The sequence below is a fragment of the Ruegeria sp. AD6 genome, assembly GCF_056542325.1.
The window spans coordinates 453,652-508,083 of the sequence record NZ_JBQFZQ010000001.1 but is presented as its reverse complement, the minus strand read 5'-3'; the positions used below and the strand labels follow the sequence as shown (position 1 = coordinate 508,083).

The following is a 54,432-nucleotide window of genomic DNA, read 5'->3' as shown; positions in this document are numbered from 1 at the left end:
ACGACGCGGTGGCGCTGGCACCTGCCGAAAGCTTTGAAACGGATCTGCCATTTGACGCCCCTGCCCTGACGCGCGCAGCCGTGGCGGGTTTCGATCTGGATGAGCGTGGTCTTGTGGTACCTTCCCCGGACGGCACCCTGAACCCTGACGGCATTATGGTCTATCTCGGTCGCCCCGCCTCGGTTCCACCGGATGTTCCCACGCGTTTCGAAGAGGAACCCGTGGTCGAGGAAACCGACACACGCCTTGCCGGGTTCCGCCCGAAACCCCGGCCGGACAATCTGGACGAACGGTTCGAGCGTCAGCAGTTGGGCGGTCGGTCCCTGGAAGAACTGGCGGTGATGCGGCCAAAACTCCGGCCCGAATCTCTGCAAGCCGCGCCCGAGGTGGACGACACGCCCACCGCCCTGGCCGTTGTGCGCGTGCCGCGCCCCAAAACCCGGCCTGCAGGTCTTGTGCGCGTCGCGGCAGCAACCCCGGCTGCGTCCAATCTGGGCTCAACCGCTGCTGTTGACCAAAACAGTGACGAGGCCGGATCGTTCCAGCCCAAGGCCGTCGCCCCCAAAATCCCGTCCACCGCGTCTGTTGCGCGGCAGGCGACCATCGACAACGCCATCAACCTGCGCAGGCTGAATCTGATCGGGGTCTATGGTACGCCCGCTAACCGGCGCGCTTTGGTCCGCTTGCCCAGCGGTCGGTACAAGAAACTGAAGGTCGGTGACCGGGTTGACGGCGGCAAGGTCATCGCCATCAGCGACAGTGAGTTGCGGTATCAGAAAAAGGGCCGCAACGTGACCCTGTCGATGCCGCGTGGATGATCACTTTGCCTATCAGGCGCGCGTCAAGCCGCCGAAATCTCGCCGCTTTCGATCTGCTCACGCTCGATGGATTCGAACAGGGCCTGAAAGTTACCCTCGCCAAATCCGTCATCGCCCTTGCGCTGGATGAATTCGAAGAAGATCGGCCCGATCACGGTTTTTGAGAAGATTTGCAGCAAAATCCGCGTCTCACCCCCGTCCACAACGCCTTCGCCATCGATCAGGATGCCGTGTTTCATCATCCGGTCCAACGGCTCGTCATGATCCGTCACACGCTCTTTCGACATGTCGTAATAGGCGCGGTTCGGGCCGGGCATGAATTTCAGACCGTTCTCGGCGATGGCATCGGTCGAGGCATAGATATCCTCGCTGCCCACTGCGATATGCTGGATGCCTTCGCCCTTGTATTTCTTGAGGTAAGACACGATCTGCCCGGTCTCGCCGCGATCCTCATTGATCGGGATACGAATGCGGCCACAGGGTGAGGTCAAGGCGCGGCTGTAAAGCCCGGTGAACTTGCCCTGAATGTCGAAGAACCGGATTTCGCGGAAGTTGAACAGATCGCCGTAAAACCTGAACCACTTGTCCATGTTGCCCTTGTAGACATTGTGGGTCAGGTGATCGAGGTAATAGAACCCCTCGCCCCGCGGCTTGGATTCCTTGATCCACTCGAATTCCTGATTGTAGGGCGACGTGTCGTAATACTGATCGATGAAATACAGCAACGATCCACCAATGCCCTTGATGGCAGGCACGTCCATGGTTTTGTCCGCCCCGTCATAGGGTTCGGCCCCTTTGGACACCGCGTGCTCATACGCCTTTTGCGCATCCACCACGCGCCAGCCCATCGCAGGGGCACAGGGCCCGTGCTCGGCCACGAACTTGTCGGCAAAGCTGTCCGGGTCGGCGTTCAGGATATAGGTGACATCGCCCTGTTGCCACAGCTCGACCAGGGGTTTGGCCTTGTGGCGGGCGACCAGATCGAACCCCATCTTGGCGAACAGGTCGCGCAGCTCTTGCGGGTTCGGATGGGCAAATTCGACAAATTCAAACCCGTCGGTGCCTGCGGGGTTTTCTGAACTGATAACGGATTTCGGGGCGTTGTGCGGGAAAGGACCCATTGCGCGTCTCCTTTGGAAACAGGAATTTCTTTGCTGATTCTAAAATACGCCTTAACCAACGCTGTTTCTGCGCATTGTTTTCATGTAAACTAACGAAAGGTGCGCAAAACTCGCATCCGTGAAAAGAAAACTGAGAAATCGCCGCACATGCTTGATCATATCGATATCGGATTGCTTGCAGCATTGCAGCGGGACGCGCATCTGACGGCGCAACAGTTGGGCGAGGTGCTGAACCTGTCGGCCAGTCAGGCGGGTCGCCGCCGTCAGCGGCTTGAGGCCGAGGGTTATATCACAGGGTACGCTGCCCGGCTGGACCCGCTGAAGCTTGGGCTACATGTTCAGGGGTTCATCCAGGTTCATCTGGGCACCCATGGCCCCGAACAATCCGCCAGCTTTGCCCGAATGGTCGACGCCCGCCCCGAGATCACCAGCGCCTGGACGATGACGGGTGAGGCAGATTACCTGCTGCATGTCTATTGCGACGATCTTTCCGCGCTCAACAGCTTGCTTCATCAGGTGATCCTGCCGCATCCTGCTGTAGCACGGGTTCAAAGCCAGATCGTGATGGACCAACTAAAACGCGACGCCCCCCTGCCGACCTGAGCAGGCAACGAGGACACATATGGACGATTTCCTTTACCAGGCTTCAATTTATCTGGCTGCCGCCGTGATTGCCGTGCCCCTGTCGGCACGTCTGGGGCTGGGGTCAGTGCTTGGATACCTGGCCGCCGGCATCATCATCGGCCCCATTCTTGGCCTGGTCGGCGCGGAGACCGAAGATTTGCAGCACGTGGCCGAGTTCGGCGTCGTCATGATGCTGTTCCTGATCGGTCTTGAGCTGGAGCCACGGGCCTTGTGGGACATGCGGGACAGGCTGCTGGGGCTGGGCGGGCTACAGGTCTTGTTGTCAACTGCCGTCATCGCAGGCGTTGCCTTTTATGCAAATCACCCTTGGTCCGTCGCCTTGGCCGTTGGTTTGACCTTATGTTTGTCCTCGACGGCGATTGTGCTGCAAACCCTGTCGGAAAAGGGCTTGATGCAGACAAATGGCGGGCGGGCCACCTTCTCGGTACTGCTGACGCAGGACATTGCGGTCATCCCGATTCTGGCCATGCTGCCCCTGCTTGCCCTGCCCGCCATCCCTCATATCGAGGCTGACGGCTCGATCGATCGCGGCGCTGAGCATCTGCATGACGCCGGACATCACAGCCTGTCTCTGGTCGAAGGGTTGCCGGGCTGGGCGGTTACGCTGGTGACGTTAGGCGCTATCGCTTTTGTCATTCTGGCAGGCGTCTACCTGACCCGCCCGCTGTTCCGTTTCATCCACGCCACCCGCCTGCGCGAGATGTATACGGCGCTGGCGCTGATGATCGTGGTGGGCATTTCCTTCCTGATGACCCTTGTCGGCCTGTCGCCCGCTTTGGGTGCCTTTCTGGCGGGCGTTGTGCTGGCCAGCTCGGAATTCCGGCACGAGATGGAAAGCGACCTTGAACCCTTCAAAGGGCTGTTTCTGGGGCTGTTCTTCATCACCGTCGGGGCCGGGATTGACGTTGCCTATTTCTTCAACGACCCGCTGGACCTGATTGGCTTGGCCCTGCTGGTGATCCTTGCCAAAGGGATCATCCTGTATATCGTCGGCAAGGCGTTCAAACTGAAGGGCCGGGATCATTGGCTGTTCACCCTGGGTCTGGCGCAGGCAGGCGAATTTGGCTTTGTGCTTCTGGCCTTTTCGCGGCAGCAGAACGTCATCCCGCAGGATCTGGCCCAGAAACTGCTGATGATCATTGCTCTGACGATGCTGATCACGCCCCTGCTGTTCATCATCTATGACGTGCTGTCGCGCAAAATCGGCGAACCCACCACCACGATGGAACCCGATGAGATTGACGAGAGAGGCCCGGTGATCATCGCTGGCATCGGGCGGTTCGGTCAGATCGTCAACCGCCTTGTGGTGGCCAGCGGCTTCAAGACCATCGTTCTGGACCACGATATCGAGACAATCCAGTTGATGCGGCGTTTCGGCGTTAAAGGCTTTCTGGGGGATCCGACACGGCCCGAACTTTTGCGCGCTGCGGGGCTCGAGAAAGCCTCGGTTCTTGTCGCCGCAATGGATGACCGGAAAACGGTGACACGGCTGGTCGGCTTTGCCAGAAGGCAGCGCCCGGACCTGCACATCATCGCGCGCGCCCATGACAGAACCCATGTATACGAGTTGTATCAGGCCGGAGCCAACGACATTGTCCGCGAGATGTTCGACAGTTCCTTGCGTGCCGGGCGCTATGTTCTGGAGAACATCGGCCTCAGCGAATACGAGGCCGCGCAGGCCGAGCAGACCTTTTACCACCACGACCGGACGTCAGTGCGCGAACTGGCCGAGCTGTGGATCCCGGGCATGCCGACGGCCGAGAACAAAAAGTATATCGAGCGTGCGCAGAAATTGGAAAAGGATCTGGAAACGGCGCTTCTGGAACTGGCCGAAGAACACGCCAAGAAATCCGCCTGACCGGGGCCGCAGCCCGGGTCAGGCGCTTTGTTTATCCGTCCGAAACGCCTGCCTCGGCAAAGGTTGCCATGCCCGAATGGCAGGCAACCGCGCTTTTGAGGATGTTGATCGCCAGCGCTCCGCCCGAGCCTTCGCCCAACCGCAGGCCAAGGCTCAGCAGGGGATCCTTGCCCAGCTTCGACAGCATGGCCCCATGCGCGCCTTCTGCGCTTTGGTGACCGGCAACCGCGTGATCCAGCGCCGAGGCGGACACGCGCGCCAGACAGGCGGCAGCCGACGTGCAAATGAACCCGTCCAGAATGACCGGGATGCGCAGGACGCGCGCAGCGGCGATAGCGCCTGCCATTGCCGCTATCTCGCGCCCGCCGAGGCAGCGCAGAACTTCCAGCCCGTCCGCGCTGGCATGGCGCGCCACGCCTTCGGCCACAACGCGGGTTTTGTTGGCAAGGCTCACATCGTCAACACCGGTCCCGCGCCCGGTCCAGTCCGAGGCATCCCCGCCGAACAGCGCACAGGCAATGGCCGCTGCGGGGGTGGTGTTGCCGATCCCCATCTCGCCGACCACCAGCAGATCGGATTGCGGGTCCACGGCATTCCAACCGGTTTGCAAGGCGCTGAGAAGTTCGGCCGCGGTCATGGCAGGCTCTTGCGTGAAATCCGCCGTGGGGCGATCCAGTTCCAGCGCGTGGACGTCCATCTTGGCTCCCGCTGCCTTGGCCAACTGATTGATCGCCGCGCCGCCATGTTCGAAATTCATCACCATCTGAACGGTGACCTCGGGCGGAAAGGCCGAAACGCCCTGCGCCGTCACCCCGTGGTTGCCCGCAAATACGATGACCTGAGGGGCTTCGATCTGTGGCCGCGCATCCCCGCGCCATGAGGCGTACCAGATCGCCAAATCCTCAAGCCGCCCCAGCGCGCCGGGGGGTTTGGTCAACTGACCATTACGCTCGGCTGCTCCGGTCGCCGCGGCGGTGTCCGGTTCCGGCGCGTTGGTCAACGCTTCGCGGAACGTGTTCAAATCATTCAGTTCGGGCAGCATCAAAGCCTCATTGCATCAGAGTGGTCCTGTGTGTTTAACCGAAGCTGAGATACCAACAAGACCCCGAAAGGCGCGAGGGTGCATAAAAACGACACCAATCCGGTTTCCGTACGGGATATACCGCTGGCGCTGGTCCTGCTGACTCGCCTGCCCCTTCCCCGCTTGCCTAGGCATGTATTTGCCCGTCAGGCACAGGCGGTTTGGGCCTTTCCCATCGTCGGGCTGGTGATCGGCGCATTGGCCTGCTTTGTCGGCTGGATCGCGCTGACGCTTTCGGTGCCGCCATTCATTTGCGCCGCGTTGCTGGTGGCAACCCTGATCATGACGACCGGAGCGATGCACGAGGACGGGTTGGCGGACACGTTCGACGGGCTGTGGGGCGGGTTCACGCGCGAACGACGGCTGGAGATCATGAAGGACAGCCAGATCGGTACTTATGGCGTGTTGTCCCTAATTGGTTCGCAACTGATCCGCATTTCGGCAATCGCAAGCCTTCTGGCTGCCGGCGCGGTCTGGGGTATTTTGGCGGCCTGCGTGTTTTCGCGCGCTGTCATGCCCGTTCTGATGGCCGGGCTGCCGAACGCACGGCAATCGGGGCTAAGCCAATCTGTTGGCGCGCCGACCTTTATGGCCGTTGTAATTTCCTTGGGTTTGGCTCTTGCTATCGGTCTGCTGCTGATCGGTGCGCAATTCCTACTGCCTGCCCTGTGCGCGGCGTTGATCGTGGTGAGGCTGGCACTTGTCGCCAAGGTAAAGATCGGCGGGCAGACCGGGGATATTCTGGGCGCGTCCCAGCAACTGGCCGAGATCACGTTCCTGATCGCCCTGACCGCTTTGATCTAGGAAACGCCGCCCGTCTTGATGTGCAGGGTGCAACCGCAATGTTTACAATGCACCGCGTCCGGGTCGTGCCGGTACAGGCCACAGCTGGGGCATTTGTGGCGCACTTTCTGCGGCATGAAGATCGCCTGCGCCAGCCGCACAAACAAGGCCACACCAACCACCATGATAAAAACCGAAAACAGCTTGCCCCACGGCGTGGACAGCGTGATGTCGCCAAACCCTGTCGTGGTCAGGGTCGCCATCGTGAAATACAGCGCGTCGATATAGGGGTTGGGCGTGTTCTCGGGGATGAAGAACACCAGAACAGCGGTCGAGGTTGCAAAGACGAAAACCAGCAGGTTGATAGCTGCGATAACAGCGTCTTCATGCGTGCGGAAAAAGTTGCTGTCGCGCCGCAGATCCCGCAGCAGATGATAGGAATGGATCAGACGCAGGGCCCTGAGGATACGAAGGAATGCCAGATTGCCTGTCAGGAACGGATCAAGCACCAGCGATACGATTACAACAATATCGGCCAGCGTGTAAATCTGGCGCAGCAGCTTCCACCGGTCCTTTGAGATCCACATCCGGGCTGAAAAATCCAGCATGATCAGCAAGCCAAGTATGATGCTGATCGCCGTCACCCATGGCCCATGCGGGAAATGGGCCGTGGCGACAAAAAATACGATTGTCGCCACGTCGAACAGGATCAGCCCATATCGGAACCAGACCGAAACCGGGTCTTTGCCAATGTAAAGAAACTTGACCGTCTGCTTCATCCCGACCCTGTATCTGCTTGCATCTACAGCAAAACTAGCCGGTATTCAGAAATCCACCAAGCAACGAAAAAGGCCGCCCCGGTGCCAGGGCGGCCTTTCCAATTCAAGCGTCGCAAACTTAGGCAGCGGCAGCGCGCGAGGTCAAAACGTCATCCACCTGCTTGGCAGCCGAAATCTCTCCGGAACCGGAAACGGCGGCGACTTCGCGGGTCAGACGCTCAAGCGCGGCTTCGTACAGCTGACGCTCGGAATAGCTCTGCTCGCGCTGATCGTCGGTGCGGTGCAGGTCGCGGACCACCTCGGCGATTGAAATCAGATCGCCCGAGTTGATCTTTTGTTCATATTCCTGCGCCCGGCGCGACCACATGGCGCGTTTCACCTTGGCCTTGCCCTTCAGCGTCTTCATCGCCTGACTGATCACGTCAGGCGAGCTGAGCGACCGCAGACCGGATTCGGTGACCTTGTTGGTCGGAACCCGCAGGGTCATCTTGTCTTTCTCAAATGAGATGACAAACAGCTCGAGCGAGAAACCCGCGACGTCCTGCTCCTCGATCGAGATGATCTGGCCCACGCCATGGGCGGGGTAGACAACATAGTCGTTGGGGCGGAACTCAAGCTTTTTCGACTTTGTCATTCAGTTTATTCCTTGGTTACGGACCGGGACGCAGACGACAAAACGCCACAAGCGGGGTCTGGTTCAGCCCCGTCTGGCGGCATATTCGTCACAAAATCAGAACTCCAAAGCGAGCATACTTACGGAGTACATCCCAATCTCAGTCATCATGTAGGATCGGAGTATATCACAAAAATGCGACACCCGAAAGTTTACCTAAGGTAAAATTTCATTATTCGACCTGTTTTCAACAGGCTAACCCGCGTTGGCGCTGAAATCACACCAACGCGGTTCAGGCGAATCGCTTAGCCGCCCTCGCCAGGAGCTTCGGAGAAATACTTCTCCATCTTGCCTTCTTCGCCATCCCGTTCTTCCGCGCCGGGCAGAGGGTCTTTTTTGGTGACGATCACCGGCCACTGTTCCGAGAACTTGCGGTTGAACTCGACCCACTGTTCCATCCCCGGCTCGGTGTCGGGCCGGATGGCATCGGCGGGGCATTCGGGTTCGCACACGCCGCAATCGATACACTCATCGGGGTGGATGACCAGCGTGTTCTCACCCTCATAGAAACAGTCCACCGGGCATACTTCGACACAGTCGGTGTATTTGCAGGCGATGCAGTTTTCGGTGACGACATAGGTCATGGTGGGATTCCCATTAGCGGTTTGGGCGTCTAGCTAATTCAGTCTGCGCGCCTCTTCAAGAGAGGATCACCCTTTGTGGGTGCGAGAAAGATCAAGCGCGCGGCGTTCTTTCTTGGTTGGACGACCTTTTCCCTCATATCCCGGATTTTCAGGAGGGCTTTCCCGTTTTTCCGTCATATCGAAGTAAAGCGTCTGCGCCTCGGGGGCCGGACCGCGGCGTTCGCCCAGCTTTTCGACGCGTACAACCCGGACGATACGCCCCTGCGGGAAGGTCAGAACATCACCGGGCGCCACGGCTTGCGCCGGTTTCAGCACCCGGTTTCCGTTCAAACGCACGTGGCCGCCGCTGACCTGTTTAGCGGCCAGGCTGCGGGTCTTGAAGAACCGCGCCTGCCACAACCATTTGTCGATCCGCAGCTTGGCATCAGTGGTCATGATGACCTTCAGGGTGTAAGTAAGTTGAATTTCAACAGCAGATCATAGCCGGTCATGATCACATTTATGAACAATGCCACAACGATTGTGGAAATATTGTCCCGCATGACCCCGCCAAATTCTTCGGCTGAAGATTTTTCGCAGGTTGCCAAAATGAAAAACAGACAAAAGATCGCCGATATATTGAAGAAATTCACCGCAACGGCAATGAAGTCATTTTGGGTTTCCGTGACGCCGTTCCCGAATGTCCAAAAGTAGTAGACGGCCACTCCTATCAAGGCGGCCGCCAGGGAAATCGTCAGGGATTTTGGCATTTTGTCTTACTTTTGAGGAATTTCATTTGTCAGGACAACACCTGACACACCGGCAGCCGCACCCAGTAAAACCGCCAGCGCCATCGGGCCGGAAACAGCCAAAACTGCCGCACACGCGCCCAAAGCGGGAACCCCCCCGTTAACGATCATGTCGCGGGAGGAGAACTTCTTTTTAACTTTCTTACTTTGAGCGGGCATATCGCTATTCCACCTCAAATCCATCTGGCCTTTATGATATAGGAACCCTCTGGAAACCTGCAAGAAAAAACGCCAAAGGCTGGCTAACGATCAGTTACCGTCCTTAAGACCCATCAGCGCGGCTGCGAACGGGTTATCGGGATCGATGGCCTTTTCCTTTTTCGGAGGCCGCGACGAGAAGGTCTTGGAGCCTTGTGGCTTGCCACCCTTCTTGCCTTGCGGCTTGCCGCGTCCGTCCTGAGGCTTGCCGCGCGGTTTTCCCTTGCCCTGCCCCTGCTCGCGGCGCGGGCCACGGGTTTGCTGGCGCTGGCGACCCCAGGTGAAGGTGTAGAAGACCTCGACCTCGGGTTCGTCCGATGCGGGTGCCTCAGCTGCCGCCTCGGTGCTGCCGGTGGCCTCGGCTGACGCCTCGGCGGGTGCGGCGACCTCTTCGGCAACGGCTTCGGCTGCCGGGGTTTCTTCGGCGGCGGGTTGCTCGGTCGTTTCTGCCGCAGGCTGTTCAGCAGGCTGTTCGACCGGCGCCGGTTTGACTTTCTCGCGCTCGCCACGCTCGGCCTTGTAGCCCAGCCCCTGCATCAGGTCGGCAAACTGCTCCAGCGTCATGCCGGTGATTGACAGCATGTCGGGCTTGGCCTCGAACCCGCCCCGGCTGTCCTCGGCACGCAGCATGTCGGCCAGACGTTCCAGCATGTCGATCCGGATCGAGCGGTCGCCCGCGTCGCGGTAGCCGCACATGGTGTCATAGCCCTGCGGCGCGTCCTTGGCGACCGGCACGGTGACCAGACCCGGAGGCGGTGCGTCCGGAAACTCCTGCAGGCCTTGTGCCAACGCCCACAGAACCAGACGCAGGCGCGTGGGTGCGGGTTTCAGCAAGAGGGGCATGAAGATGGTGAACTGACCAAAACGGATGCCATGCTTGCGCAGCGCGCCACGGGCGTCCTGATCCAGATCCTTGACCTCTTGCGCGACCTGCGCGCGGGGCAGCACGCCCAGCGCCTCGACCATGCGGAAGGCAAAGCCCTTGGCCAGACCGCTCAGTTCCTCGTCCCGCGACAGGTTCAGCAGCGGCTCGAACAGCGCGGCAACCTTGCGGTCGATGAAATGCTGCAGGCGGCGCTGGACCTTCTGTTCCACATCGGGGCCTGCGGCCTCATCCACAAAAACCTCGACCACGGGTTTCAGGGGGTCTGCCCCGGCAACCAGTTTGCCGACAGCATATTCGCCCCACATCAGGCCACCCTGATCGGTGAAATCAATTTCGGTATCGGGCGCGTTGTAGAAGCGGTCGGCACGCAGATGGAATTGCGGCGCGAGTGCTTGCAAGGACGCCGTTTTCAAAGCTTTCGCCTCGGTCCCTTGCGCGCTTTTGTCCGGCGAGAACCGGAACCCTTCCAGACGACCGACGAATTCGCCTTCGACGGTCACTTCACCCTTGTCATTTACTTCGGCCAAAAGGGCCTCCTTCTGTTTGAGCCGGCGCAGCAATACGGATGTACGCCGGTCCACAAATCGTTGGGTCAGACGGTCATGCAGAGCGTCCGACAGCCTGTCTTCTACAGTGCGCGTTTCCTCACGCCAATGCGATTCGTCGCGTACCCAGTTGTTTCGTTGCGCAACATATGTCCAGGTGCGAATATATGCCAACCTTTTGGACAATGCATCGATGTCGCCGTCGGTTCGGTCAATCCGGCGGATTTGCCGCGCCATGAAGTCGTCGGGGATGCCTCCGCGTTCGTGCAGGTGGCCATAGATGACTTCAAGCAGGCTCGCGTGTTCGGCGTGACTGATGCCGCGGAAATCGGGGATTCGGCAGACATCCCACAACAGACGGATCGACGGGCCATCGCTGGCCCGGGCCGCCACTTCGGTCACTTGCGACAGCGATTTGAGCACGTTCAGATCATCGGCAGGCCGTGCCTTGATAAGATGTTTATCATTCGGGCTGACCTCAAGCGAGTCGATCAGCGCGTCGATGGAACCGAAACGCAAAGCGGCATTCCGCCAGTTCAGCTTTTTCATCGGCGTGAAACGGCTGTCCATGATCGCCTGCGCAACGCCTTCGTCCAGCGGCGGGGCCTCTCCGGTCACGCCAAAGGTGCCGTCGGACATACCGCGCCCTGCCCGGCCTGCGATCTGCGCCAACTCATTCGGCGCAAGCGGGCGCATCCGGCGGCCGTCGAATTTGGTCAGGGACGAAAACGCCACATGGTTCACATCCAGATTGAGGCCCATGCCAATGGCGTCTGTGGCGACCAGATAATCAACCTCGCCATTTTGATAGAGTTCAACCTGAGCGTTCCGCGTGCGCGGGCTGAGCGCGCCCATGACTACAGCCGCCCCGCCTTTTTGGCGACGCAGCAGTTCGGCGATGGCATAGACGTTATCGACCGAGAATCCGACGATGGCGCTGCGCGGCGGCATCCGGCTGATTTTCTTGGATCCGGCATAGACCAGCTGCGACATGCGTTCGCGGCGAACGAACTGCGCCTCTGGGACCAGCGCTGCAATTGGCCCGCGCATAGTGTCCGAGCCCAGAAACAGCGTCTCATTGGTGCCACGCGCGCGCAGCAGGCGGTCGGTGAACACATGGCCGCGTTCGGGGTCGGCGCAAAGCTGGATTTCATCGATGGCCACGAAATCGGCGCCCATGCCTTCGGGCATCGCCTCGACCGTGCAGACCCAGTACTGCGCGCGCGGCGGCACGATCCGTTCCTCGCCCGTGACCAGCGCCACGACCGAGGGGCCACGAATGGCGACGATCTTGTCGTAGACCTCGCGCGCCAGCAGGCGCAGCGGCAGGCCTATGACACCGGTGCGGTGCCCCAGCATGCGTTCGATCGCGTAATGGGTTTTGCCTGTGTTTGTCGGGCCAAGTACGGCCACTATTCGGGATGACCCGCTCACCTTTGCCCCCTGCCCCGGTTCGTCAGAGCGCTGAGCCCTCGACCTGAGGCTTCAGTCGATTCACGGCATTGGTTACTTCTTCGTGGTGCGGATGTATAGCCAGCGCGCGCGAATAGGCATCGAATGCCTGTTCGGGCTTTCCAACGACCTCGAAAATCAGACCCAGACCATAGATCGCTTCGTAATTGTTGGGGTTCAGGGTCAGGGCATATTCCAGATCGGCCGCAGCCATACCGAACCGTTCTAGCCCAAAAAACGCCGAGGCGCGCAGATGCCAGCCTTCCGCGAAATCGGGCGCATGATCCGTCAGAGCGGTCAGATGCTCGATAGCTGCGTCAACGTCGCCCTCATCCAACGCGTCGCGCCCGCGCTCCAGCAGTAAATCCGCCGAGGCCGACCCCGATTGCGACCACAGCGCCTGCAACTGCCGGTCAAGGCCAATGGCCTGCTCGGGCGTTGATTGCGCCAATTGTTGCAGCAACTGCGATTCATCCCGGGAATCGGCCTGCTGAGCGGCAGAAACTCCGGAAAACATGACTAGGACGGCAAGTGCCGCAACGGTACCTTTGAGATTGATCATTGCAATGCCCATAACAATCGTCAGTGTAGCGTTGCGACCGCGGATGTCCATTCACGGCGCACTAACAAAATGAGGAACACCATGAGCGAGATTCTTGAAAAGGCGGCAGCCGCACTGAACGAAAAACTGTCGGGTGGCGCGTTTGACGCCTCGGCCAAGTTTGCGATTGCCGAGCACGGCGCCATCGTTCTGGATGCAGACGGCGCACGCGTCAGCGATGAAGACGCAGATGTGACCCTGACCGCCGATGCTGATACGTTCGAACAAATCCTCAGCGGTGAACTGAACCCGACGGGCGCGTTCATGTCCGGCAAGCTGAGCGTGGACGGTGACATGGGTATTGCCATGAAACTTGCCTCGGTGCTGGCCTGATGGAGTTGTCGTCGGCCCCCTTGTTCGAAGATGTGGCCGGCGGTCCTGCTGGTGGTGCGGCCCATTGGCTGCACACCGCAGATCAAAAGCGTATCCGCGTGGGCCATTGGCGGCCCGAAGGCGATACGCACGGCACGGTCTTCATGTTTCCGGGCCGAACCGAGTATATTGAGAAATACGGCAGCACAGCGGGTGAGTTCGCAGAACGCGGTTTTGCCATGCTTGCCGTCGACTGGCGCGGCCAGGGTCTGGCGGATCGCCTGCTGGACAACCCGCGTGTGGGTCATGTGGACCACTTCCCGGACTATCAGCACGACGTGAATGCGGTTTTGGATCTGGCGACACAGCTTGACCTGCCGAAACCCTGGTATGTCATCGGCCACTCGATGGGCGGTGCCATTGGCCTGCGTGCTGTGATCGAGAAGAATTGCTTTGCCGCGTGCGCCTTCACGGGGCCGATGTGGGGCATTTTCTTCACGCCGATCATGAAACCGCTCAGCCGTGTCACCGCGTATTGGGGAACGGCCCTTGGGTTGGGCGAACGGACGCCGCCGACAACCTCGCTGGACAGCTATGTGTTGACGCAACCGTTCGAAGGCAACGTCCTGACCCGCGATCCGGTGATGTACAAGATGATGCAGGATCAGCTAGAGGCGCATCCCGAATTGTCGCTTGGCGCACCGTCAAACCTGTGGCTGCGCGAGTCACTGGACGAATGCGCCTGGTTGATGGATCAGCCTGCCCCGGACACAGCCTGCCTGACCTTCCTGGGCAGTCACGAACAGATCGTGGATCGCAAGGCAATCCGTGCGCGTATGGCCAACTGGCCCAACGGGAAGCTGGTCGAGATACCAGATGGCGAACACGAGGTTCTGATGGAGGCCCCCGACGTGCGCGGACCGGTTTTGGATCAACTCGCGGCGCATTTTCTGGCCAATCAATCCAACGGTACACCCTAGCCCCCACTTGTATTGATCGCCTGTGTGCAAACTGGCCGCTTGTGATCCCCGCGCGCCAGCCCTAGATGTTTGCCAAAGCAGTCTTCAAAAGGTGATCTATGCGCGACCTTCCTTTTCCCGTCCGTGATGCGAATGCCGTCGGCGGTGCCGACAATCTGGGCAACCTGCCGGAATGGGATCTGAGCGATCTCTACACCGCAGAAGACGCGCCCGAGCTGGATCGCGATCTGGGATGGCTGGAAGGCGAATGTGCGTCTTTTGCTGCGGACTACGAAGGCAAGCTGGCCGAACTGGACGCCAACGGCCTGCTGACCTGCGTGCTGCGCAACGAAAAGATCAACGTGATCGCCGGGCGGATCATGTCCTTCGCGGGCTTGCGCTATTACCAGCTGACCACCGATGCTGACCGCGCCAAATTCCTGTCGGATATGCAGGAAAAGATCACGATATTCACCACTCCGCTGGTCTTTTTCACACTGGAACTTAACCGCATCGACGACGATGTGCTGAAGGGGCATTTCGACGCCAATGCCGATCTGGCCCGGTACGAGCCGATCTTCCGCCGCATCCGCGCGATGAAACCCTATCAACTGTCCGACGAGTTGGAGAAGTTTCTGCACGATCTGGGCGTTGTCGGCGACGCATGGGAACGCCTGTTCGACGAAACCATCGCTGGCCTCACCTTCACCGTTGACGGCGAAGAACTGAATATCGAGGGCACCCTGAACCTGCTGACCGAACAGGACCGCAGCAAACGCGAGGCGGCGGCGCGGGAATTGGCGACGGTGTTTCAGGACAACATCAAAACCTTCGCCCGCGTGCACAACACGCAGGCCAAGGAGAAAGAGATCCTCGACCGCTGGCGCAACATGCCGACAGCTCAAACCGGTCGCCATCTGTCGAACGACGTCGAACCCGAAGTGGTCGAGGCCCTGCGCGAGGCCGTCGTGGCGGTTTACCCCAAACTCAGCCATCGCTACTATGAGTTGAAACGCAAATGGCTGGGTCTGGACGTCATGCAGGTCTGGGATCGCAACGCGCCCCTGCCGATGGAAGACACCCGCATCGTTAGATGGGATGAGGCCGAAAAGACGGTGATGGACGCATACAACGCGTTTGATCCGCGTATGGGAGAGATCGCCTCGCCCTTCTTTTCGAAAGGCTGGATCGATGCAGCGGTGAAACCGGGTAAGGCGCCCGGCGCCTTTGCGCATCCAACCGTGACTGACGTGCATCCTTATGTGATGCTGAACTATCTGGGCAAACCGCGCGACGTGATGACCCTGGCGCATGAGCTGGGCCACGGCGTGCATCAGGTTCTGGCCGCGGATCAGGGTGAGATGCTGTCATCCACGCCGCTGACATTGGCTGAAACGGCGTCGGTGTTTGGCGAAATGCTGACCTTCCGCAAGATGCTGGATCAGGCCGAAACGCCCGAGCAACGCAAGGTGCTGCTGGCCGGCAAGGTCGAGGATATGATCAACACGGTGGTCCGCCAGATCGCCTTCTACGATTTCGAATGCAAACTGCACGCCGCACGCCGCGAAGGCGAGTTGACCCCGGATGACATCAACGCCCTGTGGATGAGCGTTCAGGCCGAAAGCCTTGGTCCGGCATTTGAATTCATGGAAGGGTACGAGACCTTCTGGGCCTATATCCCCCACTTCGTCCACTCGCCCTTCTACGTCTACGCCTATGCCTTTGGCGACGGCCTCGTGAACGCGCTCTATTCCGTTTACGAAAGCGGTGCCGAGGGGTTCGAAGACAAGTATTTCGAGATGCTGCGCGCTGGTGGGTCGAAACATCACAAGGAACTGCTGGCCCCGTTTGGGCTGGACGCGAGCGATCCGAAGTTCTGGGACAAGGGCCTGTCGATGATCTCGGGCTTCATCGATGAATTGGAGGCGATGGAGGGCTAAAGCGGCCCTTCAAAGGATTGACGACCACGCTTTGCGCAACAAACCGGGCTTTTGACCGCATTCGCCGGGCTTCGATGGGAGCCCGGTGATCAAAGGGACATGAGCCACTTCTTGAATATTCTCACCGTGACCCTCTCCTGATCGCCGGGGCGGCAGACAAAGTAGAGCCCACGATCCAGAGGAACACGGCTTTCATCAAGGCGGATCAATCGGCCAAGGTTCAAATCCCTTTCCGCTAAAAGATGTCTGGCCAGCGCCACACCTTGTCCGTCTATCGCCGCCTCTAACAAAACAGCACTGTCCACGTATTTGATGCTCTGCGCGTTGATCCGATCAGGGTTCAACCCGACTTGTGCGGCCCAGCTTTCCCAGCCGACATTGAAGGCATCGTGCAATAAAGGCAGGTCCGCCACATCCTCGGGCCGCATCGGCAAGCGCGTTTTCCCAACAAGGGACGGCGCGGCCACGACAATCAGGTCTTCTTGTCTGATTTGCTCGTGATACAGCCCGTCCCAACCCGGCTCCCCAAACCGCAGGGCGACATCGACCTCGGACGCATCGAAATCCGCAAAGGCATCGTTTGTATCCAGCAACAATTCGATCCCCGGATGTTCCTGTTGAAACGAACCCAGCAGCGGCACAAGCCATTTGAGCGCCAGAGATGTGGACAAAGACACAGTGATCGACTGGCGGTGATGCAGCCGCTTCACCTCGGCCACGCCCAGTTGCAAGGCCGAAAAGGCGCCGCGTGTCGAGTGATACAGGCGTTCCCCGGCCTTGGTCAGTTCAACGCCATTCGGGCGACGGTGAAAGAGCGTCACACCCAGATGCAGTTCCAGCAGTTTGATCTGCCGACTGATCGCCCCGTGCGTGACGTTCAGCGCATCTGCGGCCTTGGACAGGCTCGAATGGGTTGCGGTTTCGTCAAAGGCCTGAAGCGCGCGCAGGTGTCTGAGGTTTTCCGTCATGTGAGGAAACCTAACAGCTATGCCCGATAAACTCGATAGGTCCGCTTAAACCTGCAGGGTTATTCTGCCGTTAACTCAAAAAACCTCACACAACTTTCGCACGGGAAGGACACACTATGGCTGACGTCAAAGTTGCACTTATGACAGGGACCGGACAAGGCATTGGCCGGGGCTGTGCCATCGAAATGGCAAAGGCAGGCTACAAGGTCTCGCTGATGTCCCCATCCAATCGGTCTGTGGAATTGGCCGAAGAACTTGGCGGCATTGGCCGCCGAGGCTCGGTGCTGGATATCGATGATCTGCAGGCAATGATCGACACAACCATGAGCAAGTATGGCAGGATCGATGCCATCGTCAGCAATATGGGTCATGGCGGGACGGTTCCGGAAGCCATCAAAACCGTGGGCTTCGATCCTGATTTTGACGGGCCACTGTTGGAGCTGAGCGATGAGCTTTGGCACGAAAGTCTGGACATGTATGTGCTGAACGTCGTCAAGATCGCCCGCATCGTCACGCCCATCCTGATCGAACAGGGCGGCGGTGCATTCGTGAACATCTCGTCCATGAACACGATCGAGCCGCGTGCGCCCTACCCCATGAGCATGCTGCGCGGTGCTCTGCACAGTTTCTCAAAGCTTTACGGCGACCGCTATGCACGGCACAACATTCGCATGAACAATCTGCTGCCGGGATTCTGCGAGAACGTGAACCTGTCCGAACGGGCCCGCCGGGAAATCCCCGCGCAGCGTCCCGCGACATTCGAGGAGATTGGACAGGCCTGCGTATTTCTCGCCAGCGAGGGGGCCAGATACATTAATGGTCAGAGTATACTGTCCGACGGCGGGATGAACCGCGCGGTACGATAACAACGAGGCGGCGAAAGATGATTGTAAAGACGCTCAAAGATATCCTTGGCACAGATCGGGACGTTTCCGGCCCGGGGTGGAAAAGCCGGCGGCTATTGCTGGCATCTGACGGCATGGGATTTACGCTGACGGATACGATTATCAAGAAGGGTGCCGAGCTTGAGCTTGAATACACCCATCATCTGGAGGCGTGTTATTGCATCGAAGGCAGGGGCCAGATCAGGGCGTTCAACGACGAAACCTGGCATCCGCTTGAACCATTTACCCTATATGCCCTGGATCAGCATGACCGGCACATCGTGCGCGCCACAGATGGTGATCTGCGACTGGTCTGCGTCTTTACCCCGCCCCTCAGCGGGCGAGAAGTGCACCGCGAAGACGGCAGTTATGCGTTAGATGAATCCTGACAGCAATGTTTCGGGCAGGTCCGCGATTTATGCAAATTGCAACATCGGCTGAGATGGGGTCAAAGCAGCCACAACACAGGTCACTTTAACTGGCTATCCTTGGACCCCCGCCGATTGATCCCGCCGCGCGACTTGAAACTGCTGTCCCGCTCCTGCTGGCACTCCAGACACAGCTTCACACCCGGCAGCGCGGCGCGACGTTTCTCGGGGATCGGTTCCTCGCACTCCGCGCAATGGGTCAGGCTTTCGCCCTCGGGTCGCTTTTGCGCCTGCATCCGGGCCAGTTCGTCAGAAATCGACGCCTCGATCTGTTCGCTTACCGCACCGTCGCGTGCCCAGCCGCCTGCCATGGGTCCTCTCCTGTTCCGAAGGGTGACAGGATAACCGAGCCAGCGCCTATGGCAAGTTACAGGGCAACCGCCCCGTCAAACACCTGATCGATCATCTGTTGCGTCCCGCGCGAGAATTCCAGCGGACACGGGTAATCGACACCCTCGCGCACGGATCGACAAAACGCCTCGATCTGTAACTTGTAGTGATCGTCGCCCGGAAAGCGCGTGACCTGAACCTCAAGTCCCGGACGGTGCAGTTCAACCCGCGCCTCGCCAAAGACACGCGCGTTGAACGGGGCGGTCAGGCGGATCACGCCGCCTTCGCCGTGAAACACCATCTCCTGATGCGGGTGCATCCGGATCGAGACATAAGCCGAATAGGTGAAGTCGGGGAATTGCGCGCGAATCTCGGTAAAGGCATCAATCCCGTTTTCCCAACGGATCGCGGATTGAACGGTGACGGGCTCCTGCCCTGTCGCGAACCGCGTCGAGCCGATCACGTAAACGCCGATATCCCGCAGGCCACCCCCGCCCGTTTCCGCCTTGTTGCGGATGTTTCCGGTATCCGCGCGGTTGTCAAAGCTGAACGCGCCGGTCACATGCGCCAGTTTGCCGATCGCCCCGTCGGCGATCAGCTTGCGCACCAACTGCCACTGCGGGTGGTGGACGATCATATAAGCCTCAGCCGCCAGCAAACCGGTCTGGTCGCGCTTGCCAATCAAAGCGTCGAACTCATCAGCGCGCATGGTCATGGGCTTTTCACACAGCACATGCTTGCCCGCATCCAGCGCCTTCAGGCTCCATTCAACATGCAGGTGGTTTGGCAGAGGGATATAAACCGCATCGATCTGCGGGTCTGCCAGTATCGCCTCGTAACTGTCATAGATGTTCAGATCCGGACAGAACGCCTGAAACGGAGTGGCCTTCGCAGGATCCGAGGTCGCCAGCCCGTAAAGCTGCGCACCGTCCGCCGCGTGGATCGCCGGGGCCAGATACTGACGCGCAAATTTCGAGGCCCCAAGAACGCCCCATCGAACCGGTTTCTGCATTTCCCCCTCCGCCGTTAGCGCAACCAAAGTTGGGTTCTACTTAACGGCAGAAGGTTGCGCTGTCATGCAGGTTTCGCCGGGATCAGCCAAAAGAAAACCGGCCCAACAGGGTTGAGCCGGTCATCCTGTTCACAAGCAGCCCGTTCAGACAGTGCCGAGCATACCCTTCTCGCGCGCCAAATCGCGCATCTTCTTCTGCAGCTTTTCAAAGGCGCGCACCTCGATCTGGCGGATGCGTTCGCGGCTGACATTGTACTGTGTGCTCAGCTCTTCCAATGTAACGGGCTGATCCATCAACCGGCGTTGAGTCAGAATGTCCTTCTCGCGATCATTCAGAACTTCCAAAGCGGCTGCCAGCAACTCGCGCCGCGCGTCCAGTTCATCGCGCGCCTCATAATCACCGGCCTGATCTGCGTCTTCATCCTCAAGCCAGTCCTGCCATTGCATGGTACCTTCGCCTTCGGACCCGACGGTCGCGTTCAGCGAGGCATCACCACCCGACATGCGGCGGTTCATGCTGATGACTTCTTCTTCGGTCACGCCCAGATCATTGGCAATCTGCGCGACGTTCTCGGGTCGCAGGTCGCCCTCTTCCAGCGCACCAATGCGGGCCTTGGCCTTGCGCAGGTTGAAGAACAGCTTTTTCTGCGCCGAAGTTGTGCCCAGCTTGACCAGCGACCAGGACCGCAGGATGTATTCCTGGATCGAGGCGCGGATCCACCACATTGCATAGGTGGCAAGGCGGAAGCCTTTTTCCGGGTCGAACCGTTTCACGGCTTGCATCAGGCCCACGTTCGCTTCGGAAATCACCTCGGCCTGTGGCAGGCCATAGCCGCGATAGCCCATGGCAATCTTTGCCGCCAGGCGCAGGTGCGATGTCACCATTTTATGCGCGGATTCAGTGTCCTGCTCTTCGACCCAACGCTTGGCCAGCATGTATTCTTCTTCCGGCTCAAGCAGAGGAAACTTGCGGATTTCCTGCATATAGCGGTTCAGGCCGCCCTCGGGCGTCGGTGCGGGGAGATTTGCGTAATTGGCCATGTATGATGTCCCTCCGACAAATGTTTAAGTCTTTAACATAGGAGATAGGTAAGGAACCCACCCCTTTCAAGAGGTACCGTTAACAGTTTGGAATTAAGCTTAGGTAAAGGAAAGATAAGAAAGCCTTACTCACGACAGTTTGCGGATTATGTCAGCGGTGTGCGCAGAGTGTCGATCAAATTCTGCATATCTTCTGGTAATTCGGCCTCAAACCGCAGGTTTTCGCCCGTTACAGGGTGTTCAAAGCCCAAAACAGCGGCATGAAGCGCCTGTCGCGGAAAGGCGCGCACGGCTTCGGCGGTCGTCGGGCTAAAGGCTTTGGCCGCCAGCTTGCGCTTGCCGCCATAGACCGGGTCTCCGACCAGCCCGTGCCCGGCATGGGCCATGTGAACCCTGATCTGATGTGTCCGACCGGTTTCCAGCCAGCATTCGATCAGCGCCAACCCTGCAGGAGCGCCAAACGTCTCGACAACCCGTGCCCGTGTCACGGCGTGCCGCCCGCCATGGAACAGCACAGCCTGTCTTTGCCGATCCGTCTTGTGCCGCGCCAACTGAGTCGTCAAACGCATGATGTTGCCGGGTTCGAAGCTGACCCCCTTCGCCCCACGCAGACGCGGATCATTGGCATCGGGCACCCCGTAGCAGATGGCGCGATAGTAACGCTCGACACTATGCGCCTCGAACTGAGCGGCCAGCCCGTGATGCGCCGCGTCTGATTTAGCGACGACCAGCAAGCCGCTGGTTTCTTTATCTATTCTATGAACAATGCCGGGGCGCTTGACGCCACCAACCCCGGAAAGATCCTTGCCGCAATGGTGCAACAGAGCGTTGACCAGCGTTCCATTGGGCGAGCCCGGCGCCGGATGCACCACCATTCCGGCCGGTTTGTTGATCACGATCAGGTCTGCGTCCTCATAGACAACCTGCAGCGGAATATCCTCGGGGCCGATATGGCTGTCTTCGGCTTCGGCGACGGTGATGGCCACCGCAGTACCTTCGGGTACTTTGTATTTCGGATCGAGAATCGTGGTCCCGTCAATGGACACCGCGCCCTCTTCGATCAAACGCGCCAAACGGGTGCGCGACAGGTTCTCATCGGCTGGCACATCCCGCGAAAGCGCCTTATCAAGACGAGGCGGCGGATCGGCCGCGATCTGAAACTCTATCTGGCGGGTGCCCATGACTGTTCCTTCCGACCCCCAAGACGAACCGCAAGAGACGCCGCAACTGCGATTGCTGCGGCGCATGGTCATGCTGCTGACCGCGGTGATGATTGGCGGGGTTCTAGTGACATTCGCACTGATTGTCATCCGCTTAACGGACCGCACCCCTACCCTGCCCGATCAGGTCGAATTGCCCGATGGAGCAAGCGCGCAGGCGGTCACGATTGGCAACAACTGGTACGCGGTGGTGACCGATGACAACCGCATTCTGATTTTTGACAAGACAACTGGCCGGTTGCGTCAGGACATCCCCGTCGAATAGCCCCGCGATTTTAGTTCGGGAACAAACGTGTCCCCGTCCACGCCTCCCCCAATTGCGCGTCCAACTCGGGCGTGCGCATCTGACGCTTGCCGCCAAAGGGGCAGAGCGTGATTTCACCAAGGTAAATCTTGTCGCCAATCGCATAGAGATCCACCCGCGCAAATTCGACCCGCTGACCAATCGCTTCGGCGATCTGAACCATGTCGTCAAACCGTTCGGGCCTTGGCTCGGTGTCTTCGCTGGTTTTGAAATACAACTCTTTGGGAATGAAGTTGAAATCCCGGTCGTGGATCATCTGCACATGCCCGCGCGAGCGGTCCCGGTCGACCTGAACAAGCTGCACCCGCCCGGCGACAACCCAGAATTTCCAGTCGATGATATCCTCGCCTTCGGCGGCAAGGTCTTCTTCGATGAAATATTGCGTGTCTATGGTCGAATACCACCATTCGGCCGCCCAATATCCGTGCGGGACCGGCTTCTTGCTCCAGTTGACAAGCTTTTCGTTGGCCAGATCATGTTCTTCGGCGGTCATGGGCCAGGTCATACGATGATTTTGACCCTGACCATTGTTGCACTTAAGCCAATAGCTACCCGGTTCCAGATCAATATCCGCTGGCAACTCTGGCGTTGGTGAATTCCAGTACCGTTTGACAGGGGTTAGAAGATGTCTGGCGGTGTCCGGCACATATCCTTCAGCAGTCAGCTTATCCGCGGCAGAGACAACCGGCATCTCGGCAAACAGCTTCATGACCAACAGTTTTTCCGTCACGGTCTTCGGGTTGGACAAGTCCGGCAAATAGCGCTGGTTGTTGGCAAAGCGCGATAAGGACATCGACAAGGCATGCATGCGGGACACGTCGCCTTGATAATGATCCCAGCCCCGTCGGTGTCCTTCGCGCGGTTCGCTGTTCACACCGTAGAGACCGCGTTCTCTGATCTTGTCCAGTTCAAGCTGAGCGACCTTAAGGTATTGTTCCGAATTGGAAACCTGCGCAACGGACATAACACCTTTGGTGGATGCACTGATCTCTTCCTTGCTGATGCGCAATTCAGGCAGGTCACCCGGAAACACGATCTTCTTCGGAGCGCCCTTGCCCTTTCTCGGCAACGGCGCATCCGCCGGGCGGATGCCCAATCCCCGCAATCGCCGATCCAAAAACGAATGACGGTTAATTCCTTTGGCGATCCACCACCGCATCCGACGGCCCCAAAGATGTACAGCAAGGGTTTCGTCCGTTAGATACTTCCGTCGGAACTCGCGCGCGGAAATATCGTTCGCCTGCCCCGTGTGCCGGAACGGAAGGGGATAGAACACCGAAACAGGGCTCGCGTGTTCAATCTCACCATGATGTCTCAGGAACCATGTCAGCACGCCTGGCCCATACACACTGTGCGCTTGTTCCGACGCATGAGGCAGCTCACCGGTGCGTTTCTGGCGTTCCAGCTCTTCCCTTTGCTCACCCTCGATCCACGGGCGGATCGGGAACGGATCAAGGCTGTATTCAGTGTAACCCCGCAATGCCGGACTGTCAGATGGCAACCGCATGATCGCGTTGCAGATCGTGGTATTGTTGAAATACCCAAAAATATGATCCGCTTTCGGGATCGGGGCCAGCGAGATTACATCCGTATCGCACCACAGAAAATCGGTTTTCTTCATCAGTTGCAGCCGGAAGATATCCGACTGCGGAACCGGAGTTTTGAACTGGTTGTTCATGATGAATTGCTGCGGCTCGTGAATTTCATTTGCCGACACCAGTTCGATACCTTCAGGTACGTTTTCGACCTCGCCATAGTGGAACAGCACTACTTTGTGCCCATTCGCCACAAAGGACAGCAGACACATCTGCTCGAGAAAACTCAGCGGTCCTTCCAGCCAGAGCATTCCAACCGTCGGGAGCTTGTTGTCGACAACCATTAATTCGATACTCCGGGGTCTTTAATCACATATCCGGTTGATTTTGATCAGACGGGCGCGGCAAAGGTTCGCTTCTGACGCGTTCGCGCACGCCACGATCCTGTTCAACAAAGCTGGCTGCGGGTCGCTCCACAAGCCGTTGATACAGTTCATTATAATCCAGAACCTTCATAAGGTCGGAAATAAGGTCTTTGTGCCAACGAAACGCCCTGCGATGCAACCGCTGCAGCACCTCGTCCGATTTGAACTGCTTTAGCATCTCCGCCGTTTCATCCTGATAGCGCAGAATGGTTTCATCGCGCGATCCACCTCGGTTCCAGCGATCCCAGTATTCGGTTCCAAGGGTCTGAGACGAATGGTTCGCCCGGCCGCGGCTGCGTTTTGCCAGATATGCTTGGGTCGAGCGCACGGCATAATGGTTGATCTGCGCGACCTCAAAGCCAAACGGCGGCGAGACATGGTTTCCGAAGGGCGCGGGTTCCCTTGCGTGCCCACCCGCCACAGAGCGGAACACGCTGGACTGGAACTCGGGCCTGGGATGCGGGTTGTGCAGACCGAAGCGGTTATAAAACTCCCCCTGCCGGAAGATCGACTTTACAAATCGCCGCCCGGCCCCGCCCTGTTCAAAATCCAGTTCGCCGTCAAGAAACTGCGCCGTAACCGGAGAATCCCGCAATACATGACGACCATTGTTCGAGAATATCTTCCACGGGATCGAGATAACATCCACATCCGGGGTCGCCTCGATCAGGTCGTCGACCTTGTGGTTCCCGACATGAATATTCAGAAACTCGTCAGCATCGCAGACATAGATCCACTTCGCCTCTTTCACCACTGGCAATCGACGCGCCTGCCGTAGAGCCGACCGGTGAATCCCTCCGACGCCGACCCGGTTGCGGCGAAACTCGACATGCCCAAGCTCCTGCAACCGTCGCAGGATACGGTTTGTCCCGTCCGAGCAATCGTTGGTGTAGACGATGATCCTGTCAAAGCCGAGCACTTTGTGATGGGCCACCCATTCAAGAATGTAAGGCCCCTCATTCTTCATGGCGGTGATGACGATTTTTTCAGGGTTTTGCATCTGATGCGCTCGGTCTCAAAACTGGGTCAGATCAGCCTTTGCTGTCATCCTGAGGCTCGATCTTCTCGATCGCGATCTGTGCGCCTGCGATGGCCCGGATACGCAAGTGGCGCGGATACTGGCCCAGGAATTCATTCACGGCACGGATCACCCCGTCCCCCCACCAGCCACGGCGGTGATAGTCATCAAACGCCATAATGCCGCCGATCTTCATCTTGGGGAACAGCGCGGCCAGATCTGCCGAGACACCCTCGTAGGAATGATCGCCGTCGACATAGGCGAACGAGATACTCTCTTCGTCAAACAGTTCCAGTGCGGGAACCGAGAAATCGCGAATGATGCCAACCTTGCCCTCTTCGATCTCGGCCTCGAACGCCTTCACAACCTTTTGGAAGATCGCTTCCATCTTCTCGTCTTCGGTCCGGCCGACAAACGCGGTGGTATGGGATTCTTCGCCAATGTGCTTCCACGGGTCGATCAGGAACAACTGACTTGGCTCGATCAGTTTCAGAATGGTCGGAGAAAACTCGCCCTGCCAGACGCCAATCTCAACCGCGACGCCACCCTTGGGCAGCCTTGAAAGAAAGGTCCGACGGATGGCCTCTTTCGAATTCTTGCGCTTGGTCGCCTTGTCCGCCTTCGGTTTCAGCGGGCTTCCGGGTGCTGCACCTATGACCTTGGGTTCGTTTGACATCTCGACCTCACTTGGCAGACGGGTTTCAGTCACACACAGAACCCGCTTTGTTCATTGAGCAATGGCTACCACGCCAACAAGACAAGAGCCAGAAGCTAAGTCTCTTCTGCGTTAAGTGGCGGTAACTTGTCGATCCCAAGCCACGGTGGCTGCAGACTGGTCACCCTGTAACGGGTCGCATTCTGCCCCAAAAAGCTGTTGATGGCCGCGTTCATCCCGGCATAGGACCCACCCCCACGGCGCCGATAGGTCGTGAAAGCGATGCTTCCACCGGGTGCGAGGACGCGGTCGATCCGGCGTAACAATTGGTTCGTGATACGTTCAGAGCGCACACCCCTAATGATCGCAACACCAACAGATTCATTTTTGAAGAATTTAAGCATCAGTTGTGGCATCGCACGGTAGATACGCAATCGCCCTGCTAGAATTGGTTCACGAAAAAACTCCAAAAATGCGTAGAACGCGCGGTCCATTGCCTGAAGGTCCGGGTTCTGCGTTGTGTCATCACAAGCGTAGCCGTCCCACGACAACCCCCAAGGTGCCAGGATCGTCAGCCTTGCAACCGACTGTAAGGCAAGAATCTCTTCAACGATTTCAGTTTCAACCTGCCCAATGAGAACCCAATTTTTCTTCCCACTAATTGACTGCAAGAAATCTCGCCGCTGCTCTGCCGTTCTTGCGATTTCGGGCGAAGCAATAGGCAGATGGCAGGAATCCTTGGGATCAAAGGGCACAGAAACCTGTGTTGGTTCGGTGATGATCGCGTGCTGCGCGGCAGCCTCTTCATACTGTAGCGGCGTCTCCAGAGCATCCAGTCGCACAAACCACGGATAATTCTTTGGTTTCGAGTTCTGCGCTTTCGCCATTTGCCCAATGCGGTTCCACTTGGCGACCTGAGCAAATGTAACGTTTGGATCCTTGTACATCGTAGGATCAAAGGAAATATTGGCCTCTTCAATAACCCCCAGATCCAGCGCTTTCACATTCTGCCCGCCTTTGAAGTTCTTGTATTTTTTTATAAAACTGCTTGCAGCTTCGGTTTCCCGAATGACCGAGATCCGATCCTTGTGGAATGCCACCGCTTGCTGGTGCAATTCATCCAGAACAGTGTCCGACCGCAGCCGATCAAAGGTTTCACGAAGACGCGCAACCTTTGACAGGATCGAGGTTTCTTCAACCTCGTTATAGCAGTGCAAATGCCAATACGCCTGCCCGGTCGCCTCCATCTTCGGATGAAAGGCCGTGGTATTCACATCGCCGCGTACGCGCTTCATCAGGTAGCTTTCAATGGACCGCACCGCATAGTGGTTCATGCGGAACAAGTTGCCCCCGAACCCTGCACCGGTGGTGGAAAAGGCCCAGCCCCTGCGCCGCATCGCGGGTGGCAAAGGATCCCCGTCCCCGTCAATCCAGGCAAAGCGCTCTGCCTTGCCACGAACAGGTCCACGAGGACGGTGCGTATTGAGCGCATAATACGATCCGTTGTTTCGGATCAGAGATTTGAACGCACGCAGGTTTTGCGGCAGCACCGCTCCCAACTCGCCTGCTTTGGTGAACTGTTCGGTTATGAAGCGATCTTCAAAATCCACGATCCCGTTGTGACCAAACAACTGCCAAAGCGCCGCGAACCCGTCGGCATGCGGCTGTGCCTGAAACAGATCGTCCAACGTTCCGTCGCCGATGCGGATGTCAAAAAACTCATCCACATCGCACACCATGATCCACTCGGCTTCCTTGTACCAGGGATGCTGCATCGCATTTGAATAGGCCGACGCCTGCGGCCCAAAATCCCACGGACCCGGATTGTCGATATGGGCCAGAAACCCAAGCTCTTCACACCGTTTCAGGATGGCATCCGTCCCGTCTGAACAGTCATTGGAATTGACAATGAAATGCGTGAACCCGATTGAAAGATAGTAGGCTATCCACTCCAGGATGAACGGCCCCTCGTCTTTCATCGTGGATACGACAAGTCTCATCAACTATCACCCGTGACCTTCATTCCGAACCGTAGGAGTTCCTGCAATATCAGGCCTTGCCGGGCGCTTGCAGACAAACTTGAACGCCTAGCTTTGTTACGGTTCCGCACCGGGCTTTGCAAGCGAGCAGACGTGATCGCACGGACACGATGCCCCGACAATTGTCCCTTTTCCAAATAAGCGCCTTGCCACTTGACCGGCGCGTCATGCACCACGAACAACGTGATCGTACACAGCAACTGATCAGTCCATTGCCTTGCGCAACCGATATGCGACCACACAGACCTTACTGGTTGAGGTCGGCAGGCGGATTGTTGATACAGGTAAATGCGACGATGACTTTGCGCTGCGCTTTAAGGGCCTGAATAGGGATTGAGTTAATGCCGACGATTTTTTCCAACGCGCCGCTGGGGAACAATCCGTATCAGAGCATGATTTACAGCAGTTTCTCAGGCTACGATGTCCGGGTTTTGCGGCTCAGGGCGTTTTATGCTGGTGAACTGCCCCCTATGCAAAAGGGTGACATATACTGGATACATTGGGAGACAGTTGAGTTCGGCAGCAGGAATGACATCCCGGCTCAAGATCGTTTTGCAAAGATCGAAGCAGGTTTGGCGGCGTTGAGAGAAAAAGGCGTAAAGATCGTTTGGACCGTTCACAACTTCCACCCGCACAATTCTGCGAGGGACATGGACACCATCCACGAAGGGCGCGCCCTGCTGGTTCGGCAAGCAGACAAAATTCACTTGCATACGCCTTATGCAGTTGAGCTGATGACCGAAACTTACGGAATACCCTGGGAAAAAATCCTACTGGTCGCGCATCCAAGCTATCTGGGGGTCTACGAGCCGGCCGAAGACACTTTGGCGCGGCGTGGCGCTCTCGCACCATCCCAGCACCGCAGGTTTGTTCATATCGGAAAAGTGCAGGAAAATCGCGGCGGGCAGTTTATGTGGCAAGCGCTGAAATCGCTCTATATCCGGGATCAAGCGTGGGAGCTGGACATTGCAGGGGCCGTTATCGCGGGCGAGCGCAAGGGACAGCAACCGATCCGGGAAATGCCCAATGTCAGGTTTCACGACAGGTATCTGCCAGACCAAGACCTGCGCGATGTTATTGCAGGTAGCCATGCCTGCGTCGCGCCATTCAGCCGAATTCTGACGTCGGGTTCGGTGAATCTGGCGCTGACCTATGGCCTACCCATTGTCGGGCCGAACGTCAGACCGCTTAGAGACCACCTTCCGGACGCCGCGCACGAGTTCCTATACGCAGACGGAAATCCGCGCGGCATGATGTTCCAAATGCGTAAACTGATCGATTTTGATCCCGAAGACCTGCTGAAAATCCGTGCGGTCTGTATGGATCATGCGGTATCAATTCGGCCGGAATTGCAAAGCCGGGCGTTACGGGACGCGATGATCGAAGATGAGGCTTCCGCTTCTCAGGCCACTTCCAAACCCATGGGGCTGCTGAATGCCAAAGATTGATGCTTTTTCGTTTCGTAGATTGTTGCGGTCTGTCGGCCTGAAAGTTGTCGAATTTGAAAGTGGCGACTTTATCGGCCCCCGACCCGTCATGCGCAGGCTCAACAGCGCGGGTCTGTCCGTGATCAGCGGGGGTGTGACTGCGAAGAACCTTGGCAGTTTCGGCTTTGATGTGGACACGATCCTTGATGTCGGCGTGGACGCCGGAACCCCTTTCCTGTACGAGGCTTTCCCCGACAAGAAGTTCGTCCTGTTCGATCCGATTGAAGAAACAGCCCAACGGGTTGCACCATGGCGCGAGCGTATCGATTATGACCTCAACATCGTGGCGCTGGACGCAGATGAAGGCCAGGCCGAACTGATCATCCCCACCACGGATCGCAAACGGCGATCTTTGGCGAGTGTCGCGGGTTTCTCTGAGGAATATGAAAATCGCATCGTGAAGATGGAAAAGCGCATCGTGGACAAACGGCGCCTTGATTCCTACACCTCCGACATTCTTGGCCGATTTGGTCTGAAGATCGATACGGAAGGCAATGAACTCGCCGTTATCCGAGGGGCCGAAGAAACCTTGAAGCGGACCGATTTCGTCATTGCAGAGGTCTCGGTAAAACGGCGTTTCAAGGACGGGTACCGGTTCAGCGATTTTGTGGCAGAGATGGGCAAACACGGCTTTGAATTGATAGAGGCTCTGCGCCCCGTCGACAGGGACGCGCCCGATTGTGATTTGCTGTTCGTTCGGTGGGACTCAAAGTGGTTCGATTTGGAGTAGCCGTTGGTTCACAAAGCAGCTTTGGTAAACCAGTTGACGAGCTGAAGGAACCAACGCAGCGCGGCACCACACCGAAAGTCCAATGCTTCGGATTAACGCCCTAAACTGCATGTTTTCTTGAAAATTTGGTGCGGTCGAGAAGACTCGAACTTCCACGGGAGTTACCCCACAGCGACCTCAACGCTGCGCGTCTACCAATTCCGCCACGACCGCACTGCCAGTGACTTGGTAGAGGGGCGTATAGACGCTGATGCTGGCGATGTGAAGAGGCAAAAATGTCTTGGTTTAAATTCGCTCAGGCCAAGCTTATCTATCGCAAGGAAGCCAAAGAATTCGATCTGACAGGAAACTGATATGACCAGCACTGACCCGCGCCCGATTGTTCAGGTTGATATTGTTTCGGATGTTGTGTGCCCCTGGTGTATCATTGGCTTTCGACAGCTCGATCTGGCCTTGCAGCAGCTGGGCATTCTGGCGCGTCTCAGGTGGCATCCGTTTGAACTGAACCCCAATATGCCGCCCGAGGGCCAGAATCTGCGCGAGCATATTGCCGAGAAATACGGGTCCACGCCCGAGCAAAGCCAGCAAGCCCGCGACAGGTTGACCTCATTGGGTGCGGAACTTGGGTTTTCGTTCAATTTCAATGATGAAAGCCGGATTGTTAACACGTTTTCTGCGCATCAGTTGTTAGATTGGGCCGAGGGTCAGGGGCGCCAGCATCCGCTGAAGCTGGCGCTGTTCGATGCCTGTTTCACGCAGCAACGGGATGTCTCGGACATTGACGTCCTGATGGATGCGGTAGGGACCGTTGGTCTGGACCCTCAGGCCGCGCGCATTGCGCTGGAATCGGGCGCGCATGGTGCGCCTGTGCGCGAGAAACAGCAATTCTGGACCAGCCGTGGTATCTCGGGCGTGCCGTCGATGGTGTTTGGCGGCAAGTACCTGTTGACCGGCGCGCAGGGCACAGACACCTACGCGCAGGTTCTGCAGCGCTGTCTGGCCGAGGCGGCATAGGCCCTTCCCCCTGCCCCGCATGCGCGATATGAGGCCAGCATGGAATGGAAAATCACCGATGGTTTGACCCGGTACGAGGACGCCGTTGCCTTTATGGAGGCGCGCGTGGCCGCCATCGCCGCGGGCGAGGCGGATGAATGTGTCTGGCTGTTGGAGCACCCGCCGCTGTATACGGCCGGGACCTCTGCCAGGATCGAGGATCTGACGGATCCGGACCGGTTCCCTGTCTACGAAAGCAAACGTGGCGGGGAATACACTTATCATGGACCCGGACAGCGCGTGGCTTACGTGATGCTGGACCTCAACACGCGCGGCCGCGATGTGCGGCGGTTCGTGAAACAGCTGGAGACCTGGGTGATTTCCGCGCTGGCGGAATTCAACGTTCAGGGCGAGATTCGCGACGGGCGCGTTGGTGTCTGGGTCAGGCGCGATGACAAGCCGCTGACCGTGACCGGCAAACCCGCCGAGGACAAGATTGCGGCAATCGGCCTGCGCCTGCGCAAGTGGGTCAGCTTTCATGGCATCTCGGTCAATGTGGAACCGGATCTTGAGCATTTCTCGGGGATCGTTCCCTGTGGCATCACCGAATATGGCGTGACCTCGCTGGTCGATCTTGGTCTGCCGGTGACGATGGGTGATATGGATGCCGCACTGCAGAAGACATTTGCCGAAGTGTTCGAGAACGCAGAGGTCTAGCGCCCCAAAGGCACCCGGTCGGCGAATCGAAAAGTGACGTAAAGGGAAACAACAATGCCCTCGCAACTGCTGTTCTGTTTCCCAAGACAGGGGCAATTTCAGCAGAATTAGGCGGAATTATCGTTTTCTTTAACTAAAATTCAGTTCTTCTGGATACATGGGACTCGTTAAAGAGTAACATATAACGACCAGTCTAGAGTGAGTGGTATGTTAACCGGTGCTCCGGGGCTTGCCCCCGAGAAATCCGATAAGTGTTTGGTTACGAGTCTGCCGTTCCGACCCCAAATCGGAACGGCAATTCTCAGGCCCCGCTCTTCCCAGCCATCTGAATTGCTGCATCGCAACGCGAAAATGACTCCGCTTAACTTCTGGGCTTTGCCATTGCCACGCAGAGTGGCGCGGGATCAGGGCAGTTCGTTTGGTCCGGGAACCGCCCGCTAGGTTTTTGAGGCCCTCGGATTACAAAGCCGCTTTGATCTTCTCTGCATGTTCGGCAATCAGATCGAAATCCCCCATTTTACCGGGCGGGCGCATCGACACGCCCTCGTGACGGGGCAAAACGTGGAAATGCAGATGGAACACCTCTTGCCCGCCTGCGGCCTCGTTGAACTGTTGGATCGTGATGCCATCGGCAGCAAAGGCCGTCTTCGCGGCGACGGCCAGTTTCTGAACAGTCGCCATCACGGCGCTTAACTGTTCCGGTGTGGCGTCCAGAACATTGCGGCAGGGCGTTTTCGGGATGACCAGAAAATGCCCGTCCGAACGCGGCATGATATCCATGAAGGCCAGCGTGTCGTCATCCTCATACACACGGGTCGAGGGGATTTCCCCGCGCAGAATCTTGGCGAAGATGTTATCCGGGTCGTAAGCTGACATGGCGGGCCTCTGGTTTGGAGCGTTTCCCACCGTTCTGCGGGTCCGGCGGCAGGTGGTCAAGGTGGAACCGCCACGTGCATGGTACCGGTCTCTTGAACAATTCGAAGACATACCCAGATATGGGGCTGCTTCAGGCCCAAAATCGCGGTGCAGCTCCCTGCCCGCGACAATTATTCTTGATCCAGATCAAACTCGGCCATTGAAGGTGCTGACTTCGCATTCTAAAACCAGCAGGAAACCCGCGCGCCGGAGAGGTCCGACTGCGCGGTGCATTTGCAACAGGAGGCACCTATAATGGCAGACGCAGCCATTCATGGTCACGATCATGAAGACCAGCGCAGTTTCTTCGTGCGTTGGTTCATGTCGACCAACCACAAGGACATCGGGATTCTCTACCTGATCTTCTCGGCGCTGGCCGGGTTTATCTCGGTCGCGATGACGATCTACATGCGGCTTGAGCTGATGCACCCCGGTGTTCAGTACATGTGCATGGAAGGCTTCATGGCCGACCCCTGCACCCCCAACGGTCACTTGTGGAACGTGATGATCACCTATCACGGTGTTCTGATGATGTTCTTCGTGGTCATCCCGGCGCTGTTCGGCGGATTTGGAAACTATTTCATGCCGTTGCAGATCGGTGCGCCGGATATGGCGTTCCCGCGGATGAACAACCTGTCCTTCTGGCTGTACGTCGCTGGCACCTCATTGGGCGTCGCCTCGCTGCTGAGCCCTGGTGGTAATGACCAACTCGGTTCGGGTGTGGGCTGGGTTCTGTACCCGCCGCTGTCCACGACCGAGGGCGGCATGTCCATGGACCTTGCGATCTTCGCCGTGCACGTATCGGGCGCCTCCTCGATCCTCGGCGCGATCAACATGATCACCACCTTCCTGAACATGCGTGCCCCGGGCATGACCCTGTTCAAGGTGCCGCTGTTCAGCTGGTCGATCTTCATCACCTCGTGGCTGATTCTGTTGTCCCTGCCGGTTCTGGCGGGCGCGATCACCATGCTGCTGATGGATCGCAACTTTGGCTTCACCTTCTTTGATCCGGCCGGTGGCGGTGACCCGATCCTGTATCAGCACATCCTGTGGTTCTTTGGCCACCCCGAAGTGTACATCGTGATCCTGCCGGGCTTCGGCATCATCAGCCACGTGATCGCCACCTTCTCGCGCAAGCCGATCTTCGGCTACCTGCCGATGGTCTGGGCAATTATCGCGATCGGTGTTCTGGGCTTCGTCGTTTGGGCGCACCATATGTACACCGTTGGCATGTCCCTGCGTCAGCAGGCTTATTTCATGCTGGCCACGATGGTCATCGCGGTTCCGACCGGCGTTAAGGTCTTCTCGTGGATCGCAACGATGTGGGGCGGTTCCATCGAGTTCAAGACGCCGATGCTCTTCGCCTTCGGCTTCCTGTTCCTGTTCACCGTCGGCGGTGTGACCGGTGTGGTTCTGTCGCAGGCTGGTATCGACCGCGCCTATCACGACACCTACTACGTCGTGGCGCACTTCCACTATGTGATGAGCTTGGGTGCCGTCTTTGCGATCTTCGCGGGCATGTATTTCTACTTCTCGAAGATGACCGGTCGTCAGTATTCCGAGTTCTGGGGCAAGGTTCATTTCTGGATGTTCTTCATCGGCGCCAACCTGACATTCTTCCCCCAGCACTTCCTGGGCCGTCAGGGCATGCCGCGTCGCTACATCGACTATCCGGAAGCCTTTGCGCAGTGGAACTTTGTATCGTCGATCGGCGCGTTCATCTCGTTCGCTTCGTTCCTGCTGTTCTTCGGCATCGTGATCTACGCCCTGCTGCGCGGCGCGAAAGAAACACGTCCGAACCCGTGGAACGAGTACGCAGATACGCTGGAGTGGACCCTGCCCACACCGCCGCCTGAACATACGTTCGAGCAGCTGCCAAAGCAGGAAGACTGGGACAAAGGCCACGCGCACTGATCCGGTCAGAGACCTAAGAAAACCCCGCCCGAACAGGCGGGGTTTTTTCTTTGCCCTACGCCAATGCGGTGCACAGATCGCCAGATCACGAAAAATACGCTAGAATGGTTCGGGCAACTGATCCGGCAACCCTGGGGGTTCAGATGCCCGAAATCGACTTTTGGTACTCGATTGGCAGCACCTACAGCTTTCTCACCGTCATGAGGCTGGACGACTGGTGCGCGGAAACCAATGCGACCGTGAATTGGCGTCCGTTCAACGTGCGCACGATCATGGCGGCGCAACAGAACATTCCCTTTGCAGGCAAGCCGGTCAAATCCGCCTATATGTGGCGCGACATTGAACGCCGGGCGGCCAAGTACCGCATCCACGCCAACCTGCCAGCCCCTTACCCGATCTCGAACCTTGGGTTGGCCAATCAGGTGGCCTTGCTGGGTATGCAAGAGGATTGGGGCAAGGAGTTTACGCAAAACCTGTATCGGATCTGGTTTGAAGAAGGCGTCGAGGGCGGCAGCGAAACCGCATTGTCCGAGGCCTTGCTGCGCTGTCAGCAGGACCCGCGCCTGATCCTGTCCCGCGCCCGCAGCCCGGACTGCATCGCCGCGCTGGACGCGCAAACCGAGCAGGCCACAAGGCTGGGCGTTTTTGGAGCCCCAAGCTTTGTCGTAAGTGATGAGGTTTTCTGGGGCGACGACAGGTTGGATGATGCTTTGTCCTGGGCACGTGTCGGACACGTTGTATGACATTTAGCTTTAGACACCAGTGCTGACTGCGCTAGGTTTCGGCCATGCCGTATCAATGGAATCAAACCTCGGACACCGAACAGGAACTGCGCCTGTGGCCGCATAATTCATTGCCGCCGCGCGGGGCGATGATTGTGATCCTGTCTGTCTTCCTGTTTGGCCTGATCCCGATACTGGCCATGCTGGGGTCGGTCGTCCTGTGGGGTTTGCTGCCGTTCTTGCTGCTGACCGTTCTGGGCCTATGGCTGGCCATTCAATCGAACTACCGCGCCCGCAGTGTTTGGGAGATCCTGACGCTGGACGGAAACCAGGCCCGGCTGATCCACCAAACACCGGGCAGACAGGCTCAGGAATGGTCCTGTAACCGCTACTGGGCACGGCCCGAAATGCACGAAAAGGGCGGGCCGGTGCCGCATTACGTCACCCTGATCGGAGACGGGCGCGAGGTTGAGATTGGCGCGTTCCTGTCCGAGGATGAGCGCATCACCCTCTATGACGATCTGGTGCAACGGCTGCGCGGTTCTGCCGCGCAGTGAGCGTTGCCAACAGGGGTCAGCAACCGCCGTTCGATGCGGCGCACAGATGGTCTTTGACCATCGGACCAACCTTGCCGAAATCCATCTGGCCGGTATAGCGAGTCTTCAACTCGCCCATCACCTTGCCCATATCGCGGATCGAACCGGCTCCGGTGGCGGTAATCGCGGTCTGAATCGCCTTTGTCACCTCATCGTCGTCCAGCTGTTTGGGCAGGAATTCCTCGATGATCGCAACCTCGCGCATCTCACGCTCGGCCAGGTCCAGGCGTCCGCCTTCTTCATAGGCGCGCGCGCTTTCTTTGCGCTGCTTGGTCATTTTACCAAGGATTTCAAGAACCTCAGCATCGCCGCACCCTTTCGCCTCTTCATTGTCGGAAGCGCGGGACGCAATATCCCGGTCTTTGATCGCAGCGTTGATCAGGCGCAAGGTCGACAGACGCTCGGCCGCTTTGTCTTTCATTGCTTGCTTCAGGGCGGTGTTCACCCGTGATCGCATGTCCATTTGGTTTGTCCATCCCCATGACAACGGAACCCCGAACATATCTAAACAAAAAGCGTGACACAACAGGGCACGGACACAGCTAACCCATTGAAAAACAACAATAGCCGAAAATTTGAACACACTTGACCAAAGCGGTTAACCCCCTTAGGTATGCGCCGATTTACCCTGTAGGAGAGTTGCGCCATGGCCCAGAACGCCCCGTCCAAGCCCACCGCATGTCTGGCATTGGCCGACGGAACGCTGTTTTACGGCACAGGCTTCGGCGCAACCGGCCAGACAGTGGCCGAGCTGTGCTTTAACACCGCCATGACCGGGTATCAGGAAATCATGACGGACCCCTCTTATGCCGGGCAGATCGTCACCTTCACCTTCCCCCATATCGGCAATGTGGGCGTAAACCCCGAAGATGACGAAACCGGTGATCCGGTGGCTGCGGGCATGGTGGTCAAATGGGACCCGACCGAGCCGTCGAACTGGCGCTCGGCCGAAGAGTTGAAAACATGGCTGGAACGGCGCGGCCGTATCGCGATTGGCGGCATCGATACCCGCCGTCTGACCCGCGCCATCCGTCAACAGGGCGCGCCGCATGTGGCGCTGGCGCATGATCCCGAAGGCAATTTCGATATCGCCGCGCTGGTTGCCGCGGCGCGTGGCTTTGCCGGGCTGGAGGGCATGGATCTGGCCAAGGACGTCACCTGTGCCCAAAGCTACCGCTGGGATGAGATGCGGTGGGCCTGGCCCGAGGGGTATGCGCCACAGAAGGCACCTCAACACAAGGTCGTGGCGCTGGATTATGGTGCGAAACGCAACATCCTGCGCTGCCTCGCCTCGGCTGGTTGTGACGTGACCGTTCTGCCCGCCACCGCGACCGCTGCCGAAGTTCTGGCGCACGAGCCTGACGGCGTGTTCCTGTCCAATGGTCCCGGCGACCCGGCGGCAACCGGCGAATATGCCGTGCCGATGATCAAAGAGATCCTGAACAGCACCGAACTGCCCGTCTTTGGCATCTGCCTCGGCCACCAGATGCTGGCGCTGGCGCTGGGTGGTCAGACCATCAAGATGAACCATGGCCACCACGGCGCAAACCACCCCGTGAAAGATCTGGAAACCGGCAAGGTCGAGATCACCTCGATGAACCATGGTTTCGCTGTCGATGCCGAGACCCTGCCCGACGGTGTGGTCGAGACCCATCGCTCGCTGTTTGACGGCTCGAACTGTGGTATCCGCATGACGGACCGACCGGTCTATTCGGTGCAATACCACCCCGAGGCCTCGCCCGGCCCACAGGACAGCTTCTACCTGTTCGAACGCTTCGCAGCCGCCATGGCGGACAGAAAAACTCAGGCGTAACTGGCGCAAAGCCCGGGGTTAACCCGCTGTTAACCTAGATTGATCAACCCTGACGACAGGTCACTGCGTCAGGGTTTTTTTAATGGTTGAATTGAATCTTCAGGATTTTACCACTGCCGCCCCGATCCCCCCTCAAGGGCAACGCAAACCGTTGGGCACCTGCCTGATCGAGCAAGGTGCGATTTCGTGGGAGCAGTTGGACAAGGCGCTGCATCTGCAATCCCAGCAAAAGGCCCCGCTGGGCGAAATTCTGGTTGGCGAAGGCTGGGTCAGCCGCGCGGATGTCCTGACCGCCCTGTCCACGCAAAGCGGATGGCAAATCGCCGATCTGGACAAGATCCCGCCCGCACCCGGCTTGTGCGATTTCAAGCAGGTTGAATTCTGGCTGGCCCATAACGTCATACCATGGATGCGCGTCGGCCCGCTGCTGTTGGTTGCCACTGCACGCCCTGATCGCTTCCCGACCGTCACTGCCGAGATGCAGGATTGCCCCTACGCCGTCCTTCCGGTTCTGGCCGCACCGGATCAGATTGATCGCGCGATTGCCCGTCAATTCTCGCAGGTTCTGGCCGAAGCCGCCGAGACCCGTGTGGATGAGGCGCAAAGCTGCCGCACCTGGACGCCGCGGTCGCGCATTGGCCCTGCGGTTCTGGTTCTGGGGCTAATGGCGTTTTTTGCGGCCCTTCCCCAGCTTGGGCTTGCAGCCCTGCTGATCGCAGCCGTCGCAACCCTGATCCTGTTCATGACCTTGCGACTCTCAGGCGCGCTTACTTTTGTGCTGGGAAAAATCAAACCACCCAAAACCGATCCCGGTTGCACGCCCGTTTCGCTGCGACAGCCTTGCGTGTCGATCATGGTGCCCTTGTATAAGGAGCGTGAGATCGCAGGCGCCCTGATCAAACGTCTGCAACGGCTGACCTATCCCAAAGCCCTTCTGGACGTGATTTTGGTGCTGGAGGAAAGCGATGACGTCACCCGCGAGACCGTCGAGAAAGCCGACCTGCCAAGCTGGATTCGCACCGTCGAGGTGCCCGCACTAAACGGGCTGACAACCAAACCCCGTGCGATGAACTATGCGCTGGATTTCTGCCGGGGCGACATTCTGGGGGTCTGGGACGCCGAAGATGCGCCCGAGCCAGATCAGATTGAGCGGGTGGTGCAGCATTTCACTCAGGCCCCGCCGGATGTGGTCTGTCTGCAAGGTATGCTGGATTACTACAACCCGCGCACCAACTGGCGTTCGCGCTGTTTCACCATCGAATACAACTCTTGGTTTCGGGTGATCCTGCAGGGCATCGCGCGCCTTGGGCTGGTCGTGCCCTTGGGCGGAACAACCTTTTTCTTCCGGCGCGACAAGCTGATCGAACTGGGCGGATGGGACGCGCATAACGTGACCGAGGATGCCGATCTGGGCGTACGCCTCAGCCGCGCGGGGTACCGGACCGAGATGGTCGAGACCACCACCTATGAAGAGGCCAACTTTCGCGCCTGGCCCTGGGTCAAGCAGCGCTCACGCTGGTTGAAAGGATTCATGGTCACCTATCTGGTGCATATGCGGAACCCGGTCGGCCTGTATCGCGAACTGGGAGCGCTCAGGTTCGCGGGCGTGCAGGCGTTCTTTCTGGGCACGCTGGGTCAGTTCCTGCTGGCCCCGATCCTGTGGATGTTCTGGCTGTCCGCGCTGCAACTTCCCAACCCGATGCAAACCCTGCTGACGGCACCGGTGATGACCACGCTGCTTTGGTTGTTTCTGGCGGCTGAGCTGATCAATATGGCCGTCGCAATGCTGGCCGTGTCCGCCCGGGAACGTCGGCATCTTTTACCGTTTGTGCCCACGATGTGCTTCTACTTCCCGCTGGGCGTCCTCGCCGCCTACAAGGCGTTGTGGGAGCTCGCAATCTGCCCGTTCTTCTGGGACAAAACCCAGCATGGGCAGGCCGAAGAGGACCTGCCGCAAGCCTGAAGGTTAAGACTCACGCCGCACCGCGTCCTGCTTGAGACGGGTCATGAAGGCGATCGAGATATGGTCCTTCAGCGCCCGCCCGGCTGCTTCTTCGTCACGTGCAGCGATGGCTTCGACGATCCCCTTATGCTCGCTCTGCGCAATTTCGCTGCGCCCCTGCGCCGCCAGCGACGTGGTTGCCATCAGGGCCATGGTACGATGTACCAGATCCAATTGCTGAACCAGATAGCGGTTGTGCGAGGCCAGATGGATCTGCTCATGAAACCGCCGGTTCGCCCGTGACAAGGCCGAGGGATCATCGACCAGTGCATCATCCTCGGCCACCATTTCCTGCAGCACGCGGATCTCTTCCTCGGTCGCGTGTTTGGCGGCCAGACGTGCGGCCAGCCCCTCAAGCTCGCGCCGCACGACATACAGTTCGGCCATCTGGTTGTGGTCCAAAGACGCCACAATCAGCGACCGCCCGTCCCGCTCCAGCAGCGATTGCGTTTCCAGCCGCTGCAACGCCTCGCGGATGGGGGTGCGCGACACGCCGAACCGCTCGGCCAGTTCGCTTTCGACCAGACGGTCACCGGGTTTGTAGACGCCCACATCGATGGCTTCGAGAATCAGGCTGTAGGCATCTTTGTTGGACTGTCGGGATTGGGGCATGGGGTGTTGTGTCTCCTCGTTCGGCCATGTCTATCCGTGTCCGGGGGCCGCAATCAAGTGTAGCATTGAAAACCCGGCCGTCGCGCCCTACACCGACATCATGGTCAAACCTGCCTTTAGCCACGTCACCCAATGGGTGTTCGATCTGGACAACACCCTGTATCCGCCGCATATGCGCCTGTTCGACCAGATCGAGGTGCTGATGACGGATTATGTCGTGCAGGCCATCGGCGTGGACCGGGCCGAGGCCGACCGCCTGCGCAGCCACTATTGGCGCGAATACGGTACAACTCTGGCCGGGCTGATGGCCGAACATGATCTGGACCCCGACCCCTATCTGCACGCGGTCCATCAAGTTGACATGAGCCATATGGACCCCGATGCCGAGCTTGCCGCCCATATCCGCGCCCTGCCCGGCCGGCGCATCGTCTACACCAACGGCAGCGCCCCCTATGCGGAACGGGTGCTTGAGGCGCGCGGGCTGACCGGTCTGTTTGACGCCATCTATGGTGTCGAACATGCAGGTTATCGCCCCAAGCCGGAAAAAGCGGCCTTTCAGGCGATCTTTTCGCAAGATGGTATTCAGACCGAAAAGGCCGCCATGTTCGAGGACGATCCCCGCAATCTGGCAGCGCCGCATGAGATGGGAATGCGCACGGTTCACGTCGCGCCGGACCCGCATGAGGCCGATCACATCCACCACCATACGGATGACCTAACGGCATTCCTGGCCCGCCTGCGGTAGGCTGTCACACTGCGACGATCTGCATATTCTGCAGCTGCACAATCATCCATATATGCCCGTCTGCGACGAACAGAACGGAGACCCCAATGAGCGCGACCCTGATGCCGCAGCGCCTGCCGATTTGGCAACGCCTGCTTTATGCAATCCCCTTGTTTGGCTGGATGGCCCGCGACGTGGCCGATGGCGAGCCCGAGGATTTAGGCTATACGGCCGCCGCGATCTTCAGCATGTGGGGCTGTTCTGCCCTGCTGTTCGGCCTGCCCGGTCTCTACATCCCTGCCGTGATGATGGTGCCGGTGATGTTTCTGATCCTGATCCTGATTTCACGCGGATAGGACACGGGACAGGATGTCACTTGGCGCAGGCGCGGGAACCGCACTAGGGTCTGCCGGGAACGGAGACAAGTGCCATGACTGACAGCTGTGACATCCTGATTTCCGGCGGCGGAATCGCTGGCCTGACCGCCGCCGCCGCCTTTGGGACCGCCGGGTTCAACGTGATCTGCGTTGATCCGACCCTGCCGATCACTGAACGCGACGTCGATGGGTCGGACCTGCGGACCACCGCCTTCCTGCAACCCTCACGCGGGTTGCTGGACCAATGTGGTTTGTGGGCCCGGCTTGATGCCCACGCGGCCCCGCTGCAAGTGATGCGCATCGTCGATGCGGGCGGAGACGTCCCCGAACCGCGCGTTGTGCGCGATTTCAACGCCTCGGACATTTCGGAACAGCCCTTTGGCTGGAACCTGCCCAACTGGCTGCTGCGGCGCGAAATGGTGGCGCGGCTGGCCGAGCTGCCCAATGTCGATTTCCGCCCAGGCACTGGCACCGTCAGCCTGTTCACCCGCACCGCCGAGGCGCGCGTTGGGCTAAGCGACGGCAGCCGCATCCGGTGCAAACTGGTCATCGCCGCCGATGGGCGAAACTCTACGATGCGCGAGGCTGCCGGGATACCCGTCCACACTACGCGCTATGGTCAGAAAGCGCTTGCTTTTGCGGTAACGCATCCAATTGCGCATGAAAACGTCTCGACCGAGATCCACCGGTCTGGCGGGCCGTTCACATTGGTACCGCTGCCCGACTGGCAGAGTCAGCCCTCATCCGCCATCGTGTGGATGGAACGCGGGCCGCGCGCGGTGGAGTTGCTGAACCTCGACACCGAGGCCTTCGAGGCCGCGATGACGGAGCGGTCCTGCGGGTTGTTCGGGCCGTTGAAACTGGCCTCACGCCGGACGATCTGGCCGATCATCAGCCAATCGGCCGCGCGCCTGTCAGGCGAACGCATCGCCCTGATGGCCGAGGCCGCGCATGTGGTGCCGCCCATTGGTGCGCAGGGTCTGAACATGTCCTTGGGCGATCTGCGATCCCTTCTGGACCTGGCACAAGCCCGGCCTGACGGGTTGGGCGATGAACAGATGCTGGATGCCTACCACAAGGCCCGCCATGCTGAGATCGAGCTGCGGGTGAAAGGCATCGACCTGTTGAACCGCACCTCAATGCTTGAGGCGCGGCCGCTGCGCGATGCACGCGCCTTGGGGCTGAACGCGCTCTACTCCATGGGACCGGTGCGCAAGACGCTGATGCAAATGGGCCTCGGCGTGCGTTAAGCGGCAAGGCGGGCTTCAGCCCGCCACCCGGTCACAGAACCTGATCCAGCACCCGTTTCAGACGCGCAATTGTGCCGTCCACATCATACAGTTTGTCGAGGCCGAACAGCCCCAGGCGGAACGTGCTGAACCCGGCAGGTTCGTCACATTGCAACGGCACGCCAGCGGCGATCTGCATCCCCAAAGCGGCGAATTTCTTGCCATTCTGAACCTCGGGATCAGCCGTATAGCTGACCACAACGCCCGGCGCGCCAAAACCATCCGCGGCCACCGAGACAACGCCCTTCTCCTTCAACATCGCGCGTACGCCATTGCCCAAAGCCCATTGCGCGTCGCGCAATTTCTCGAACCCGTATTCCTGCGTCTCAAGCATCGTGTCGCGAAACGCCGTCAGGGCATCGGTCGGCATGGTCGCGTGATAGGCATGGCCGCCGTTCTCATAGGCCTGCATGATCTGACGCCATTTCTTCAGATCGACCGCAAAACTGTCGGACTCGGTCTCTTGCAACCGCGCTTCGGCACGCTCAGACAGCATGACGAGGCCCGCGCAGGGCGACGCGCTCCACCCCTTTTGCGGGGCCGAGATCAACACGTCCACGCCGGTCGCCTTCATATCAACCCAGGCGCAGCCTGATGCGATGCAATCCAGAACCATCAACGCACCAACCTCATGCGCGGCAGCTGCCATGGCGGTCACATAATCGTCGGGCAGGATCACGCCCGCCGCAGTCTCGACATGGGGTGCGAAGACCACGTTGGGGCGCTGCTCGTGAATGGCAGCAACCACATCTTCAATCGGAGCGGGCGCAAAGGGGGACGGGCTGGTATTGCCGGTTTCCCGCGCTTTCAGAACGGTAACCGATCCGGTCAGCGCGCCGCTTTCGATGATCTGACTCCAGCGATAGGAAAACCACCCGTTACGCACCACCAGAACGTTGGCACCACGCGCGAACTGACGGGCCACGGCCTCCATCCCGTAAGTTCCGCCGCCGGGAATGATGGCAACACCGTCGGCATTATAGACCTCGCGCAGCATGCTCGAGACATCGCGCATAACCTTTTGAAACTTGGCCGACATATGGTTCAAAGAGCGGTCGGTAAAGACAACCGAGAACTCTTCAAGACCATCCCGGTCCACGGTTTCCAGCAATGCAGGCATTCAGTTTCCTTTCCAGAAGTCGTTCCCCAAAGCCAGGCCCAAGTGCCCTGTCTGATTCCGGCGAACACTGCCACGAAAGTGACCCTACGTCACGAAAAACAAAACCGAAATATTTAGACCAACTGGTTCGAAAACATCAAAAATGACGCCAATTAGAGTCACCTCCCCTTTACACTTCTACTTGCTTCTGAACAGATGCATACACTTTATGCTTGAAGGGAAATTTCAACCCGTGACTCACGAAAAGCGGATCAGCTTCCAGGTCGTTCGTGACGAAGTGAAACGACGGATCGAAAGCCGTGTGTGGCCACAAGGCTCGCTTTTGCCGACGGAAACGCAGCTGGCCGAAGAATTCAACTGCGCGCGGGCCACCGTGAACCGCGCGCTGCGGGAACTGGCCGACCAGGGCTTTGTCGAGCGCAAGCGCAAAAGTGGAACGCGGGTCAAGAAAGAGCCCAGTAAACACGCCAGGCTGGAACTGTCGCTGGCCCGGCAGATGATTGAAAACCAGAACGCCGCATACCGCTATGCACTGGTCGAGCGTAATGTTGTGCCCAGCCCCGGTTGGCTGGCCTCGCAACTCAGCGTTTCGCCCGAGGCCCGTGTGCTGCACGTGATCTGCATGCACTATGCCGACAACCGCCCCTTTCAGCTTGAGGAACGGTGGATCAACATCGCAGCCGTTCCCGAGGTGGAAGAGGCCGATCTGAGCGCGCACGGCCCCCACGAATGGCTGCTGAACGCTGCCCCCTTCACCGAGGCCGAGGTCGCCTTTTGCGCGATTTCCGCTGACAGTCGTCTGGCCGAGTTCATGGGCACCACCGCCGGAACCTCGATGATCCAGATGGAGCGGACGACGTGGAAGGATGAAAACCCGATCACCTTCGCCCGCATGACCCACCATCCCGGCTATTGCGTTCGCACGAAATACTAGGCGCGATCAGCCTATCGGACCGGGCAGGCGTTCTTCGCTCAGCAAGACATTGGCCTCGACATCCCCCGCGCCGGGCAACGTCATGATCCGTCGGCGCAGGACCCGTTCGAAATCGGACAGGTCACGCGCCACTACGCGCAGACGGTAGTCATACAGCCCCAGCACATGCTCGACGGTCTGCACTTCGGGAATGGCGCTGACAGCGCGTTCGAAGTCTTCCAGACTGACCTGTCCCTTGCGCGCCAGCTTCACGCCCAGAAAGACAGTGACGCCAAAGCCCAATGCCTCGGCATTCAGGCGCAGACGGCGGCCTTTGATGACCCCCGCCTCTTCCAGCCTGCGGATCCGCCGCCATGTGGCGGGTTGCGACAGCCCCAGCCTGCGCCCCAACGCTCCGGCGCTTTGCGTTGCATCCTGCCGCAAGGCCTGCAGGATCTTTCGGTCTGTTTCGTCCAGCTCGATCATACCGGCAGCACCTCATCTCGTTTGACCCGTGCGATATGCATCAGCGCTTCGATGTCTGCGATATGCGGCAAGGTCAGGATGCGGTCGCGATAGAGTTGCTGGTAATGCGCCATGTCCTTTGCCAGAACCGACAGCCGCACATCCACGCGGCCCAGAAAGGTCTGGATCTCGATCACTTCGGGCACATCGCGCGCCGCAGCCGTGAATTCGTCAAACGCGCGCGCCTGCGTCTTGTCCAATGTGACCCGCAGCGACACCTCGACCGCATAACCCAGTGCAACCCAGTCTATCACCGCCTCCTGCCCCTCGATGATCCCGGCGGCCTGCATCTTTTCGATACGACGCCAGCAAACACCTTGCGTGATCCGGCACCGCTCGGCCAGTTCGGCGTTGGACAGGCTGGGATCAGCCTGAAAATGGCGCAGAATACGTCTGTCGAGGTCATCAAGCATAGATTTCTCATCATTCGGCCAAATGAAGAATAGTTCTTCATCTTTTTTATAAATACTCAACTTCAATACGCTCGCCAATCGCAAAACACCCGGGTAAAAGCGCAGCAATCGAAACAGAAAGGACCGGCAAAATGCGCGTCTATTACGATCGCGATTGCGACATCAACCTGATCAAAGACAAAAAAGTGGCCATCCTGGGCTATGGTTCGCAAGGTCACGCCCACGCGCTGAACCTGCGCGACTCGGGCGCAAAAAACCTGGTCGTCGCTCTGCGCGAAGGCTCTGCCTCGGCCAAGAAAGCCGAAGCCGAAGGTTTGCAGGTCATGGGCATCGCCGAAGCGGCAGCCTGGTGTGACGTCATCATGTTCACCATGCCCGACGAACTGCAGGCCGAGACCTACAAGAAATACGTGCATGACAACATCAAGCCCGGTTCGGCCATTGCATTTGCCCACGGCCTGAACGTTCACTTTGGCCTGATCGAGCCGAAAGAAGGCGTTGACGTCATCATGATGGCCCCCAAAGGCCCTGGCCACACCGTGCGTGGCGAATACGTCAAAGGCGGCGGCGTGCCCTGTCTGGTGGCCGTTGACACCGACGCAACCGGCAAAGCGCTGGAAATCGGCCTGTCCTACTGCTCGGCCATTGGTGGCGGCCGTTCGGGCATCATCGAAACCAACTTTCGCGAAGAGTGCGAAACCGACCTGTTCGGTGAGCAGGCCGTTCTGTGCGGCGGTCTGGTTGAGCTGATCCGCTGCGGCTTTGAAACCCTGGTCGAAGCAGGCTATGCGCCCGAGATGGCCTATTTCGAGTGTCTGCACGAGGTGAAGCTGATCGTTGACCTGATCTACGAAGGCGGCATCGCTAACATGGATTACTCGATCTCGAACACTGCCGAGTACGGCCAGTACGTCACCGGCCTGCGCATCCTGCCCTACGAGCAGACCAAGAAAGCGATGAAAGAGGTTCTGAACGACATCCAGCAGGGCAAGTTTGTCCGCGACTTCATGCTGGAAAATCAGGTCGGCCAGCCGACCCTGAAAGCTTCGCGTCGCGCCAATGACGAGCACCTGATCGAAGAAACCGGCGCCAAGCTGCGCGGCATGATGCCGTGGATTTCGGCTGGCAAACTGGTCGATCAGGAAAAGAACTAAGTCTGATATCCATCAGCACTGGGGCGGCCTTTAACGGGCCGCCCTTTTCTATGCAGCGCATCCTGTCGCAAAGCACTCGCCCAACACAAAATCCCAGCCCGAATCGTAACCGCCTCGCTTGTCTGCGGCGGCTTCGGCCCAGACCTCCCAGCCGGAATGGGTCAGGGTCACTTGAGTTTGGTTCGCACCGACCCTTTCAAACGCGACATCAACCCGCGTGGGGGTGTCCTTGTTGGTGCCCGGATGCCAGGTGAAGGCCAGGCGGTGCCCCTCTTCATATTCCAACACCGTGCCCCAATCGGCCCTTTCGCCGTCATACATCGTTTCGAACACTGCGCCACCAACCCAAGGCTCGATCGTGACGGCCAGCGCCGGTTGTCCCTTCGAGGCCGACACCGCGTGACCATCCATCGGCCACCAGCTTGCGATGCGATGCACAAAGACCTCAAAGGCGCGATCCGGCGCGGCGTTCACAACCACGGTTTTGACGATTGGATCAGTCATGTATCTCGCCCTTCCCGATTGATCTCTGTCGCAAAACTGTCCAGCACATCCGACCAGTATCGATCCAGCCAGGCGCGCATTTCTGCCAAGCCGTCAGGCCGGGCAAAGTAAATCCGGCGCGTCCCTTCCGACCGGCACCCGACCAATCCCGCATCCGACAGAACCTTCAGATGCTGCGACACCGCCGGGCGGCTGACAGGTAGCGTGTCAGCCAGAGCCCCAACCGCGCAGGGCCGGGCTGCAACTGCTTCGAACACTTTCCGACGAGTCGGGTCGCCCAGAGCGGTAAATGCATCTTGGTAAGCCATTACTTACGGTAAGTAAAAACTAACGCTTTGTCAATCTCGGGCGCGTGACATCGGCAAAATCAAAGGATATGGGGGGTTTATGGTGCAAGAACCCGATTACCGCGACTGGAGCGGCGTCCTGACACTCGGCCTCATATGGGGCGGAACGTTCATGGTCGTGGCCATGGCGCTGGAAGGCTATGGGCCCGTCACAGTGGCAACGGCGCGCACAACGCTGGGTGCGGTCACCCTGCTGGGCCTGATGGCAGCCACTGGTCGCAGGATACCCGGACCGGACCGCGCCCTATGGGGCGCAATCGTCATCATCGGGCTGTTGTCGACCGCAATTCCGTTCATGATGCTTAGTTGGGGCCAGCAATACGTGCCCTCGGCCTTCGCAGGCCTGTCCATGGCGGCGATCCCACTGATGGTGCTGCCGCTGGCGCATTTCTTTTCGGATGAGCCGATGAATGCGCGCCGCATTTTCGGGGTCTCTCTCGGCTTTGCCGGGGCTCTGGTTCTGATCGGCCCCGGCTTGACCCAGATCGGCCAAGGGTTCGAACCGTTGGCGCAACTCGCCTGTATCGGGGCGGCGCTGTGTTACTCGGTGGCTTCGATCTTCACCCGTCGTTGCCCGCCCATTGACCCTGTCACGCTGGCCGCGCTGACGCTGGTCGTCGGTGCAGTATGCCTGGTGCCGCTGATGTTGGTGACCGAAGGCCTCCCAACATGGGAAGGCACGCGCCCGGGCCTTGCGATCATCATCCTAGGCCTTTTGCCCACCGCCTTTGCCACGCTTCTGCGCGTATCGATCATTCGCAGCGCAGGGTCGGTCTTTCTGACACTGGTCAATTATCAGGTGCCAATCTGGTCGATGGTGTTCGGCGCATTGGTCCTATCCGAGGCCTTGCCCCTGCGTTTCTTCATCGCACTGGCCATGATTCTGACCGGACTGGCCATCAGCCAGTGGTTCAGTCTGCGAAAACTGCTGACCGGGCGCTAGCCTGTTGCGGCTTCGACCTCGGACACGATGCTGTCGACGACCTGAGACAACAGCGCGTCATCTTCGCACTCGGCCATCACCCGGATCAACGGTTCCGTGCCGGATTTTCGGATCAGCAAGCGGCCCTGCCCGTTCAGGCGCGCCTCGGCATCGGCAATGGCAGCTTTGACGCTTTGCGCTTCAAGCGGCATTTGCCCCTCGCCATAGCGGACATTCTTCAACAATTGCGGCACGGTCTCGAATTGCTGCGCCAGATCCGAGGCTGATCGCCCGGACAGTACCATCTCGGCCAAAAAGTGCAGCCCGGCCATCAAACCATCACCTGTGGTGGCATAGTCGCTCATGACGATATGGCCCGATTGCTCACCACCCAGATTGAAACCGCCTTCACGCATCCGCTCGACCACATAGCGGTCGCCGACGGCCGTGCGTTCCAGACGCAGGCCTTGCGATTGCAGGTGACGCTCCAATCCGAGATTGGACATGACAGTCGCAACCAGCGCGTCGCCTTTCAACTGACCGGATGCAGCCCAAGCCGAGGCCAGCAAGGCCATCAGCTGATCGCCATCGGCCACGTCACCGTTTTCATCGATAACCACAACGCGGTCGGCATCCCCGTCCAGACAGACCCCCACATGCGCGCCATGCGCCACCACGGTCTCGGCGGCAAGCTGAGGCTTGGTCGATCCGCAATTGAGGTTGATGTTCTTGCCGTTCGGCGCGACACCGACCGGGATCACCTCGGCGCCCAATTCCCACAATACCTCGGGCGCAGTGCGGTGCGCCGCGCCGTTGGCGCAGTCGATCACGACTTTCAAGCCATCCAGCTTCACATCGCGGGGCAGCGAGGATTTGATCCGCTCGCCATAGCGAAACCGGGCATCGTCCACGCGGCGCGCGCGTCCGATATTCTGGGCCTGCGCGGGTTTAACGCCTTCCTCGATCAGCCGTTCGATTTCCAACTCGGCCTGATCGGACAGTTTAAACCCATCGGGCCCAAAGAACTTGATGCCGTTATCTTCCGCCGGGTTATGACTGGCCGAGATCATCACGCCCAGATCGGCGCGCATGGATTGGGTCATCAGCCCAACGGCAGGCGTCGGTACCGGCCCCAGCAGCAGCACGTTCATCCCCGTCGAGGTCAAACCAGCAGTCAGCGCGTTTTCCAGCATATAGCCCGACAAGCGCGTGTCCTTACCGATCACCACACGGTGCACGCCCGAGGCATCGCGACGGAAATACCGCCCCACGGCGGCCCCGATGCGCAAGGCCATTTCCGCTGTCATCGGATGTGTATTGGCTGTGCCCCGCACACCGTCAGTTCCGAACAGCTTGCGCATCTTCTACCCCTCACAAAAATGTTTGCGACCGGATTACCGGACCGCAGCCCATAGACGCAAGGCCTGAGCTGTCTCGGCCACGTCATGCACGCGAATGATCTGCACACCTTGGGACAATCCGTCCAGAGCAAGGGCAATTGATCCCGGAGCACGCGCAGTTTTTTGCGGCTCTTTCCCGATGGACCCGATGAACCCCTTGCGCGACACGCCCAGAAGGATCGGACAGCCCAACCCGTGAAACAGGCTGAGGTTGCGCAGAAGGTCCAGATTGTGCTGTTCGGTTTTGCCAAAGCCGATACCCGGGTCGACAATGATCAGATCGCGGCTCAGACCCAGTGTTTCCAGCCGCGCGATCTGACCTTCGAGGAAATCGTAAACATCCAGCACAACGTTGTCGTATTCGGGATTGTCCTGCATCGTGGCCGGGTCGCCTTGCATATGCATGACACAAACCGGCGCGCCCAATTCAGCGCAAAACGGCGCGAGGTCCGGATCGAAGGTAAAGCCCGAGACATCGTTGACCAAACCTGCCCCGGCGGCGCAGGCGGCCTTGGCCACTGCGGCCTTGCGGGTGTCGATTGAGATCAAGGCTTCCGTTTCCGCCCGAATCGCTTCGATCAGCGGGCGCGTGCGGGCGATCTCTTCCGCTTCTGGGACAAAATCTGCACCGGGGCGGGTCGATTCTCCGCCAATGTCCAGAATGGTCGCGCCTTGCGCCACCATGTCAGCGGCCCCTGCCCGCGCACCCTCGACCGAGCTGTGAACGCCGCCATCCGAAAAGCTGTCAGGTGTCGCGTTCAGGATGCCCATGATATGCGGCTGCGCCATGTCCAGACCGGATATTGCTGCACGCTGGCGGCTGAGGCGTTGCAAAACATCGGCTGGAATTTCAGCCGCCGGGACGACCTTGGGCGCATCCAACCGCGACAGGGCTTCCGCATGTGTGAACCACAACGCCTGACCGGCCAAAGACACTGCACCATCCGGGCGGGCCGGGCCGTGCTGAACCAGCGGTCGGTAATAATGGCTCACAACTGCGCCTGATCGACGGCGACGGCGCGCAGGGGCGTCTTGGGTTCTTTCGGCAGCTCGCCTCCGATCACCATCATCTCACTGGCTTCAAACGTCGCGGCAAACCACGCGGCCAGAGCAACCGCGTCCGACGGCGCGGCGGATGGGCCGTCCACCGCATCCAGAACGATCTTGGACGGGGCCCAGACGCAGATCTGGCCGTTTTTCATGGCCCAATCCAGCTCGGTCCGAGTCGAGACGACGACACAGCGATGATCCCGCGCGGCCAGAACCCAGGCGTTTTGTTCGATGGACAGCAGATCGATCCGGCGCTGCGTCATGGCATGGCCGGTCTGCGGCGCAGCCAGATCCGAGGCCCCGACGCACAGGATCAGCGGGCGCTGACGATTTTCCAGCTGATCGATCCAGCCTTTCAGATTGCCCGACGCAATCGCGTCATTGGACAGGAACACAAGGCGCGGATGCGGGCGTTCTTCTTCAACAACGTCATGATGAACGGCGTCCTTGCCGCGTACGATCTCTACCCCCAGCGCGCCGGGACCCCGATCCAGCTTTTCGATCCGCACGAAAACCCGAACGGCCTGAGGTTCCAGCAGGATGCGCTCGGCCACGCGCTCGGCGAGCGTTTCAAGCAGGTTCAGGCGTTCAGCCGCCAGTTCATAGGCGATGGCCTCGGTCACGCGGTCATAGGACAGGATACGGTCCACATCGTCGTCAATATCCGAGGTCAGCGGGCGCACCTCGACCACGATGTTAAAGCAGATGCGCTGCGTCGTGCCGCGCTCGGCCTGAAAGGCCCCAATTTCAACCTCGACAGTGTGGTCACGCAATGAGATGCGATCCAACGGCCCCCGGGGCGAGGTCGCCTCGGACCGCTCGGACGGGTGCGCAAAGGCAAGGCGGATTTCAGAACTCATGGGTCAGGCCTTCTCGGGCTTGCAGAACAGTTCGCCTAATTTAGGCGGTCCGAGGGGCTATAACACTCACACAAGCGCCATTCCAGCCGCTGATTGCGGCGTCAGGTGACGCGAAACCAACTCATCATACCCGCGGCGGCATGTCCCAGCATATGGCAATGCAACAGCCAATCACCGGGATTATCGGCAAATAACGCGATTTGACGGGTTTGTCCCCTCTCGATCAAAACCGTATCGCGCCACGGACCCAACGCGCCGTCGTCCAAAACAAGCCGAAAGTGGTGGCCATGCAGGTGCATCGCATGGGGGAATGCGGTTTCGTTCACGAACTCGATCCTGTGAAGGCTACCCAGAGACGCATCGAGAAAAGGATCAGACGGACGTTCGGCATATCCGTTCAATGCCCAGAACCGCCCCAACTGCGCCAACTCGCGCCCTGACAGGTCGGTCTCACCAATCCGAGCGCTTTCCAACCACCTCATAGCCCCGCCCTGCAGACGCATTCGATGCAGCGGGGCATCGTCAATCCCAGCGATTTCCGGCAGGGGATTAGGCGGTAGCGCGACTATGTCCGTCCGTTGAGCGTTGGCGGACGGACCGCCGATGTCGAAACGCGCCAATCCAAATGCCCCGTCGCGTTCAACACTTACAAGGCTTGCGGTCGGCCCATCAGCCACAACGTCAACGATCAAATCCGCCCTTTGCGCCGGGGCCAGTGGGAAGGACCCGCTCAGGGCAAGCGGCACTTCCAGCGGCATCCCGTCCAGAGCGACAATCCAGCCCGTAAGGCCATCCAAGTCCAGATCGTAGATCCGAGCGTTCGAGGCATTGATCACCCTAAGCCTGAGCCGTTCGTTTCGACGCACCGGAAAGGCCGGATCGAAAGACCCATTAACAGTGACGATGTTTCCAAGGCGTCCGGCATGGCTTAGGTCGTGGCCGTTGTTGAAATCGTCGGTAATCTGAGCCGTTTCCGGGTCGAGCCGCCAGTCATCCAGCATCAGGATCAGATCCTGATCGACATCGGGTGGTACGGCCTCGTCAACGATCAACGGACCGTATAACCCGCGGGCAACTTGCTCCATCGACCGGTTATGGGCGTGGTACCAATACGTGCCCGCATCGGGGACGACGAATTCATACTTGAAAGCCCCGTCAGCTTCGACGACGTCTTGCGTCAAACCGGGTACACCGTCCATCGCGTTGTCTATTCGAATTCCGTGCCAATGAACCGAAGTCGGCTGCGGAAGTCTGTTCACCAAGCGTTGCTGGACGCGCGTACCCTGATTGTATCTGAGCGTCTTGCCCGGAACCGAGCCTCCATAGCTCCAGACTTCGGTTTCAGGAAACCCGTCAGGCGCAAGCTGTTGACTGCTAACACGCGCCTCAAGATGTGGGGCGTTCGCCCTGACCGCAGCCGGCAAAAGCGAAGCCGCCGCAGCGGTTTGCAAAAATCTTCTTCTGTTGAATGGCATTACGGGCCTCCTGGCCCGTAATATAGACTGCAACTCGCCCCGCGCCATCAAGCTTCCAGCGCGGGTGCGTCAATCAGTTGCTCGCCGTACGGTAGTTGTGGCGGTAGAAAATGTGCACGCCGATCCGCGCGGTCTGCTTGTATACGCGCGACCAGGATGGGCGCACCGCAGTCGTGTGATAGTGGGTCGCGCCTTCGGTCAGTTCCTTTGAAATCCCGTCCATCGCGGCCCGCGCGACTTTCGACACACGCTCAAAGGCTTTCTTTTCGTGGATCACCTCTTTGCGGCCATCGCAGGTATAGGTGAACTGGCACTGGTATTTCTTCCCGGTGCCCTGACGGATCACACCGCACAGGCTGTCAGGGAAACGGCTGCTTTTGACCCGGTTCAGGATCACTTCAGCCACGGCAAACTGTCCCCGCACGCTTTCACCGCGGGCTTCGAAGTACAGCGCCTCGGACAGACACTTCCAGTTCTCGTCCCCGGTCGCTTTGGGTTGCTGATCCAGCCAGTCCTTCGAGTAGGAAACTTCCACTGGCGCAGCCGGCTTCCGAGGCTGGAACAATTTGAAATAGTCACGGAAACTTTGCGCCGGCAATTCGTTGCGGGCGACAAGTTCTTCCTTGGCGGAATCGGTTGCTTCCCTCTCGGCGAAGGACGCACTTGGCAGCACGGTTGCTGCCAATGTGGCAACAGCCATTATGTAACGTAGCATCAGATAACCTCGCACAGGCACTTCTCGCGCCTAACCCTCCCCCGGCGGGCGCGACGAGGCATTTAGCGCAGTCCGGCGCAAACGTCCAGAACTGAAGGAAAAGCAAGTGGAAAATCGCTCGTGGGGAAGATTTTTTCCGCCACAAGTTCGCCTGAAACCCACTAATCCTTGGGTTAAATGGCGCTGTCAACCCCCAAGTCTGGACGAAATCGCCAGTTGAGCGGCAGCCAGCCGAGCGACCGGTACTCGGAAGGGGGAACA

58 protein-coding genes and 1 tRNA gene (2 of these 59 cut by a window edge) are annotated in these 54,432 nt (G+C 58.9%); 25 read left to right on the top strand and 34 right to left on the bottom strand.

Annotated elements, in window-relative coordinates; genetic code table 11:
• Positions 1–818, top strand: the end of a protein-coding gene (locus tag ACR0KJ_RS02415) for a hypothetical protein (protein ID WP_480625899.1). The gene continues 1,144 nt to the left of window position 1, outside the view; 818 of the gene's 1,962 nt are visible here — the last part of the coding sequence; its start codon lies off the left edge, out of view; its stop codon occupies positions 816–818.
• 23 nt (positions 819–841) lie between these two features.
• Here the strand turns inward: ACR0KJ_RS02415 and hppD are convergent, their stop codons facing one another.
• Entirely contained in the window at positions 842–1,939 is a 1,098-nt protein-coding gene (gene hppD / locus ACR0KJ_RS02410) for a 4-hydroxyphenylpyruvate dioxygenase (protein ID WP_480625898.1), read from the bottom strand.
• Positions 1,940–2,086: 147 nt separating this feature from the next.
• Here hppD and ACR0KJ_RS02405 point away from each other — a divergent pair, with 147 nt between their 5' ends.
• Positions 2,087–2,542, top strand: a complete 456-nt coding sequence (locus ACR0KJ_RS02405) for an Lrp/AsnC family transcriptional regulator (protein ID WP_170451354.1) — start codon at positions 2,087–2,089, stop codon at positions 2,540–2,542.
• Positions 2,543–2,561: 19 nt separating this feature from the next.
• Positions 2,562–4,442, top strand: a complete 1,881-nt coding sequence (locus ACR0KJ_RS02400; protein WP_170451356.1) for a monovalent cation:proton antiporter-2 (CPA2) family protein — start codon at positions 2,562–2,564, stop codon at positions 4,440–4,442.
• Between the two features lie 31 nt (positions 4,443–4,473).
• On the opposite strand, the gene cobT is transcribed toward ACR0KJ_RS02400, so the two are convergent.
• Positions 4,474–5,484, bottom strand: a complete 1,011-nt coding sequence (gene cobT, locus ACR0KJ_RS02395; RefSeq protein ID WP_480625897.1) for a nicotinate-nucleotide--dimethylbenzimidazole phosphoribosyltransferase — start codon at positions 5,482–5,484, stop codon at positions 4,474–4,476.
• A gap of 78 nt (positions 5,485–5,562) precedes the next feature.
• Between cobT and cobS the strand changes: the two genes are divergently transcribed.
• Positions 5,563–6,327 carry an adenosylcobinamide-GDP ribazoletransferase gene (cobS, locus tag ACR0KJ_RS02390; RefSeq protein WP_480625896.1) on the top strand — a complete coding sequence of 255 codons (765 nt, stop codon included), beginning with the start codon at positions 5,563–5,565 and terminating at the stop codon, positions 6,325–6,327.
• On the opposite strand, the gene ACR0KJ_RS02385 is transcribed toward cobS, so the two are convergent.
• The 8 genes from ACR0KJ_RS02385 to ACR0KJ_RS02350 all read right to left on the bottom strand — a co-directional run bounded on the left by ACR0KJ_RS02385 (position 6,324) and on the right by ACR0KJ_RS02350 (position 12,824).
• Entirely contained in the window at positions 6,324–7,085 is a 762-nt protein-coding gene (locus ACR0KJ_RS02385) for a potassium channel family protein (RefSeq protein WP_170451362.1), read from the bottom strand. The two genes, cobS and ACR0KJ_RS02385, sit on opposite strands and share 4 nt — an antisense overlap.
• A gap of 118 nt (positions 7,086–7,203) precedes the next feature.
• Positions 7,204–7,719 carry a CarD family transcriptional regulator gene (locus tag ACR0KJ_RS02380; protein ID WP_480625895.1) on the bottom strand — a complete coding sequence of 172 codons (516 nt, stop codon included), beginning with the start codon at positions 7,717–7,719 and terminating at the stop codon, positions 7,204–7,206.
• Between the two features lie 284 nt (positions 7,720–8,003).
• Complete coding sequence (gene fdxA, locus ACR0KJ_RS02375; protein ID WP_170451366.1) at positions 8,004–8,342, bottom strand: ferredoxin FdxA; 339 nt, start codon at positions 8,340–8,342, stop codon at positions 8,004–8,006.
• A gap of 66 nt (positions 8,343–8,408) precedes the next feature.
• A complete protein-coding gene (locus tag ACR0KJ_RS02370) occupies positions 8,409–8,777 on the bottom strand; it encodes an RNA-binding S4 domain-containing protein (RefSeq protein ID WP_170630238.1) in 369 nt (122 codons plus the stop codon).
• A gap of 8 nt (positions 8,778–8,785) precedes the next feature.
• Positions 8,786–9,091 (bottom strand): hypothetical protein, encoded by a 306-nt coding sequence (locus ACR0KJ_RS02365; protein WP_170630239.1) that lies wholly within the window; start codon positions 9,089–9,091, stop codon positions 8,786–8,788.
• A gap of 6 nt (positions 9,092–9,097) precedes the next feature.
• Positions 9,098–9,289, bottom strand: coding sequence for a hypothetical protein (locus tag ACR0KJ_RS02360; protein WP_170451372.1), 192 nt, complete (start codon positions 9,287–9,289; stop codon positions 9,098–9,100).
• A gap of 90 nt (positions 9,290–9,379) precedes the next feature.
• Entirely contained in the window at positions 9,380–12,193 is a 2,814-nt protein-coding gene (locus tag ACR0KJ_RS02355) for a helicase-related protein (RefSeq protein WP_480625894.1), read from the bottom strand.
• 22 nt (positions 12,194–12,215) lie between these two features.
• On the bottom strand, positions 12,216–12,824 hold the full coding sequence (locus ACR0KJ_RS02350) for a tetratricopeptide repeat protein (protein WP_170630241.1): 609 nt from the start codon (positions 12,822–12,824) through the stop codon (positions 12,216–12,218).
• Positions 12,825–12,854: 30 nt separating this feature from the next.
• Here ACR0KJ_RS02350 and ACR0KJ_RS02345 point away from each other — a divergent pair, with 30 nt between their 5' ends.
• The 3 genes from ACR0KJ_RS02345 (at position 12,855) to ACR0KJ_RS02335 (ending at position 16,023) form a co-directional block, all read left to right on the top strand.
• Positions 12,855–13,145 (top strand): SCP2 sterol-binding domain-containing protein, encoded by a 291-nt coding sequence (locus tag ACR0KJ_RS02345; RefSeq protein ID WP_170451378.1) that lies wholly within the window; start codon positions 12,855–12,857, stop codon positions 13,143–13,145.
• Complete coding sequence (locus ACR0KJ_RS02340; protein WP_480625893.1) at positions 13,145–14,104, top strand: alpha/beta hydrolase; 960 nt, start codon at positions 13,145–13,147, stop codon at positions 14,102–14,104. The genes ACR0KJ_RS02345 and ACR0KJ_RS02340 overlap by 1 nt, the downstream gene beginning before the upstream one ends.
• A gap of 98 nt (positions 14,105–14,202) precedes the next feature.
• The gene (locus ACR0KJ_RS02335) at positions 14,203–16,023 is read left to right on the top strand and encodes a M3 family oligoendopeptidase (protein WP_480625892.1); all 1,821 of its coding nucleotides are present in this window, start codon (positions 14,203–14,205) and stop codon (positions 16,021–16,023) included.
• A gap of 89 nt (positions 16,024–16,112) precedes the next feature.
• Here ACR0KJ_RS02335 and ACR0KJ_RS02330 read toward each other — a convergent pair whose 3' ends face one another.
• The gene (locus ACR0KJ_RS02330; protein WP_480625891.1) at positions 16,113–16,991 is read right to left on the bottom strand and encodes a LysR substrate-binding domain-containing protein; all 879 of its coding nucleotides are present in this window, start codon (positions 16,989–16,991) and stop codon (positions 16,113–16,115) included.
• A gap of 116 nt (positions 16,992–17,107) precedes the next feature.
• On the opposite strand from ACR0KJ_RS02330, the gene ACR0KJ_RS02325 reads away from it, so the two are divergent.
• Both ACR0KJ_RS02325 and ACR0KJ_RS02320 read left to right on the top strand, forming a co-directional pair.
• Positions 17,108–17,857: an SDR family oxidoreductase gene (locus tag ACR0KJ_RS02325; RefSeq protein WP_170621640.1), complete on the top strand. Its 750-nt coding sequence runs from the start codon at positions 17,108–17,110 to the stop codon at positions 17,855–17,857.
• Between the two features lie 17 nt (positions 17,858–17,874).
• Positions 17,875–18,264 (top strand): ectoine synthase, encoded by a 390-nt coding sequence (locus ACR0KJ_RS02320; RefSeq protein WP_170451388.1) that lies wholly within the window; start codon positions 17,875–17,877, stop codon positions 18,262–18,264.
• A gap of 80 nt (positions 18,265–18,344) precedes the next feature.
• On the opposite strand, the gene ACR0KJ_RS02315 is transcribed toward ACR0KJ_RS02320, so the two are convergent.
• The 4 genes from ACR0KJ_RS02315 to ACR0KJ_RS02300 all read right to left on the bottom strand — a co-directional run bounded on the left by ACR0KJ_RS02315 (position 18,345) and on the right by ACR0KJ_RS02300 (position 21,867).
• Positions 18,345–18,614, bottom strand: coding sequence for a DksA/TraR family C4-type zinc finger protein (locus tag ACR0KJ_RS02315; protein WP_170451390.1), 270 nt, complete (start codon positions 18,612–18,614; stop codon positions 18,345–18,347).
• Positions 18,615–18,670: 56 nt separating this feature from the next.
• Entirely contained in the window at positions 18,671–19,645 is a 975-nt protein-coding gene (locus ACR0KJ_RS02310) for a Gfo/Idh/MocA family protein (RefSeq protein ID WP_480625890.1), read from the bottom strand.
• A gap of 144 nt (positions 19,646–19,789) precedes the next feature.
• Positions 19,790–20,686: an RNA polymerase sigma factor RpoH gene (rpoH, locus tag ACR0KJ_RS02305; protein ID WP_170451393.1), complete on the bottom strand. Its 897-nt coding sequence runs from the start codon at positions 20,684–20,686 to the stop codon at positions 19,790–19,792.
• Positions 20,687–20,832: 146 nt separating this feature from the next.
• Positions 20,833–21,867 carry an RluA family pseudouridine synthase gene (locus ACR0KJ_RS02300; RefSeq protein ID WP_480625889.1) on the bottom strand — a complete coding sequence of 345 codons (1,035 nt, stop codon included), beginning with the start codon at positions 21,865–21,867 and terminating at the stop codon, positions 20,833–20,835.
• Here ACR0KJ_RS02300 and ACR0KJ_RS02295 point away from each other — a divergent pair.
• On the top strand, positions 21,866–22,171 hold the full coding sequence (locus tag ACR0KJ_RS02295; protein ID WP_480625888.1) for a DUF6476 family protein: 306 nt from the start codon (positions 21,866–21,868) through the stop codon (positions 22,169–22,171). The two genes, ACR0KJ_RS02300 and ACR0KJ_RS02295, sit on opposite strands and share 2 nt — an antisense overlap.
• A gap of 10 nt (positions 22,172–22,181) precedes the next feature.
• On the opposite strand, the gene ACR0KJ_RS02290 is transcribed toward ACR0KJ_RS02295, so the two are convergent.
• From ACR0KJ_RS02290 to ACR0KJ_RS02275, 4 genes are all read right to left on the bottom strand, one after another.
• Positions 22,182–24,089, bottom strand: coding sequence for an ATP-grasp fold amidoligase family protein (locus ACR0KJ_RS02290; protein WP_480625887.1), 1,908 nt, complete (start codon positions 24,087–24,089; stop codon positions 22,182–22,184).
• A 25-nt stretch (positions 24,090–24,114) separates the two neighbouring features.
• On the bottom strand, positions 24,115–25,170 hold the full coding sequence (locus ACR0KJ_RS02285) for a glycosyltransferase family 2 protein (RefSeq protein ID WP_480625886.1): 1,056 nt from the start codon (positions 25,168–25,170) through the stop codon (positions 24,115–24,117).
• 31 nt (positions 25,171–25,201) lie between these two features.
• Entirely contained in the window at positions 25,202–25,864 is a 663-nt protein-coding gene (locus tag ACR0KJ_RS02280; protein ID WP_170519727.1) for a class I SAM-dependent methyltransferase, read from the bottom strand.
• Positions 25,865–25,959: 95 nt separating this feature from the next.
• Positions 25,960–27,822, bottom strand: a complete 1,863-nt coding sequence (locus ACR0KJ_RS02275; RefSeq protein ID WP_480626267.1) for a glycosyltransferase family 2 protein — start codon at positions 27,820–27,822, stop codon at positions 25,960–25,962.
• A gap of 401 nt (positions 27,823–28,223) precedes the next feature.
• Between ACR0KJ_RS02275 and ACR0KJ_RS02270 the strand changes: the two genes are divergently transcribed.
• Both ACR0KJ_RS02270 and ACR0KJ_RS02265 read left to right on the top strand, forming a co-directional pair.
• Positions 28,224–29,330 carry a glycosyltransferase family 4 protein gene (locus tag ACR0KJ_RS02270; protein WP_480625885.1) on the top strand — a complete coding sequence of 369 codons (1,107 nt, stop codon included), beginning with the start codon at positions 28,224–28,226 and terminating at the stop codon, positions 29,328–29,330.
• The gene (locus ACR0KJ_RS02265) at positions 29,317–30,099 is read left to right on the top strand and encodes an FkbM family methyltransferase (RefSeq protein WP_170451405.1); all 783 of its coding nucleotides are present in this window, start codon (positions 29,317–29,319) and stop codon (positions 30,097–30,099) included. The genes ACR0KJ_RS02270 and ACR0KJ_RS02265 overlap by 14 nt, the downstream gene beginning before the upstream one ends.
• Before the next feature lie 126 nt (positions 30,100–30,225).
• Here ACR0KJ_RS02265 and ACR0KJ_RS02260 read toward each other — a convergent pair.
• Positions 30,226–30,312, bottom strand: a tRNA-Leu gene (locus ACR0KJ_RS02260).
• Between the two features lie 141 nt (positions 30,313–30,453).
• Between ACR0KJ_RS02260 and ACR0KJ_RS02255 the strand changes: the two genes are divergently transcribed.
• Both ACR0KJ_RS02255 and lipB read left to right on the top strand, forming a co-directional pair.
• Entirely contained in the window at positions 30,454–31,113 is a 660-nt protein-coding gene (locus ACR0KJ_RS02255) for a DsbA family oxidoreductase (protein WP_480625884.1), read from the top strand.
• Positions 31,114–31,152: 39 nt separating this feature from the next.
• Positions 31,153–31,809: a lipoyl(octanoyl) transferase LipB gene (lipB, locus tag ACR0KJ_RS02250; protein ID WP_170451408.1), complete on the top strand. Its 657-nt coding sequence runs from the start codon at positions 31,153–31,155 to the stop codon at positions 31,807–31,809.
• Positions 31,810–32,268: 459 nt separating this feature from the next.
• Here lipB and ACR0KJ_RS02245 read toward each other — a convergent pair whose 3' ends face one another.
• Positions 32,269–32,685, bottom strand: a complete 417-nt coding sequence (locus ACR0KJ_RS02245) for an HIT family protein (RefSeq protein WP_170451410.1) — start codon at positions 32,683–32,685, stop codon at positions 32,269–32,271.
• 294 nt (positions 32,686–32,979) lie between these two features.
• Here ACR0KJ_RS02245 and ctaD point away from each other — a divergent pair, with 294 nt between their 5' ends.
• The 3 genes from ctaD (at position 32,980) to ACR0KJ_RS02230 (ending at position 35,917) form a co-directional block, all read left to right on the top strand.
• Positions 32,980–34,638 carry a cytochrome c oxidase subunit I gene (gene ctaD, locus ACR0KJ_RS02240; RefSeq protein WP_170451412.1) on the top strand — a complete coding sequence of 553 codons (1,659 nt, stop codon included), beginning with the start codon at positions 32,980–32,982 and terminating at the stop codon, positions 34,636–34,638.
• Between the two features lie 143 nt (positions 34,639–34,781).
• Positions 34,782–35,381: a DsbA family protein gene (locus ACR0KJ_RS02235; RefSeq protein WP_480625883.1), complete on the top strand. Its 600-nt coding sequence runs from the start codon at positions 34,782–34,784 to the stop codon at positions 35,379–35,381.
• 44 nt (positions 35,382–35,425) lie between these two features.
• Complete coding sequence (locus ACR0KJ_RS02230; RefSeq protein ID WP_480625882.1) at positions 35,426–35,917, top strand: DUF2244 domain-containing protein; 492 nt, start codon at positions 35,426–35,428, stop codon at positions 35,915–35,917.
• Between the two features lie 16 nt (positions 35,918–35,933).
• Here the strand turns inward: ACR0KJ_RS02230 and ACR0KJ_RS02225 are convergent, their stop codons facing one another.
• Positions 35,934–36,419 carry a GatB/YqeY domain-containing protein gene (locus ACR0KJ_RS02225; protein WP_480625881.1) on the bottom strand — a complete coding sequence of 162 codons (486 nt, stop codon included), beginning with the start codon at positions 36,417–36,419 and terminating at the stop codon, positions 35,934–35,936.
• A gap of 183 nt (positions 36,420–36,602) precedes the next feature.
• Between ACR0KJ_RS02225 and carA the strand changes: the two genes are divergently transcribed.
• Together carA and ACR0KJ_RS02215 are read left to right on the top strand one after the other, a co-directional pair.
• Positions 36,603–37,769: a glutamine-hydrolyzing carbamoyl-phosphate synthase small subunit gene (gene carA / locus ACR0KJ_RS02220; protein ID WP_480625880.1), complete on the top strand. Its 1,167-nt coding sequence runs from the start codon at positions 36,603–36,605 to the stop codon at positions 37,767–37,769.
• Between the two features lie 82 nt (positions 37,770–37,851).
• Positions 37,852–39,732 carry a glycosyltransferase gene (locus ACR0KJ_RS02215; protein WP_480625879.1) on the top strand — a complete coding sequence of 627 codons (1,881 nt, stop codon included), beginning with the start codon at positions 37,852–37,854 and terminating at the stop codon, positions 39,730–39,732.
• 3 nt (positions 39,733–39,735) lie between these two features.
• On the opposite strand, the gene ACR0KJ_RS02210 is transcribed toward ACR0KJ_RS02215, so the two are convergent.
• On the bottom strand, positions 39,736–40,383 hold the full coding sequence (locus ACR0KJ_RS02210) for a GntR family transcriptional regulator (RefSeq protein ID WP_170451424.1): 648 nt from the start codon (positions 40,381–40,383) through the stop codon (positions 39,736–39,738).
• A 100-nt stretch (positions 40,384–40,483) separates the two neighbouring features.
• On the opposite strand from ACR0KJ_RS02210, the gene ACR0KJ_RS02205 reads away from it, so the two are divergent.
• The 3 genes from ACR0KJ_RS02205 to ACR0KJ_RS02195 all read left to right on the top strand — a co-directional run bounded on the left by ACR0KJ_RS02205 (position 40,484) and on the right by ACR0KJ_RS02195 (position 42,734).
• Positions 40,484–41,128, top strand: coding sequence for a pyrimidine 5'-nucleotidase (locus ACR0KJ_RS02205; protein ID WP_170451426.1), 645 nt, complete (start codon positions 40,484–40,486; stop codon positions 41,126–41,128).
• Between the two features lie 86 nt (positions 41,129–41,214).
• Positions 41,215–41,463 (top strand): hypothetical protein, encoded by a 249-nt coding sequence (locus ACR0KJ_RS02200; RefSeq protein WP_170451428.1) that lies wholly within the window; start codon positions 41,215–41,217, stop codon positions 41,461–41,463.
• 74 nt (positions 41,464–41,537) lie between these two features.
• On the top strand, positions 41,538–42,734 hold the full coding sequence (locus tag ACR0KJ_RS02195) for a UbiH/UbiF family hydroxylase (RefSeq protein WP_480625878.1): 1,197 nt from the start codon (positions 41,538–41,540) through the stop codon (positions 42,732–42,734).
• A gap of 31 nt (positions 42,735–42,765) precedes the next feature.
• Here ACR0KJ_RS02195 and ACR0KJ_RS02190 read toward each other — a convergent pair whose 3' ends face one another.
• Positions 42,766–43,893 carry an aminotransferase class V-fold PLP-dependent enzyme gene (locus ACR0KJ_RS02190; protein WP_480625877.1) on the bottom strand — a complete coding sequence of 376 codons (1,128 nt, stop codon included), beginning with the start codon at positions 43,891–43,893 and terminating at the stop codon, positions 42,766–42,768.
• A gap of 232 nt (positions 43,894–44,125) precedes the next feature.
• On the opposite strand from ACR0KJ_RS02190, the gene ACR0KJ_RS02185 reads away from it, so the two are divergent.
• A complete protein-coding gene (locus tag ACR0KJ_RS02185; protein WP_480625876.1) occupies positions 44,126–44,827 on the top strand; it encodes a GntR family transcriptional regulator in 702 nt (233 codons plus the stop codon).
• 6 nt (positions 44,828–44,833) lie between these two features.
• On the opposite strand, the gene ACR0KJ_RS02180 is transcribed toward ACR0KJ_RS02185, so the two are convergent.
• Together ACR0KJ_RS02180 and ACR0KJ_RS02175 are read right to left on the bottom strand one after the other, a co-directional pair.
• Positions 44,834–45,292 carry an Lrp/AsnC family transcriptional regulator gene (locus ACR0KJ_RS02180; protein ID WP_170621615.1) on the bottom strand — a complete coding sequence of 153 codons (459 nt, stop codon included), beginning with the start codon at positions 45,290–45,292 and terminating at the stop codon, positions 44,834–44,836.
• On the bottom strand, positions 45,289–45,744 hold the full coding sequence (locus ACR0KJ_RS02175) for an Lrp/AsnC family transcriptional regulator (protein WP_170621614.1): 456 nt from the start codon (positions 45,742–45,744) through the stop codon (positions 45,289–45,291). Before ACR0KJ_RS02175 ends, ACR0KJ_RS02180 begins: the two co-directional genes overlap by 4 nt.
• A gap of 131 nt (positions 45,745–45,875) precedes the next feature.
• Between ACR0KJ_RS02175 and ilvC the strand changes: the two genes are divergently transcribed.
• A complete protein-coding gene (gene ilvC, locus ACR0KJ_RS02170) occupies positions 45,876–46,898 on the top strand; it encodes a ketol-acid reductoisomerase (RefSeq protein ID WP_480625875.1) in 1,023 nt (340 codons plus the stop codon).
• A gap of 48 nt (positions 46,899–46,946) precedes the next feature.
• Here ilvC and ACR0KJ_RS02165 read toward each other — a convergent pair whose 3' ends face one another.
• Both ACR0KJ_RS02165 and ACR0KJ_RS02160 read right to left on the bottom strand, forming a co-directional pair.
• Positions 46,947–47,402, bottom strand: coding sequence for an SRPBCC domain-containing protein (locus ACR0KJ_RS02165; RefSeq protein WP_480625874.1), 456 nt, complete (start codon positions 47,400–47,402; stop codon positions 46,947–46,949).
• On the bottom strand, positions 47,399–47,710 hold the full coding sequence (locus ACR0KJ_RS02160) for a metalloregulator ArsR/SmtB family transcription factor (RefSeq protein WP_170451442.1): 312 nt from the start codon (positions 47,708–47,710) through the stop codon (positions 47,399–47,401). Before ACR0KJ_RS02160 ends, ACR0KJ_RS02165 begins: the two co-directional genes overlap by 4 nt.
• 79 nt (positions 47,711–47,789) lie before the next feature.
• Here ACR0KJ_RS02160 and ACR0KJ_RS02155 point away from each other — a divergent pair, with 79 nt between their 5' ends.
• Positions 47,790–48,692 carry a DMT family transporter gene (locus ACR0KJ_RS02155; protein WP_170621613.1) on the top strand — a complete coding sequence of 301 codons (903 nt, stop codon included), beginning with the start codon at positions 47,790–47,792 and terminating at the stop codon, positions 48,690–48,692.
• Here ACR0KJ_RS02155 and glmM read toward each other — a convergent pair.
• From glmM to ACR0KJ_RS02125, 6 genes are all read right to left on the bottom strand, one after another.
• Positions 48,689–50,032, bottom strand: a complete 1,344-nt coding sequence (gene glmM, locus ACR0KJ_RS02150; RefSeq protein WP_170451446.1) for a phosphoglucosamine mutase — start codon at positions 50,030–50,032, stop codon at positions 48,689–48,691. The two genes, ACR0KJ_RS02155 and glmM, sit on opposite strands and share 4 nt — an antisense overlap.
• Before the next feature lie 33 nt (positions 50,033–50,065).
• Positions 50,066–51,064 (bottom strand): dihydropteroate synthase, encoded by a 999-nt coding sequence (folP, locus tag ACR0KJ_RS02145; RefSeq protein WP_170451448.1) that lies wholly within the window; start codon positions 51,062–51,064, stop codon positions 50,066–50,068.
• Entirely contained in the window at positions 51,061–51,981 is a 921-nt protein-coding gene (locus ACR0KJ_RS02140; protein WP_170517894.1) for a dihydroneopterin aldolase, read from the bottom strand. Before ACR0KJ_RS02140 ends, folP begins: the two co-directional genes overlap by 4 nt.
• A gap of 101 nt (positions 51,982–52,082) precedes the next feature.
• Complete coding sequence (locus tag ACR0KJ_RS02135; protein WP_480625873.1) at positions 52,083–53,456, bottom strand: multicopper oxidase family protein; 1,374 nt, start codon at positions 53,454–53,456, stop codon at positions 52,083–52,085.
• 73 nt (positions 53,457–53,529) lie between these two features.
• Positions 53,530–54,171 (bottom strand): cell wall hydrolase, encoded by a 642-nt coding sequence (locus ACR0KJ_RS02130; protein WP_170517886.1) that lies wholly within the window; start codon positions 54,169–54,171, stop codon positions 53,530–53,532.
• A 186-nt stretch (positions 54,172–54,357) separates the two neighbouring features.
• Positions 54,358–54,432, bottom strand: the 3' portion of a protein-coding gene (locus ACR0KJ_RS02125; protein WP_480625872.1) for a putative PEP-binding protein. 2,487 nt of this gene lie beyond the right edge of the window; only the last 75 of its 2,562 coding nucleotides appear in the window; its start codon lies off the right edge, out of view; its stop codon occupies positions 54,358–54,360.

What these genes read in the sequence shown, in the direction of transcription:
- hppD (WP_480625898.1), bottom strand. Translation starts at nt 1,939, where the DNA reads ATGGGTCCTTTCCCGCACAACGCCCCGAAATCCGTTATCAGTTCAGAA.
- ACR0KJ_RS02405 (WP_170451354.1), top strand. Translation starts at nt 2,087, where the DNA reads ATGCTTGATCATATCGATATCGGATTGCTTGCAGCATTGCAGCGGGAC.
- ACR0KJ_RS02400 (WP_170451356.1), top strand. Translation starts at nt 2,562, where the DNA reads ATGGACGATTTCCTTTACCAGGCTTCAATTTATCTGGCTGCCGCCGTG.
- cobT (WP_480625897.1), bottom strand. Translation starts at nt 5,484, where the DNA reads ATGCTGCCCGAACTGAATGATTTGAACACGTTCCGCGAAGCGTTGACC.
- ACR0KJ_RS02385 (WP_170451362.1), bottom strand. Translation starts at nt 7,085, where the DNA reads ATGAAGCAGACGGTCAAGTTTCTTTACATTGGCAAAGACCCGGTTTCG.
- ACR0KJ_RS02380 (WP_480625895.1), bottom strand. Translation starts at nt 7,719, where the DNA reads ATGACAAAGTCGAAAAAGCTTGAGTTCCGCCCCAACGACTATGTTGTC.
- fdxA (WP_170451366.1), bottom strand. Translation starts at nt 8,342, where the DNA reads ATGACCTATGTCGTCACCGAAAACTGCATCGCCTGCAAATACACCGAC.
- ACR0KJ_RS02370 (WP_170630238.1), bottom strand. Translation starts at nt 8,777, where the DNA reads ATGACCACTGATGCCAAGCTGCGGATCGACAAATGGTTGTGGCAGGCG.
- ACR0KJ_RS02365 (WP_170630239.1), bottom strand. Translation starts at nt 9,091, where the DNA reads ATGCCAAAATCCCTGACGATTTCCCTGGCGGCCGCCTTGATAGGAGTG.
- ACR0KJ_RS02360 (WP_170451372.1), bottom strand. Translation starts at nt 9,289, where the DNA reads ATGCCCGCTCAAAGTAAGAAAGTTAAAAAGAAGTTCTCCTCCCGCGAC.
- ACR0KJ_RS02350 (WP_170630241.1), bottom strand. Translation starts at nt 12,824, where the DNA reads ATGGACATCCGCGGTCGCAACGCTACACTGACGATTGTTATGGGCATT.
- ACR0KJ_RS02345 (WP_170451378.1), top strand. Translation starts at nt 12,855, where the DNA reads ATGAGCGAGATTCTTGAAAAGGCGGCAGCCGCACTGAACGAAAAACTG.
- ACR0KJ_RS02340 (WP_480625893.1), top strand. Translation starts at nt 13,145, where the DNA reads ATGGAGTTGTCGTCGGCCCCCTTGTTCGAAGATGTGGCCGGCGGTCCT.
- ACR0KJ_RS02335 (WP_480625892.1), top strand. Translation starts at nt 14,203, where the DNA reads ATGCGCGACCTTCCTTTTCCCGTCCGTGATGCGAATGCCGTCGGCGGT.
- ACR0KJ_RS02330 (WP_480625891.1), bottom strand. Translation starts at nt 16,991, where the DNA reads ATGACGGAAAACCTCAGACACCTGCGCGCGCTTCAGGCCTTTGACGAA.
- ACR0KJ_RS02325 (WP_170621640.1), top strand. Translation starts at nt 17,108, where the DNA reads ATGGCTGACGTCAAAGTTGCACTTATGACAGGGACCGGACAAGGCATT.
- ACR0KJ_RS02320 (WP_170451388.1), top strand. Translation starts at nt 17,875, where the DNA reads ATGATTGTAAAGACGCTCAAAGATATCCTTGGCACAGATCGGGACGTT.
- ACR0KJ_RS02315 (WP_170451390.1), bottom strand. Translation starts at nt 18,614, where the DNA reads ATGGCAGGCGGCTGGGCACGCGACGGTGCGGTAAGCGAACAGATCGAG.
- ACR0KJ_RS02310 (WP_480625890.1), bottom strand. Translation starts at nt 19,645, where the DNA reads ATGCAGAAACCGGTTCGATGGGGCGTTCTTGGGGCCTCGAAATTTGCG.
- rpoH (WP_170451393.1), bottom strand. Translation starts at nt 20,686, where the DNA reads ATGGCCAATTACGCAAATCTCCCCGCACCGACGCCCGAGGGCGGCCTG.
- ACR0KJ_RS02295 (WP_480625888.1), top strand. Translation starts at nt 21,866, where the DNA reads ATGACTGTTCCTTCCGACCCCCAAGACGAACCGCAAGAGACGCCGCAA.
- ACR0KJ_RS02300 (WP_480625889.1), bottom strand. Translation starts at nt 21,867, where the DNA reads ATGGGCACCCGCCAGATAGAGTTTCAGATCGCGGCCGATCCGCCGCCT.
- ACR0KJ_RS02290 (WP_480625887.1), bottom strand. Translation starts at nt 24,089, where the DNA reads ATGGTTGTCGACAACAAGCTCCCGACGGTTGGAATGCTCTGGCTGGAA.
- ACR0KJ_RS02285 (WP_480625886.1), bottom strand. Translation starts at nt 25,170, where the DNA reads ATGCAAAACCCTGAAAAAATCGTCATCACCGCCATGAAGAATGAGGGG.
- ACR0KJ_RS02280 (WP_170519727.1), bottom strand. Translation starts at nt 25,864, where the DNA reads ATGTCAAACGAACCCAAGGTCATAGGTGCAGCACCCGGAAGCCCGCTG.
- ACR0KJ_RS02275 (WP_480626267.1), bottom strand. Translation starts at nt 27,822, where the DNA reads ATGAAAGACGAGGGGCCGTTCATCCTGGAGTGGATAGCCTACTATCTT.
- ACR0KJ_RS02270 (WP_480625885.1), top strand. Translation starts at nt 28,224, where the DNA reads ATGCCGACGATTTTTTCCAACGCGCCGCTGGGGAACAATCCGTATCAG.
- ACR0KJ_RS02265 (WP_170451405.1), top strand. Translation starts at nt 29,317, where the DNA reads ATGCCAAAGATTGATGCTTTTTCGTTTCGTAGATTGTTGCGGTCTGTC.
- ACR0KJ_RS02255 (WP_480625884.1), top strand. Translation starts at nt 30,454, where the DNA reads ATGACCAGCACTGACCCGCGCCCGATTGTTCAGGTTGATATTGTTTCG.
- lipB (WP_170451408.1), top strand. Translation starts at nt 31,153, where the DNA reads ATGGAATGGAAAATCACCGATGGTTTGACCCGGTACGAGGACGCCGTT.
- ACR0KJ_RS02245 (WP_170451410.1), bottom strand. Translation starts at nt 32,685, where the DNA reads ATGTCAGCTTACGACCCGGATAACATCTTCGCCAAGATTCTGCGCGGG.
- ctaD (WP_170451412.1), top strand. Translation starts at nt 32,980, where the DNA reads ATGGCAGACGCAGCCATTCATGGTCACGATCATGAAGACCAGCGCAGT.
- ACR0KJ_RS02235 (WP_480625883.1), top strand. Translation starts at nt 34,782, where the DNA reads ATGCCCGAAATCGACTTTTGGTACTCGATTGGCAGCACCTACAGCTTT.
- ACR0KJ_RS02230 (WP_480625882.1), top strand. Translation starts at nt 35,426, where the DNA reads ATGCCGTATCAATGGAATCAAACCTCGGACACCGAACAGGAACTGCGC.
- ACR0KJ_RS02225 (WP_480625881.1), bottom strand. Translation starts at nt 36,419, where the DNA reads ATGGACATGCGATCACGGGTGAACACCGCCCTGAAGCAAGCAATGAAA.
- carA (WP_480625880.1), top strand. Translation starts at nt 36,603, where the DNA reads ATGGCCCAGAACGCCCCGTCCAAGCCCACCGCATGTCTGGCATTGGCC.
- ACR0KJ_RS02215 (WP_480625879.1), top strand. Translation starts at nt 37,852, where the DNA reads ATGGTTGAATTGAATCTTCAGGATTTTACCACTGCCGCCCCGATCCCC.
- ACR0KJ_RS02210 (WP_170451424.1), bottom strand. Translation starts at nt 40,383, where the DNA reads ATGCCCCAATCCCGACAGTCCAACAAAGATGCCTACAGCCTGATTCTC.
- ACR0KJ_RS02205 (WP_170451426.1), top strand. Translation starts at nt 40,484, where the DNA reads ATGGTCAAACCTGCCTTTAGCCACGTCACCCAATGGGTGTTCGATCTG.
- ACR0KJ_RS02200 (WP_170451428.1), top strand. Translation starts at nt 41,215, where the DNA reads ATGAGCGCGACCCTGATGCCGCAGCGCCTGCCGATTTGGCAACGCCTG.
- ACR0KJ_RS02195 (WP_480625878.1), top strand. Translation starts at nt 41,538, where the DNA reads ATGACTGACAGCTGTGACATCCTGATTTCCGGCGGCGGAATCGCTGGC.
- ACR0KJ_RS02190 (WP_480625877.1), bottom strand. Translation starts at nt 43,893, where the DNA reads ATGCCTGCATTGCTGGAAACCGTGGACCGGGATGGTCTTGAAGAGTTC.
- ACR0KJ_RS02180 (WP_170621615.1), bottom strand. Translation starts at nt 45,292, where the DNA reads ATGATCGAGCTGGACGAAACAGACCGAAAGATCCTGCAGGCCTTGCGG.
- ACR0KJ_RS02175 (WP_170621614.1), bottom strand. Translation starts at nt 45,744, where the DNA reads ATGCTTGATGACCTCGACAGACGTATTCTGCGCCATTTTCAGGCTGAT.
- ilvC (WP_480625875.1), top strand. Translation starts at nt 45,876, where the DNA reads ATGCGCGTCTATTACGATCGCGATTGCGACATCAACCTGATCAAAGAC.
- ACR0KJ_RS02165 (WP_480625874.1), bottom strand. Translation starts at nt 47,402, where the DNA reads ATGACTGATCCAATCGTCAAAACCGTGGTTGTGAACGCCGCGCCGGAT.
- ACR0KJ_RS02160 (WP_170451442.1), bottom strand. Translation starts at nt 47,710, where the DNA reads ATGGCTTACCAAGATGCATTTACCGCTCTGGGCGACCCGACTCGTCGG.
- ACR0KJ_RS02155 (WP_170621613.1), top strand. Translation starts at nt 47,790, where the DNA reads ATGGTGCAAGAACCCGATTACCGCGACTGGAGCGGCGTCCTGACACTC.
- glmM (WP_170451446.1), bottom strand. Translation starts at nt 50,032, where the DNA reads ATGCGCAAGCTGTTCGGAACTGACGGTGTGCGGGGCACAGCCAATACA.
- ACR0KJ_RS02140 (WP_170517894.1), bottom strand. Translation starts at nt 51,981, where the DNA reads ATGAGTTCTGAAATCCGCCTTGCCTTTGCGCACCCGTCCGAGCGGTCC.
- ACR0KJ_RS02135 (WP_480625873.1), bottom strand. Translation starts at nt 53,456, where the DNA reads ATGCCATTCAACAGAAGAAGATTTTTGCAAACCGCTGCGGCGGCTTCG.
- ACR0KJ_RS02130 (WP_170517886.1), bottom strand. Translation starts at nt 54,171, where the DNA reads ATGCTACGTTACATAATGGCTGTTGCCACATTGGCAGCAACCGTGCTG.